This window comes from Chryseobacterium sp. CBTAP 102 (assembly GCF_003201365.1).
GTDB lineage: Bacteria > Bacteroidota > Bacteroidia > Flavobacteriales > Weeksellaceae > Chryseobacterium > Chryseobacterium candidae.
Genome location: NZ_QICX01000001.1, coordinates 559090 through 616760, shown reverse-complemented (window position 1 = coordinate 616760; position 57671 = coordinate 559090). Strand labels below are relative to the sequence as shown.

General features: G+C 36.6%; 51 protein-coding genes (1 of these 51 running past the window's edge). 28 read left to right on the top strand and 23 right to left on the bottom strand.

All coding sequences use genetic code 11. From position 1 onward, the window contains the following. Positions 1-141: 141 nt before the first annotated feature. From tatC to C8D70_RS02815, 3 genes are all read right to left on the bottom strand, one after another. Positions 142-969 (bottom strand): twin-arginine translocase subunit TatC, encoded by an 828-nt coding sequence (gene tatC / locus C8D70_RS02825; protein ID WP_181416085.1) that lies wholly within the window; start codon positions 967-969, stop codon positions 142-144. Between the two features lie 68 nt (positions 970-1037). Further along, positions 1038-1565 (bottom strand): hypothetical protein, encoded by a 528-nt coding sequence (locus tag C8D70_RS02820; RefSeq protein ID WP_110366304.1) that lies wholly within the window; start codon positions 1563-1565, stop codon positions 1038-1040. A gap of 69 nt (positions 1566-1634) precedes the next feature. Then, positions 1635-2594 carry an SIS domain-containing protein gene (locus C8D70_RS02815; protein ID WP_110366303.1) on the bottom strand — a complete coding sequence of 320 codons (960 nt, stop codon included), beginning with the start codon at positions 2592-2594 and terminating at the stop codon, positions 1635-1637. A 158-nt stretch (positions 2595-2752) separates the two neighbouring features. On the opposite strand from C8D70_RS02815, the gene recQ reads away from it, so the two are divergent. The 7 genes from recQ to C8D70_RS02780 all read left to right on the top strand — a co-directional run bounded on the left by recQ (position 2753) and on the right by C8D70_RS02780 (position 10597). Next, positions 2753-4957 (top strand): DNA helicase RecQ, encoded by a 2205-nt coding sequence (gene recQ / locus C8D70_RS02810; protein WP_076597789.1) that lies wholly within the window; start codon positions 2753-2755, stop codon positions 4955-4957. A gap of 212 nt (positions 4958-5169) precedes the next feature. Continuing rightward, positions 5170-6255 carry a glycosyltransferase gene (locus tag C8D70_RS02805; RefSeq protein WP_076597788.1) on the top strand — a complete coding sequence of 362 codons (1086 nt, stop codon included), beginning with the start codon at positions 5170-5172 and terminating at the stop codon, positions 6253-6255. Between the two features lie 76 nt (positions 6256-6331). Next, complete coding sequence (locus C8D70_RS02800) at positions 6332-6682, top strand: hypothetical protein (protein ID WP_110366302.1); 351 nt, start codon at positions 6332-6334, stop codon at positions 6680-6682. Positions 6683-6739: 57 nt separating this feature from the next. After that, positions 6740-7066, top strand: coding sequence for a hypothetical protein (locus tag C8D70_RS02795; protein ID WP_076597786.1), 327 nt, complete (start codon positions 6740-6742; stop codon positions 7064-7066). Positions 7067-7185: 119 nt separating this feature from the next. Then, on the top strand, positions 7186-8589 hold the full coding sequence (gene lpdA / locus C8D70_RS02790) for a dihydrolipoyl dehydrogenase (protein ID WP_110366301.1): 1404 nt from the start codon (positions 7186-7188) through the stop codon (positions 8587-8589). A gap of 121 nt (positions 8590-8710) precedes the next feature. Further along, entirely contained in the window at positions 8711-9577 is an 867-nt protein-coding gene (locus C8D70_RS02785; RefSeq protein WP_110366300.1) for a DUF4476 domain-containing protein, read from the top strand. 195 nt (positions 9578-9772) lie between these two features. After that, the gene (locus C8D70_RS02780; RefSeq protein ID WP_076597783.1) at positions 9773-10597 is read left to right on the top strand and encodes a S1 RNA-binding domain-containing protein; all 825 of its coding nucleotides are present in this window, start codon (positions 9773-9775) and stop codon (positions 10595-10597) included. A 41-nt stretch (positions 10598-10638) separates the two neighbouring features. Here C8D70_RS02780 and C8D70_RS02775 read toward each other — a convergent pair whose 3' ends face one another. Then, entirely contained in the window at positions 10639-14547 is a 3909-nt protein-coding gene (locus tag C8D70_RS02775; RefSeq protein ID WP_110366299.1) for a T9SS type B sorting domain-containing protein, read from the bottom strand. A 178-nt stretch (positions 14548-14725) separates the two neighbouring features. Here C8D70_RS02775 and C8D70_RS02770 point away from each other — a divergent pair, with 178 nt between their 5' ends. The 4 genes from C8D70_RS02770 (at position 14726) to C8D70_RS02755 (ending at position 21026) form a co-directional block, all read left to right on the top strand. After that, complete coding sequence (locus C8D70_RS02770; protein ID WP_076597781.1) at positions 14726-15319, top strand: TetR/AcrR family transcriptional regulator; 594 nt, start codon at positions 14726-14728, stop codon at positions 15317-15319. 87 nt (positions 15320-15406) lie between these two features. After that, positions 15407-16759 carry a TolC family protein gene (locus tag C8D70_RS02765; RefSeq protein WP_076597780.1) on the top strand — a complete coding sequence of 451 codons (1353 nt, stop codon included), beginning with the start codon at positions 15407-15409 and terminating at the stop codon, positions 16757-16759. A 9-nt stretch (positions 16760-16768) separates the two neighbouring features. Beyond that, on the top strand, positions 16769-17830 hold the full coding sequence (locus C8D70_RS02760; RefSeq protein WP_076597779.1) for an efflux RND transporter periplasmic adaptor subunit: 1062 nt from the start codon (positions 16769-16771) through the stop codon (positions 17828-17830). 7 nt (positions 17831-17837) lie between these two features. Further along, on the top strand, positions 17838-21026 hold the full coding sequence (locus tag C8D70_RS02755; protein ID WP_110366298.1) for an efflux RND transporter permease subunit: 3189 nt from the start codon (positions 17838-17840) through the stop codon (positions 21024-21026). 314 nt (positions 21027-21340) lie between these two features. On the opposite strand, the gene C8D70_RS02745 is transcribed toward C8D70_RS02755, so the two are convergent. The 6 genes from C8D70_RS02745 to C8D70_RS02720 all read right to left on the bottom strand — a co-directional run bounded on the left by C8D70_RS02745 (position 21341) and on the right by C8D70_RS02720 (position 25535). Then, positions 21341-21787 carry a KTSC domain-containing protein gene (locus C8D70_RS02745; RefSeq protein WP_076597776.1) on the bottom strand — a complete coding sequence of 149 codons (447 nt, stop codon included), beginning with the start codon at positions 21785-21787 and terminating at the stop codon, positions 21341-21343. Positions 21788-22051: 264 nt separating this feature from the next. Continuing rightward, a complete protein-coding gene (locus C8D70_RS02740; protein WP_110366296.1) occupies positions 22052-22816 on the bottom strand; it encodes a hypothetical protein in 765 nt (254 codons plus the stop codon). Between the two features lie 223 nt (positions 22817-23039). Next, the gene (locus C8D70_RS02735; RefSeq protein ID WP_110366295.1) at positions 23040-23942 is read right to left on the bottom strand and encodes a TIGR01777 family oxidoreductase; all 903 of its coding nucleotides are present in this window, start codon (positions 23940-23942) and stop codon (positions 23040-23042) included. A 20-nt stretch (positions 23943-23962) separates the two neighbouring features. Continuing rightward, the gene (locus C8D70_RS02730) at positions 23963-24307 is read right to left on the bottom strand and encodes a hypothetical protein (RefSeq protein WP_110366294.1); all 345 of its coding nucleotides are present in this window, start codon (positions 24305-24307) and stop codon (positions 23963-23965) included. Positions 24308-24312: 5 nt separating this feature from the next. After that, the gene (locus C8D70_RS02725; protein WP_110366293.1) at positions 24313-24906 is read right to left on the bottom strand and encodes an HPP family protein; all 594 of its coding nucleotides are present in this window, start codon (positions 24904-24906) and stop codon (positions 24313-24315) included. Between the two features lie 254 nt (positions 24907-25160). After that, a complete protein-coding gene (locus C8D70_RS02720) occupies positions 25161-25535 on the bottom strand; it encodes a helix-turn-helix domain-containing protein (RefSeq protein WP_228407962.1) in 375 nt (124 codons plus the stop codon). Positions 25536-25881: 346 nt separating this feature from the next. On the opposite strand from C8D70_RS02720, the gene C8D70_RS02715 reads away from it, so the two are divergent. The 7 genes from C8D70_RS02715 to C8D70_RS02685 all read left to right on the top strand — a co-directional run bounded on the left by C8D70_RS02715 (position 25882) and on the right by C8D70_RS02685 (position 31243). Further along, the gene (locus C8D70_RS02715; protein WP_076597771.1) at positions 25882-26214 is read left to right on the top strand and encodes a single-stranded DNA-binding protein; all 333 of its coding nucleotides are present in this window, start codon (positions 25882-25884) and stop codon (positions 26212-26214) included. A 17-nt stretch (positions 26215-26231) separates the two neighbouring features. Beyond that, complete coding sequence (locus C8D70_RS02710) at positions 26232-26684, top strand: HRDC domain-containing protein (protein WP_110366291.1); 453 nt, start codon at positions 26232-26234, stop codon at positions 26682-26684. 123 nt (positions 26685-26807) lie between these two features. Next, a complete protein-coding gene (gene hisS / locus C8D70_RS02705; RefSeq protein ID WP_110366290.1) occupies positions 26808-28178 on the top strand; it encodes a histidine--tRNA ligase in 1371 nt (456 codons plus the stop codon). Between the two features lie 100 nt (positions 28179-28278). Next, positions 28279-29124, top strand: coding sequence for a PH domain-containing protein (locus tag C8D70_RS20985; RefSeq protein WP_228407961.1), 846 nt, complete (start codon positions 28279-28281; stop codon positions 29122-29124). A gap of 17 nt (positions 29125-29141) precedes the next feature. Beyond that, a complete protein-coding gene (locus C8D70_RS02695; protein ID WP_110366289.1) occupies positions 29142-29789 on the top strand; it encodes a GNAT family N-acetyltransferase in 648 nt (215 codons plus the stop codon). A gap of 63 nt (positions 29790-29852) precedes the next feature. After that, positions 29853-30308: a PH domain-containing protein gene (locus C8D70_RS02690; protein WP_110366288.1), complete on the top strand. Its 456-nt coding sequence runs from the start codon at positions 29853-29855 to the stop codon at positions 30306-30308. A 143-nt stretch (positions 30309-30451) separates the two neighbouring features. Further along, complete coding sequence (locus C8D70_RS02685) at positions 30452-31243, top strand: class I SAM-dependent methyltransferase (RefSeq protein ID WP_110366287.1); 792 nt, start codon at positions 30452-30454, stop codon at positions 31241-31243. Between the two features lie 95 nt (positions 31244-31338). On the opposite strand, the gene C8D70_RS02680 is transcribed toward C8D70_RS02685, so the two are convergent. From C8D70_RS02680 to C8D70_RS02670, 3 genes are all read right to left on the bottom strand, one after another. Beyond that, positions 31339-31575 (bottom strand): YtxH domain-containing protein, encoded by a 237-nt coding sequence (locus tag C8D70_RS02680; RefSeq protein ID WP_034695510.1) that lies wholly within the window; start codon positions 31573-31575, stop codon positions 31339-31341. Positions 31576-31675: 100 nt separating this feature from the next. Further along, positions 31676-32518, bottom strand: a complete 843-nt coding sequence (locus C8D70_RS02675; protein WP_076597763.1) for an isoaspartyl peptidase/L-asparaginase — start codon at positions 32516-32518, stop codon at positions 31676-31678. A 241-nt stretch (positions 32519-32759) separates the two neighbouring features. Beyond that, the gene (locus tag C8D70_RS02670) at positions 32760-33647 is read right to left on the bottom strand and encodes a cyanophycinase (RefSeq protein WP_076597796.1); all 888 of its coding nucleotides are present in this window, start codon (positions 33645-33647) and stop codon (positions 32760-32762) included. 201 nt (positions 33648-33848) lie between these two features. Between C8D70_RS02670 and cphA the strand changes: the two genes are divergently transcribed. Continuing rightward, a complete protein-coding gene (gene cphA / locus C8D70_RS02665; RefSeq protein WP_076597762.1) occupies positions 33849-36479 on the top strand; it encodes a cyanophycin synthetase in 2631 nt (876 codons plus the stop codon). Positions 36480-36765: 286 nt separating this feature from the next. Here cphA and C8D70_RS02660 read toward each other — a convergent pair whose 3' ends face one another. Both C8D70_RS02660 and C8D70_RS21155 read right to left on the bottom strand, forming a co-directional pair. Then, on the bottom strand, positions 36766-36975 hold the full coding sequence (locus tag C8D70_RS02660) for a hypothetical protein (RefSeq protein ID WP_136522285.1): 210 nt from the start codon (positions 36973-36975) through the stop codon (positions 36766-36768). Between the two features lie 21 nt (positions 36976-36996). Further along, a complete protein-coding gene (locus tag C8D70_RS21155) occupies positions 36997-37125 on the bottom strand; it encodes a hypothetical protein (protein ID WP_262484557.1) in 129 nt (42 codons plus the stop codon). Between the two features lie 123 nt (positions 37126-37248). Here C8D70_RS21155 and C8D70_RS20700 point away from each other — a divergent pair, with 123 nt between their 5' ends. Together C8D70_RS20700 and C8D70_RS02655 are read left to right on the top strand one after the other, a co-directional pair. Further along, the gene (locus C8D70_RS20700; protein ID WP_168801989.1) at positions 37249-37398 is read left to right on the top strand and encodes a bacteriocin-like protein; all 150 of its coding nucleotides are present in this window, start codon (positions 37249-37251) and stop codon (positions 37396-37398) included. 230 nt (positions 37399-37628) lie between these two features. Next, complete coding sequence (locus tag C8D70_RS02655) at positions 37629-38042, top strand: N-acetylmuramoyl-L-alanine amidase (protein WP_181416084.1); 414 nt, start codon at positions 37629-37631, stop codon at positions 38040-38042. 348 nt (positions 38043-38390) lie between these two features. Here C8D70_RS02655 and C8D70_RS02650 read toward each other — a convergent pair whose 3' ends face one another. The 8 genes from C8D70_RS02650 to C8D70_RS02615 all read right to left on the bottom strand — a co-directional run bounded on the left by C8D70_RS02650 (position 38391) and on the right by C8D70_RS02615 (position 47774). Continuing rightward, complete coding sequence (locus tag C8D70_RS02650) at positions 38391-39569, bottom strand: hypothetical protein (RefSeq protein ID WP_110366382.1); 1179 nt, start codon at positions 39567-39569, stop codon at positions 38391-38393. A 188-nt stretch (positions 39570-39757) separates the two neighbouring features. Next, positions 39758-40591: a type 1 glutamine amidotransferase gene (locus C8D70_RS02645; RefSeq protein WP_076594548.1), complete on the bottom strand. Its 834-nt coding sequence runs from the start codon at positions 40589-40591 to the stop codon at positions 39758-39760. A gap of 33 nt (positions 40592-40624) precedes the next feature. Further along, complete coding sequence (locus C8D70_RS02640) at positions 40625-41746, bottom strand: carboxylate-amine ligase (protein ID WP_076594549.1); 1122 nt, start codon at positions 41744-41746, stop codon at positions 40625-40627. Positions 41747-41777: 31 nt separating this feature from the next. After that, positions 41778-42731, bottom strand: coding sequence for a RimK family alpha-L-glutamate ligase (locus tag C8D70_RS02635; RefSeq protein WP_076594550.1), 954 nt, complete (start codon positions 42729-42731; stop codon positions 41778-41780). A gap of 53 nt (positions 42732-42784) precedes the next feature. Continuing rightward, positions 42785-43498: an alpha/beta hydrolase-fold protein gene (locus tag C8D70_RS02630; RefSeq protein ID WP_110366285.1), complete on the bottom strand. Its 714-nt coding sequence runs from the start codon at positions 43496-43498 to the stop codon at positions 42785-42787. A 309-nt stretch (positions 43499-43807) separates the two neighbouring features. Continuing rightward, a complete protein-coding gene (locus C8D70_RS02625; RefSeq protein WP_110366284.1) occupies positions 43808-45022 on the bottom strand; it encodes an acetyl-CoA carboxylase biotin carboxylase subunit family protein in 1215 nt (404 codons plus the stop codon). A gap of 141 nt (positions 45023-45163) precedes the next feature. Further along, entirely contained in the window at positions 45164-46579 is a 1416-nt protein-coding gene (locus C8D70_RS02620; protein ID WP_110366283.1) for a M17 family metallopeptidase, read from the bottom strand. A 67-nt stretch (positions 46580-46646) separates the two neighbouring features. Then, positions 46647-47774, bottom strand: a complete 1128-nt coding sequence (locus C8D70_RS02615) for an alpha/beta hydrolase (protein WP_076594555.1) — start codon at positions 47772-47774, stop codon at positions 46647-46649. A gap of 200 nt (positions 47775-47974) precedes the next feature. Between C8D70_RS02615 and glgB the strand changes: the two genes are divergently transcribed. The 7 genes from glgB to odhB form a co-directional block, all read left to right on the top strand. Further along, complete coding sequence (gene glgB, locus C8D70_RS02610; protein WP_181416083.1) at positions 47975-49921, top strand: 1,4-alpha-glucan branching protein GlgB; 1947 nt, start codon at positions 47975-47977, stop codon at positions 49919-49921. Between the two features lie 3 nt (positions 49922-49924). Beyond that, a complete protein-coding gene (locus C8D70_RS02605) occupies positions 49925-51331 on the top strand; it encodes a glycogen synthase (protein ID WP_110366281.1) in 1407 nt (468 codons plus the stop codon). A 34-nt stretch (positions 51332-51365) separates the two neighbouring features. Then, on the top strand, positions 51366-51872 hold the full coding sequence (locus tag C8D70_RS02600; RefSeq protein ID WP_076594558.1) for a hypothetical protein: 507 nt from the start codon (positions 51366-51368) through the stop codon (positions 51870-51872). A 14-nt stretch (positions 51873-51886) separates the two neighbouring features. Next, positions 51887-53155: a glucose-1-phosphate adenylyltransferase gene (locus C8D70_RS02595; protein WP_076594559.1), complete on the top strand. Its 1269-nt coding sequence runs from the start codon at positions 51887-51889 to the stop codon at positions 53153-53155. Between the two features lie 260 nt (positions 53156-53415). Then, positions 53416-54456, top strand: a complete 1041-nt coding sequence (locus tag C8D70_RS02590; RefSeq protein WP_110366280.1) for an SRPBCC domain-containing protein — start codon at positions 53416-53418, stop codon at positions 54454-54456. A gap of 125 nt (positions 54457-54581) precedes the next feature. Continuing rightward, positions 54582-57398, top strand: coding sequence for a 2-oxoglutarate dehydrogenase E1 component (locus tag C8D70_RS02585; protein WP_076594561.1), 2817 nt, complete (start codon positions 54582-54584; stop codon positions 57396-57398). A 40-nt stretch (positions 57399-57438) separates the two neighbouring features. Then, a protein-coding gene (gene odhB / locus C8D70_RS02580) for a 2-oxoglutarate dehydrogenase complex dihydrolipoyllysine-residue succinyltransferase (protein ID WP_110366279.1) crosses the window boundary here: on the top strand, positions 57439-57671 show its 5' portion. The gene runs 1021 nt beyond the window's last position; 233 of the gene's 1254 nt are visible here — the first part of the coding sequence; the start codon lies at positions 57439-57441; its stop codon lies beyond the right edge, outside the window.

The window sequence follows — 57671 nt, the reverse complement described above, 5'->3', positions numbered from 1 at the left end:
TGAACTTTATAATTTTAGTTGAATTTTATCGTTTTTTAAATTATATTAATAGTAAATATGATTATTGTTAATTTTTTAAACAAAAAACGCTACTATTCAACAGAATGATAGCGCCTAAGCTTTTATAAGTAAAAATAGTGTTTATTTCTGTACTGCAGGAAGATTTCCGTTGCTCTTCTGTACTTTTTTATAAGTGAATGTACACATCATAATACTGAACTCATATAAGATAAGCAGCGGTAATGCAGCCATCAGCATACTTAAAACGTCTGCCGGAGTAATAATTGCAGCCACTACCATAATCAAAACAATAGCATGACGGCGGTAAGTTTTCATAAACATAGGGGTAAGAATTCCGATGCTGGTAAGGAAGTAGATCAGAATCGGGAAAAGGAAAATAACACCCATACCCAAAACCACCTGTAAAAATAAAGTGGTATAATCACTTAAATCATAAAGCGGAACGATAATATCTGAGATCTTAAAAATAACTCCGAAATTAACCGCAAACGGAAGGATTAGGAAATAACCGCATAATACTCCGGTCATGAAAAGAATCCATACCGCATTAATAATATAAATCGAATTTTTTCTCTCTCTCGGATGTAAAGCTGGGCCAATAAAACGCCACAGTTCCCAAACAATATATGGAAATGCAGCCACCATTCCTCCAAAAATTGAAACAGCCATCATTACATTAAACTGCTGATATAACCTTTGTACACGAACAGGGAAGTCCTTGGGAAGATGAATACTGTCTTCTCCTAAAATCATTCTTGAAAAATGATTAACAACTCTGAAAGTCGGGAAATCATTTCTGGTAGGCCCAAAAAAGATATGGTCCATAATCCAGTTGATATTAAAACCAACCACAAATGCCGCAATTATGATAGCAATAATCGAACGGATCAGATGCCCTCTTAATTCTCCTATATGTCCAAGAAAGGACATGTCTTTACCATCACTCACAGAATAAAAATTTTTAAAGTGCAAACTTATGAAATATTTAGTTAAATGACCGTTGTTGGATTCTAAAATTATCGGGGGACATATAAATCAAAATCAAAATCCCTTTCTTTAATATTCATTTCTGTTAAAACGTCTTCTGCTGTTGCGTTGATTTTTTTCCACCTTTCATCATTACTAAGATCTATTGATTCGAAATACCATTCTTCTTCATCCACTTCATCAGTAATCTTTTTAAAATCTGCTATTTTCGGTCTCAGCGGTTCGCTGATGAAATTATTTCTGAATAATGATTCTATTTCTTCCCTGTCTGAAAATATACGTAAATCATCTCCGATATCTGTCAGAGACAGACAGTCTGCAACAGAATTGAATTTTTTATCATCATAAGTACAGAAGATCAGACATCGTATGAAACGGTTAAAATAATCCTGGCTTTTTTGATCATAGTACAGATTTCTATCATGAGTAGAATATTCAGGAGTATGATCAGATTCCGACGGCGTATGATACACTCTATTCCTTTGTGAATCCTGATAGTCAAGATATTTTTTCAAAAATATAGGAAATAGAATCAGTAAATAAAGAATAATCATCATAATACCTTAAAAATATTTAATTAAAATGCTGATCTGAAGGTATAATGTCTGAAATGTATTATTTGAACGCTAGTTGATCCCTTCGTCTAGCAGTTTATGCAGATCGATAATTCCGAAATACTTTCCGTTTTCCGTTACAACAAGCTGGCCGATATTATTTTCCTTCAGAATTTTCATGGCTTCTTTAGCAAGAGCTTCTTTTTCAATCGTTCTCGGACGGGCAGACATAATATCTTTAGCAGATACCGTACTGATATCTTCTCCTTTCATCAGCATCCTTCTTAAATCTCCATCTGTAATAACGCCAATAATCTCGTCTCCATTGGTTACCACTGTAATTCCATGACTTGAGGCACTGATGGAAATAATGACATCTCTTATTGAAGAATCTTCCGTAACCTGAGGTTTTTGGGAAGATAAAAACTGTTCCACTCTGGAAGTCAGGTTTTTTCCTAAGCTTCCTCCGGGATGAAATTTGGCAAAATCATTAGCTTTGAAATCATTCAGCTCCATTAAAGCAACAGCCAAAGCATCTCCCAACGCCATTTGTATCGTTGTAGAACTTGTGGGGGCCAGTTTATTCGGGCAGGCTTCGATGTCTACATGGGTATCAAGAATCACTTGTGAAAACTCAGCCAGTTTACTGGTTTTATTTCCGGTCATTCCAATTAAGGCAGAAGAATAATCCTTTAAATAAGGAACCAGATTCGCAATTTCAGGAGAATTTCCGGAATTCGAGATGCACAGAACCACATCCTGCTTCTGAATCACTCCAAGATCACCATGAATAGCTTCCGAAGCATGTAAAAACTGAGAAGGCGTACCCGTAGAATTTAAGGTAGCTACGATTTTGTTACCCACATGGGCAGATTTTCCAATTCCTACTACAATGAGCTTCCCTTTTGCTGAGTGAATGATCTCTACAGCATGGGCAAACTGGCCATCAATTCTGTTTTTTAATTTTTCTAGTTCAGAAATTTCTATTTCTAAAGTGCTTTTTGCAATTGATATAATATTGGTTCTATCCATTTTACGATGATAAGGTATACAAAAAAGTTCCTAAAAAACGTTATATTTTAAAAAGAATATTTAATATAAATTTTATTTTTTATAAATTCGTTCGCTTTTATTTTAAGCAGAATTTTTATAACTTTGGGTGACATGCAAATTTAGCAATAGAAAATTAGATGAGCGCAAAAAAAGCCAATTTATCAGGCGAATTGAAAAAGTATTTTGGGTTTTCTACATTTAAGGGCCAGCAGGAACAAATTATAGATAACCTATTGAATGGGAAGGATATATTTGTTTTAATGCCCACAGGTGGCGGAAAATCATTATGTTACCAGCTTCCGGCTCTTATTTCGGAAGGTACGGCAATAGTAGTTTCGCCCCTGATAGCGTTGATGAAAAATCAGGTAGATGCTGTAAACGGCCTTTCATCCGATGATGGGGTAGCACATGTACTAAATTCATCATTAAACAAAACGCAGACCAAACAGGTTTTTGACGACATAAAAAGCGGCAAAACCAAACTTCTGTATGTAGCTCCTGAATCATTAATTAAAGATGATTACCTGGATTTTTTGAAAGAAGTGAAAATTTCTTTCTTTGCTATCGACGAGGCCCACTGTATTTCAGAGTGGGGACATGATTTCAGACCGGAATACAGGAATCTGAAACAGATTATAGACAAAATCGCCAATGTACCGGTGATTGCTTTAACGGCTACTGCAACTCCTAAGGTTCAGGATGATATCCAGAAAACTTTAGGAATGACCAATGCATTGGTGTTTAAAGAAAGTTTCAACCGTCCTAATCTCTATTATGAAGTATGCCCTAAAATTAATGTAGATAAGGAAATTGTTAAATTCATTAATCAGCATAAAGGAAAATCAGGAATTGTTTACTGCCTGAGCCGTAGAAAAGTTGAAGAATTTGCCCAGCTTCTGCAGGTAAACGGGATCAACGCCCTTCCTTATCATGCCGGTCTTGACCAAAAAGTGAGAGTCGCAAATCAGGATAAATTCCTGATGGAAGAAGTAGATGTAATTGTGGCAACTATTGCCTTTGGGATGGGAATTGATAAACCGGATGTACGTTTTGTCATTCATTATGACTTCCCGAAATCACTGGAAAGCTACTATCAGGAAACAGGAAGAGCAGGAAGAGACGGAGGCGAAGGTCACTGTCTTGCATTCTATGATCCGAAAGATATTGAAAAACTGGAGAAATTCCTGGCTCAAAAACCTGTTTCAGAAAGAGAAATCGGATTACAGCTTTTGAATGAAGTGGTAGGATATGCTGAAACTTCAATGAGCAGAAGACAATACATTCTATACTATTTTGGAGAAAGTTTCGATCCTGTGAACGGAAACGGAGCGAAGATGTGTGACAACTCATCCAATCCGCCAAAATTGAAGGATGCAACGGCTGATTTAAAAAAGTCATTGGAACTGATTAATGATACAGGGGAAAAATTCAAGTCAAAAGATCTGATATCCGTCATTGTAGGAAAAGAAAATGCAGTGACAAAATCCTATAAACTTGAGCAAAGTTCGCATTTTGGTTTTGGGAAAGACGAAAAAGATAACTACTGGAAAACCATTTTGAGACAGGCAACTGTTCAGAATTTTTTACAAAAAGATATTGAAACCTACGGAGTTTTAAAAATTACCGAGAAAGGAAGAAGTGTCCTGAATGGTAAATCTAAAGACATCTTTTTAATTGCTGAAGACAGAGAATTTGATCTTACTCAGGCAAAAGCTGAGAGCGATCAGGTACAGCAGCAGGCAGGAGGAGGTCTGGATCAGAAACTTTTTAACCTGTTGAAAGAACTGAGAAAGAAAGTAGCCAAAAAACACGGAATCCCGCCATACACCGTATTTATGGATCCAAGTTTGGAGGATATGACCGTTCAGTATCCGATTACGGTAGATGAAATTACCAAAATCTACGGAGTAGGGGAAGGTAAGGCAAAAAAATACGGTAAAGAATTCGCAGACTATATCAAAACATACGTAGAAGATAACAATATCGAACGTACTCAGGATATGGTCCTGAAACAGGTGGCCAATAAATCAAGCCATAAAGTTTTTATCATCCAGAGTACCGATAAAAAAATTGATCTTGAAGATATAGCAAGAGCTAAAAACCTTTCTATGGATGAACTTCTGAAAGAGATGGAAAGGATCGTTTATCAGGGAACAAAACTGAATATCGACTACTATATTGAAGATAATTTTGATGAAGACATCGTAGACGGCTTCATGGAATTCATGAACGAATCTGAAAGTGACAGCATGAAAGTATTGCTGGATGAATTCGGGGATGAATTGTCTGATGAAGAAGTAAGAATGCTGAGAATAAAATTTATCAGTGACGTAGCCAACTAAAACGACAAGATATTTTTAGAATATACATTATATAAGTAAGTTTTTCAGTAGAAGAACTTACTTTGTTTTTATAGCGTTTTAACTGAATGGTAAATATAATAAGTCAAATTAAATTTAAAGCTTAGTTAATTTCTGTTAATTACCATCAAAACAGGTATTTTCATCCTTGTAACATTTGAAAGATAACTAAACTTTTTACTAACTTTACATTGATGAAAAAGATATCTGTCATATTTATTCTGCCGGATTTAGAAACCGGGGGTGCAGAAAGGATTGTTACTACTATAGCGAATCATCTTTCCAGAGATCGGTTTGAGCCTAAGATATTGCTGTTACGTAAACAAGGCGGATATTTGAATTTCCTGAAAAAAGATGTCGAAATTATCGATATCAATACCGAAAGAATAAGACATTCATTAAAACCTATTTTAGGAGAAATCTATAGAAGAAAACCTGATATTGTATTCTCCGGTTTTGGGGAAGTGAATGCTTATTTATCCTTATTTATAAAACTGTTTCCAAGAACAAAATTCATTGCAAGGGAAACCAATGTTGTTACACAGCATGTAACCCGCAAAGAGATTAAGTTTTTCTATAATTTTTACAATAACTATCAGAGAATCATTGCTCAAAGTGATGATATGATGAAGGATCTTGTTGATAATTTTAATATTAAAAAGAAAAAAATTGTCAAGATCAATAATCCTGTAGACTTTGATTTCATTGAAGATAAAATGGCTTTGTCCGTAAAACCCGAATGCTACAAATACAATTATAAAAATGTAGTTGCAATTGGCAATTTATCTTCCAGAAAAGGATTTGATAACCTGTTGAAGGTTTTTTCAAGGCTTAAAAATGAAAACATCATGCTTCATATTTTAGGTGACGGAAAAGATAAAGACCTGCTCCTTCAGACCAAAGAACTCTTAGGATTAAAAAAAGTTATTTTCCATGGCAGACAGGAAAATCCGTACCAGTATCTGAAATATGCGGATTTATTTGTGCTTTCTTCACGATACGAAGGTTTTCCCAATGTTCTTCTGGAAGCAGGTGCCTGCGGAACTTATTCTTTAGCTAACAACTGTCCAGGAGGAATCAATGAGATTATTCAGCATAATGTAAACGGAGAAATTGCAGACATTGAGAATCATGACAGATTTGCTCAGGAGATTGTAAGAATACTTCAGAGCAATTATAATCGGGATGCTATAAAAAACTCCATTAAATCAAGGTTCTCAAAGAATATTATTCTTGATAAATATGAAAAGGTTTTACTGGATTTGATCAAACCTTCATAACCCCATTTGCTTTATAGGGTGTTAATTTCTTACTTTTGGAGCTATAAATTTTATCTGAAAACCAATTTTTTCATTCATGAATAAAATCCAAAAATTAGGATGCGCCTGTGAGAAACCGAACTCCAGCTATACAGAGTATAGAAGTTCGGAATTAGGAATTGATCATACCAACGGAAGATATGGAGAAGTAAAGATTCAGCAGTGCAAGTTGTGCCAAAGAATTTGGATTCATTATTTTGTGGAATATGAAAGCTTTTCCCAATCAGGAAGATGGTACAAAGGAATCGTTTCGAAAAAAGACCGTCCACAAATAACCCCGGAAAATGCAGCGGATTATCTTGAAAGTCTTGAATGGTATGTGTATGGAGGTTCATTTTTTGAAAGTACAGGCGAATTTGGACAGGGAAAATTGAATATAGATCTGTAATTTCTGGAAAATGAATATATAAAAAAATTACTTTTACTAATTAATCCTATTTTAACCATGAAGGACGAATTGAAGAGAGAAATATTTAATAAATACAATACTTATCTGGCTGAAAATTATAGCGAAAAATATATTTATCGATTAATACTTCAGGAAGGCTACAATCAACAGGATGTAGATGAAGTAATGAAAGGTATTCATACTGATAAACAGGAGATGTTAAAGAAAAAAAATAAATATCGTTCTGTTATCAGTATCATGTTATATATAGCAGGAATTATCGTTATTTTTTCAGGGATAATGATGATGGTTTTGGGAGGAATCAAAATGGGGATGATTTTAATTTTTTTAGCGGTGATTATCTGGATAAAAGCCAATAGATAAAAGTTTTTTTAAAATCTAAAATTCAATAAAATTGATAAAACTCACTTTGGTGCTTGGTAATTTATATGTAAATTTGTGAGAATTAAGATAGATAATAATAAACAAATTCATACAATAACATGAGTCAATTCGATGTTACCGTAATAGGTTCTGGTCCCGGTGGTTATGTTGCTGCTATCCGTGCAGCACAATTAGGTTTCAAAACAGCAATTATTGAAAAATATTCAACTTTAGGCGGAACTTGTCTTAACGTTGGATGTATTCCGTCAAAAGCGCTTCTTGACAGCTCTGAGCATTTCGAAAATGCAAAGCACAATTTTGCAGGTCACGGAATCATCATCAATGAGCCGCAAGCGGATATCGCAAGAATGATCGAGCGTAAAAACGAAGTAATTAAGCAGAATACAGACGGAATCAGCTATCTGATGAACAAAAATCAGATTACTGTTTTTGAAGGAGTAGGAAGCTTCGAATCTGCTACTCAGATTAAAGTGACAAAAAACGACGGTTCTTCTGAAACCATCGAATCTAAATATACCATCATTGCAACTGGTTCTAAACCCTCTACACTGCCTTTCATCTCTTTAGATAAAGAAAGAGTGATTACTTCTACGGAAGCTTTAAACCTTAAAGAAATTCCAAAACATTTAGTAGTAATCGGAGGTGGAGTTATCGGTCTTGAACTAGGTTCTGTTTACCTAAGATTAGGAGCACAGGTAACGGTTGTTGAATTTATGGATAAAATCATCCCTGGAATGGATGGAGCTTTAAGCAAAGAATTGACTAAAGTTCTTAAAAAACAAGGAATGAAGTTTATGCTTTCTACTGCAGTTTCTGCGGTTGAAAGAAACGGAGATACCGTAAAGATCACTGCTAAAGATAAAAAAGGAGAAGAAGTAGTAGTAGAAGGAGATTACTGTTTGGTTTCTGTAGGTAGAAAGCCTTACACAGACGGCCTTGGTCTTGAAAAAGCAGGTGTAGAGCTTGACGAAAGAGGAAGAGTGAAAGTAAACGACCACTTACAGACTAATGTTGCTAATATCTATGCGATCGGTGACGTTATCAAAGGAGCAATGCTTGCTCACAAAGCTGAAGAAGAAGGAGTTTTCGTTGCTGAAACTTTAGCTGGACAAAAACCTCACATCAATTATAACCTGATTCCTGGTGTTGTTTATACATGGCCGGAAGTTGCAGGAGTGGGTAAAACTGAAGAGCAGCTGAAAGAAGAAGGTGTAGCGTACAAAGTAGGATCTTTCCCAATGAGAGCATTAGGAAGAAGCCGTGCAAGTGGTGATGTTGACGGTCTTGTTAAGATTATTGCAGACGAAAAAACAGATGAGGTTTTAGGAATGCACATCGTAGGAGCAAGAGCTGCTGACCTTATTGCTGAAGGAGTAATTGCTATGGAATTCCGTGCAAGTGCTGAAGATATTGCAAGAAGTTCTCACGCTCACCCAACCTATGCAGAAGCTATTAAAGAAGCTGCATTGGATGCTACAGCAAAAAGACCTATCCATATGTAATATTTGATTAAAAGATTTAATCATTTAAATATTAAAAAATTAAAGGCTGTTTCTTATGGAAGCAGCCTTTTTTGTACTGCTTTTGGCATGAAAATGGAGATGGTTTTTGAAAATTTCATGTATGAAAAAGATTTTTATCAGTGGGATGCTTTTGGCGGGAATCAGTTCATGGGCACAGGAAGCGGGAAAAGCAGGAGAATTATTAAAAAATGAAGCTTCAGCCACAGAAATGAGAACCTCTAAAAGTCCGGATGAAAGAAATAAAACTTTTAACCAGCCGAGATCTGGAAATACTCCAATTCCTCAGAGAAGTGGAAATGAAAATAGAATAAAAAATCCCAATTATCAATGGAACAGAAACTACGGTTATGCAGAAGTTTTTCTGAGAATTCCTGAACAGGGCTTTTTTACCGTTGAAGTCGGTGATCAGATGATGGCAAATGGTTCCGGTAAATACAGATTCTTTGATCTGTCGTCAGGGAGAATACCTATCTCCATATATGATAATGGTTTTCTGATCTACAGAACAACACTGATGGTTCGAAACAATAACAGAATGGTTCTGGATTTTTTCACCAATGAAGGGTTGTATCTTCTGGATTCTTACCCTGTACAAAATCAATATGGATTTAATGACTGGAATGATGTATGGAACAATCCTTACGGAAATCAGCCAGGAGGAGGGTATTATAATGGAAATGCAATGGATGACAATTCTTTCCGCCACTTTTTTGATACGATGATGCAAAATGAAAGGTTTGATGACGGTAAACTAACGATGATTCATCAACAGATGCGTGTTTCAATGTTTACTTCTGCACAAATAAGAGATTTGGTGAAAGCAATACGCTTTGATGATAAGAAGCTCGCGTTAGCTAAATCTATCTACCGTAACTGTGTAGACAGAGAGCATTATATTGTGGTAACTGATGCCTTTGATTTTGAAAGCAGCAGGCGTGAACTGATGGAATATGTTTCGAAATTATAATATTTAATAAAAATAGGCTAAAGCCCGTTTATTTTTTAGCATCCAATCTATTGGCTTCAGCCAAAACATATCTTTTTAAAAACGAAATGTTTTCATTGTATCACTGGTTTTATGAAGACCGTAAAAGAATTATAACATTATTGACTAGGTTAGCATCTTCAAATTTCCGTACCTTTGTCAGCTAATTTTATCATCATGCAACTCGGAAAAACTCAGACTTTAACAATTTCAGAAAAAATTAATTCAGGATGGATCCTTGTGGATGAATCCGGTGAAAAGGCTTTTCTGCCAAAAATCTTTATTCAGGATGAAAAAGAAATCGGTGAGGAGGTTGAAGTTTTTGTATATCAGGATGATGATAAATTGAAAGCTACTACCGAAATTCCATTGGCTGAAGTAGGTGAATTTGCGGTAATGAGCTGTGTACAAAGTCTTCCAAGCGGAGCTTTTATGGATTGGGGAATCATTAAAGATTTATTTATCCCTTACAAACAGCAGAAAACAAAAATCATCGAAGGAAAAAGATATCTGGTGTATATCTATGTGGACGAAGATATGGAATTGATCACCGGAACTACCAAGTTTAAGAGAAATCCTCAGTATGATGACCTTCCTTTCAAAAAAGGTGACAAAGTAGACCTGATTATGATGAATGAAAGTGAGCTGGGCTGGAATGTGATCATCAACAAAGAATACATTGGTTTGATCTACGCTTCCGATGTTTTCAAAAAGCTATATCCGCTATCAGAGGAAACAGGGTATATCAAAACCATTCGTGAAGACGGAAAAATAGATATTTCTTTACAGCCTGAAGGTTTTGAAAATATTGATGAGTTCAAACAAAAGATTCTGAACAAACTGGAAGAAAATTATGGACTTCTCTATGTCTCAGATAAGTCTTCACCTGAAGAGATTAAAGATGAACTTCAGATGAGTAAGAAAAACTTCAAGAAAGCAATCGGAGGACTTTATAAAGATAAGATCATCGATATCTCAGACGATAAAATCAAATTATTATAAACTAAAAAACGAGCAGAAATTTCTGCTCGTTTTTTGTTTTACTACCTGTTCTTAATCAGAAGCCATCCGTTGTAGATTCTTCCGTCAGAAACTTTGATCGTATACCAGTAATTTCCTGTAGAAATAGGATTCGATTCATATTTTCCGTCCCACTGGAAAGGATTCTTTTTGATAGTCTCTTTGTAGATTACAGCACCTCTTCTGTCATATAAACTTACCTCTGTTCCCGGATAATTTTCCAATCCTGCGATTCTCCATGTATCATTGATGCCATCGCCGTTGGGGCTGATTGCGTTCGGAATATTGAATATCGAGAAGTTTTTCTGTCCAATAATACATCCCGATTTTGTTCTCACATATACCGTATATTCTCCCATATTTAAATTGGTGAAAATATTGGAATCCTGCCATGTGAAATTATCTAAAGAAAACTCATAATTTCCACTCTGAGAAAGGATCACTGTCGCAGTATTGTTTGTAATATTCACAGAAACAATATGCGCTAAAACAGAATAACTCACCTGGGTAGAACTTGTACTTTCACATCCAAAAATGTTGGTTACTTTCACTGTATATGTTCCCGGAGCCGATACAGTAATGGTTTGAGTAGTTGCCCCGGTATTCCATTCATATGATTTAAATCCTGGTCCTGCATCCATTAGAACGGACTTTCCTTCGCAAAAATCAAGTTTATCAGGAAGTTGAACTAAAGGTTTTGGATTTAGAGTAAGACTTAATCTCACCACTTTGAAACATCCGTCAGGCGTCGCAACTCTTACGTGAATAAGTATTGTTCCAACATTTAACACATAAGCTGAAGGATTAGAAATAGGATTTCCTGCAGTATCAGTATAAGTGAAAATATAATTCCCTGGATTATTAATAATAGTTGCTTCATAAGAGTGAAGATTAACCACCATAGAATTGGAAGTAGTCGTATTACATTGTACCTGTGTAACGTCTTTTGCAGGAACATTATCAGTAGACAGAGTTACTGTTATTGCCAGTTTTTCAGATTCACAGTTATTTAAAATTTGCGTTACATAATAGATTTGTCCGCTTACCAGAGGAGTTGATATTGGGATTACATTTCCTGCTGCATTATAAAATTTAAGAGCAGTTCCTGTTACCACAAGTTTTTCTAGTGTAGGATTGGAAGAAGCACAGAAATCCTGATTTATATTTCCTGTCGGTTTAGGTGTATTATTTACTGTTATCTGAACCGCTGTTTTATTACTTTCACAGCCATTAATAGTTTGAGATGCATAATAGGTTTGTCCATTGATAAGAGCTGCAGCAGCAGATAAAACATTTCCCGCTGCATCGTACCATTTAATGTTCTGTCCTGTGATCTGGAGGTCTGAAATCTTAGGATTATTTGTAGCGCAGAAGGTTTGCTGAGGATTTGCAGTTGTAGGGAGAGAAGGAGATAATACAATTACATTTTGATTTTGAGTCGTTGTATTACCATTTCCGTCGTTATAAGTCCAGTGGATGATATAGTTTCCAGGGATTGAATAAGATAAAGGGTCTGTTGTTGTTGCAGTAATTGTTCCGGCGCAGTTATCAGTAGCGGTAGGAATAGTAGTAACCGTAGTATGGCAGTCTCCTGTAATGTCTGCCAGCAGAGTAATGTCAGGAACCGGAGCAGTATTGTCGTCTATAATCACGTTTACTGTAAAAGTCCCGTCACAAGCACCTGATCCTGAAACCTGGCATATATATAATCCTGCCTGAGTTGCTGTCGCATTCGGAATAGTAGGGTTTTGCTCATTGGATGTGAAGCCATTTGGCCCGGTCCAGTTATATACAGTTCCTCCGGTAGCGTTGAGTTGGATTGTACCATTAGGGCATACGGGAGAATTAGAAGTAACAACCGCTGCAGAGGTACAATCCTGAAATTTAGCAATGAAAATATCATTTCCACCACCGGGCGACTGCTGAAAGGTTCCTGGTGTTGCAATACCCGCTGAATTTCCACTTGACATGCCTGTCAAATAAATGGCACCTTCATCATCTTTTGTTACCTCACCCTGTTGCGTTGCACCATTCCCTGTATAATAAGTTCCCCATTCTTTTACATCATTCTGATTGTATTTAATTAAAAATGTAGAAATATACATTGCGGGCATTCCCATATAGGCTCCCGGAGTAGAGATGTCTGGTTGTCCGCTGGAATGCAGGCCTGTAAAGAAAACGTTTCCGTTAGTATCAGGATATGCCAATAGCTGGAAAGAGCCTGTAAAGTTAAAATAGCTTTTGTTAATAGAATTCGTAGTTAAATTTACCCTCCAAATTCCAGGCTGTCCCGTTGGAAAAGCTGCAGTAGAATATCTTCCCGGAAGAATGAGAGTATTATTTACAATTCTGGCTTTCCATACTTGTTCCGAACCGCTGTTTCCATAATAGCTTGATCTCAGAATAGCAGTTCCTGATTTTGAAATTTTAAGGTATAGTCCGTCTGATTCCCCACCTTTTAATGGTTGGAAAGCATTGATCATAGGAATTGTAGAAGATTGTGTTGCTCCAATTATTTCAAGGTTATCGCTTGAGGAGAGAATTTGAAAAATGGAAGTAGAACCATCACTTCTTCCAAAGTAAGTAGCCCAATCTACACTGCCTGTTGTTGAATTCAGAGATGCCAGAATGCCGTCAGTATACCCTATTGATGTTGATTTTGCAGGCTGCATGGCACTAACGGTTGGAAAATCAGCGCTGAAAGAATCACCACCAATGTATACATGATTTTGATTGTAGGAAACAGTATAGAGTTTATCCTGTCTGCTTGAAGAAAACTCTTTTTCAAAAACAAAACTCCCGTTATTATTAAACTTTACCAAAACGATATTTTCATTATATGGTGCTCTTTGAACGGTTCCGCCTGCATAAATATTAAAACTTTCATCAAAATCTACATCTGCAAATCCATCATTCATTCCAAAACCATAGTAAGTTCCCCAAAGCCTTTGCCCGGTTTTGGTCACTTTCATCAGGAATGCATCAAGAGCGCCGGCGACATTTTGCTGATAGGTACCGGAAGTAGCAAAATTGGTGGTACTGGTAGTCGTTCCGAAAACATAGCCCGTACTCTGAAGATCTGTTTTTATTCTACCATAATCTTCTCCGTATCCTCCCGCGTAGCTTCCCCATATTCTTGTGGGTACGGGATCTATTACCATGGTCTTGTCGGAATGGTTTATGGGAGAGGCAAATCCAAAAGTCTGGTTACCAAGATCCTTAAAAGAAATATCAATGTTTTCTTTGGTATTTCCCGCAATCCAGCTGTTAGGGATATTTTCATGGATTTCCCCAAAACGCACATTCATGGTGAGCTTTCCATTTTTTATTAAAGTGGGAGCACCATTAAATTTCATTTTTATGTCTGAAATCTTTCCGCCAGGACTAATGATGAAATTATATTCGATAGGTTTTAGAGTGTCGTTAGGTTTAAAGAATACCAAATCTATATGAGGATATATATTCTTATAGCGGATCTTTTGATATCGGTGAACATTACTAATGCCTTTTGGATGATCAGGAAGGTTATAATAGTTGTCATAATCCGGAGATTTACCCTCTGCAATAATTGTTGACTGGGTATTGGAATTAACGAGATCAATATCTACCCTGTGAATCAGTTTTTCATAAATATATTCACCGGTATGATACTGATTTGGTACTGGAAGCGCATTTTTTTCCTTTTTTGAAAAATCAGGATTGCTGCCTTTCTTTACTTCGTAAATATCATAAGAAAATCCTCCGGTTCTAAGCTGTACATTAAGGCCGTTGGAATGGAAAAGGTATTGTACATCTTTATTTATCTTCCCGTCCTGATCTGCAATCTGGCCTTTATTTTCATAAAAATAATAGGATTTGTTTTCAGAAATTTTTTTCTGCGAAAATAGAAGTATCGTGCTCAAAAATGAGAACAACGAAAGAATTTTCTTCATCAGTTATTAATTTTTGCGGCAAAGATATAAAAATAGCTCACTTATTAAATAATAAGTAATCGCAAACTTTCATTCCTAAACCTGATGGATATCATAACAATTCTGTTTAATTTTTTTGTTTAACAATTTTGTCAAAAATAATTTTTACTATAAATTTGCACAAATTTGTTTAACAAAAATGTCAAATCAAGCAAAAAAAGACCAAACACAGGAATTGATCAAGGAGACAGCGAAGAATTTATTCTTTGTGAAAGGAAAATTTGATGCTACTACGCAGGAGATTGCAGATGAAGCAGGAGTGAATAGAACGCTTATTAATTACTATTTCCGTTCAAGGGATAAGCTTATCCAGATCATCTTTGATGAAGCGCAAAGAGTAGAGCAGGAAAAATCGAAGATCATTCAGAATTCAGCTCTTCCTTTTAAAGAGAAGATCAGCAAGTTCATAGAAAGCAGCCTTTCTACAAGCCTTCAGTATCCTTATCTGGAAACATATATCGTATCACAGATCAATAAAGGAACTTGCCATCACAGAGAAATCGAAGAGGATATCCTGAATGATATGTACAAGGATATTGAAAAGGAAATGGAATTGGGAAATATTGAGAAAATGGCACCCGTTCAGTTTATTCTGAATATGGTTTCGCTGCTGGTATTCCCAAGTGCTGTAAGACCATTATTTATGGAGAATTTATTGATTAATGATGAAGAATATGATAAGATTATTTCTGAAAGAAGAGAGATCATTATCAATATGTTGTTTAAAAATTAAAAAACTAAAGTATTTCTGAAAATGATTCGTCATTTAGAAATAAATAATGAATGAAAATTAAATAAAAAATAAACGAAGTATAAAATTATGAATAGAAAACGTATAACTGCTACAAAGCTAAAAATTGGGATAGCTTCAGCATTTATGATTTTCGGCTCTACACTGATGTCTGCCCAGCAGCAGGTTTCCCTGCAGGAAGCAATAAAACAGGCACTTCAAAATAAGGCAGAAGCTAAAAAAGCTGCTTTACAGGTCAAAAAAGCCGAATACAAGATTGATGAAGCCAGAGCCGGTGCACTTCCACAGGTCAGTGCAACAGCAGGTTTAACCTATAATCCGATTATTCAGGAATCTTTGCTGGAATTTGGAGGTGAGAAAATCAGAGCACAGTTTGGGCAGCCCTGGGGATCAACAGCTTCTGTACAGCTTCAGCAGGCTATTTTTGACCAAAGAGTATTTACTGGACTTAAAGCGGCAAAATCAACAAGAGAATTCTATGTACTGAATGCTCAGTTAACCAATGAACAGATTATTGAAAATGTGGCAACAGCTTATTATCAGGTGTTTGTACAGGAGGAAAATCTTAAAACGGTAACAGCCAGCTATGCCAATACTGAAAAAGTAAGAAATGTTATTAAAAGTCTGGTTGATAACGGTTTGGCCAAATCAATCGATTTAGACAGAACAAATGTTCAGCTTACCAATATTGGTTCCAATAAGCAGACCTTAATCAACTCTGTTGAACTTTCAAAAAATGCTCTGAAGTTTTATATGGGAATCCCGATTTCTACAGATATCGAGCTTGAAGAAAAACAAATCGAACCAAAGCCTGAGCTGATTGCGAGCAATGTAGATCTTAATAACCGTACAGAACTTAAAGTTTTAAATAAAAACAGGGAACTTTTGGTTTTTAATAAAAAAGCGACTGAAGCTTATCTTTATCCCTCAGTAAATCTTACAGCAAACTACGGATGGGGAGCAAACGGAGCAAAATTCCCTTTGACCAATGGTCTTAGCAGAGGCGTTCTTTGGAGCGATTACTCAGCAATTGGTTTGAATGTAAATATTCCTATTTTCACGGGAGGAGCTACAAAAGCGAAGATCAACCAGGCAGAAATTGATATTAAGGATCTTGATGTTGATATTGAAAACACTCAGTTGAGCTTAAGTTTAGATTATAAAAATGCAGTTACCAATATGGAAAATGCATTAATTAATATCGAAAGCATGAAAGATAATGTAGGATTGGCAGAAAGAGTTCAGAAAAATACTCAGTCTAACTACCAGTATGGCCTGGCAACCCTTACAGAGGTACTGGATTCTGAAAATGCTTTGACACAAGCAAAACAGAACTATTCTAATGCACTGTTAGATTACAAGCAGGCAGAGATCAAGCTGATAAAAGCTAAGGGTGAACTAAACACACTACAAAACTTATAATAAACTAAAATGAAAAAAACTTTAATATATATCATCGTAGCAGCTGTACTGGTAGGGTTAGCCGCTTACAAGATTGCTGGTAACAAAGAAAAACAGACGCAGGAAGTAAAAGAAGTTGCGAAGCAGGTGGATAAAATCAATGTTAATATTGTAACCGTTACAAGAGAAAATATTGATACAGACTACTCAGCCAACGGTACTTTTATTCCTAAGCAGGAAATGAACCAGTCTTCTGAAATCTCAGGACGTATCGTAAGCGTTTTGGTAAAAGAAGGTTCAAGGGTAGGAGCAGGGCAGGTTTTGGCAACGATCAAAAAAGATGCTATCGAGGTGGATGTTACCCAGGCTCAGAACAATCTGCAGAATGCTATTATTGATAACCAGCGCTATGAAAACGCATACAAGACAGGAGGTGTTACAAAACAGCAGCTTGATAACTCAAGATTACAGCTTAAAAATGCTCAGGCTGCAGTAAAAGCTCAGGGAGTAAAAGTAAATGATACAAGCATCCGTGCAGGAATCAGCGGTACAATCAATAAGAAAATGGTTGAACCTGGAACAGTCGTTTCTCCTGGAACGTCAATGTTTGAAATCGTTAATATCAACAGTCTGAAACTTTCTGTTTTAGTAGATGAAAGCCAGATTGGAAAAATCCAGCTAGGTCAGGAAGTTCCGATTAAAGTAAATGTTTTGCCTGAAGATTCTTTCGTAGGTAGAATTACTTTCATTGCTCCTAAAAGTGATGCATCTCTGAATTTCCCTGTTGAAATTGAAGTACAGAACAGAGGAAACCTTAAGGCTGGTATGTATGCAACTGCTAAATTCAGTACAAACAACGGCGCAGAAACTCAGAATATGCTGACCGTTCCTGCAGAAGCGTTTGTAAATGGAGTAAGCTCAGGACAATTATTCGTTGTTCAGAATGGAGTTGCTAAATTGATCAAAGTAACCATTGGAAAAGTTTACGGAGATAAAGTTCAGGTTTTAAGCGGATTGAATGGAGGTGAGCAGGTAGTTACCAGCGGACAGATCAATCTGGACAACGGATCTAAAGTGAACATTATAAAGTAGCAGATCGATGAAGTTAGCAGAAATATCCATTAAAAGACCCTCGCTGGTAATTGTATTATTTACAATTCTGACGCTGGGAGGTATCCTGAGTTATACGCTCATGGGATACGAATTGATTCCGAAGTTTGAAACCAACATGGTAACCATTTCTACGGTATATCCGGGAGCTTCACCTGCAGAGGTGGAAACATCCGTAACCCGAAAGATTGAAGATGCCGTAGGTTCTTTGGAAAACGTTAAAAAAGTAGAATCTTCTTCATACGAAAGTTTATCCGTAATCATGGTTCAGCTGAACGACGGAGCCGATGTAGATTACGCTTTAAATGATGCACAGAGAAAGGTGAATGCTATTCTGGCAGACCTTCCGGAAGATGTAAAAGCACCGTCTCTGAACAAATTCTCTTTAGATGACTTACCTATTATCACGATGAGTATTTCATCTGATAAGCTGAACAGTAAAGACCTGTACGACTTATTGGATAAAAAGATTGAACCTATTTTCTCTCGTGTAAACGGTGTGGCTCAGGTTGACCTTGTAGGTGGACAGGAGAGAGAAATTCAGGTAAATCTTGATGAGAAAAAATTACAGGGGTACGGGCTTTCAATTGGAGATGTACAACAGGCCATTCTTTCATCAAACCTTGATTTCCCTACAGGAAGTTTGAAAACGAGAACTACAAAATCTACGATCAGACTTTCAGGAAAGTATAAATCTACGGAGGAAATGAATAACCTTGTTGTTTCCAATAAAAACGGTGCACAGGTACGTTTATCAGATATCGCAACAGTTTTTGACTCTCAGAAAGATGTTGAAAAAGTAGCGAGATTCAACCAGTTTCCGACTATTTTAATGCAGGTTAAAAAACAATCTGATGCAAATGCGGTAGCAGTATCTGAAAGTGTTCAGAAAACCATCAAAACTGTAGAAGATGCATACAAAGTTCAGGGAGTAAAAGTAAAAATCGTAAACGATACCACAGAATTTACCCTTGAATCTGCAAACCACGTTATTTTCGACTTATTCTTAGCGATTATCCTCGTGGCGATTGTAATGTTGTTATTCCTTCACAGTATCAGAAACGCCTTTATTGTAATGGTTTCTATCCCGGCTTCATTGGTGGCAGCCTTCATCGGAATGAACCTGATGGGATATACTTTGAACCTGATGAGTTTACTGGGACTATCCCTTGTGGTAGGTATCCTGGTGGATGACGCAATTGTAGTTCTGGAAAACATTTACCGTCACATGGAGATGGGTAAAAGTAAGATCAGAGCAGCATATGACGGAGCTTCAGAGATCGGATTTACCGTTGCTGCGATTACCCTGGTAATTGTGGTGGTATTCTTACCGATCGCGATGAGTTCAGGTCTTGTAGCCAACATCCTTGCCCAGTTCTGCGTCACGGTAGTTATTGCCACCTTGTTATCCTTATTGGCTTCATTTACCATCATTCCTTGGTTATCATCAAGATTCGGTAAACTGGAACATTTAACAGGTAAAAACTGGTTTGAGAAATTCATTCTTTGGTTTGAAGGATTAATTGAGAAATTTACCCACTGGATCACAGGAATCCTTGAATGGTGTCTGAAAACTACATTAAGAAGAATCTCAACAGTAGTGATCACATTTATTGTTTTAATCAGTTCATTCTTGCTGGTAGTATTCGGATTTATTGGAGGAGAGTTCTTCCCGCCAATTGACCGTGGTCAGTTCTTAGTACAAATGGAATTGTCAAAAGATGCAACCGTTGAAAAGACAAACCAATTAACATTAGAAGTTGAAAAATTCTTAAGAAACGATAAAGATGTTGTAGATCTTATTACAACAGTCGGACAGCAGTCTACAGGTTTTGGGGGTGCTCAGGCAACCACTTACCAGTCTGAGGTTCAGGTGAACTTAACAGATAAGTCTGAGCGTACAGAAAGTACCAACATCAAAGCTGCAAAAATAAAAAGACTGTTAGAGGAGAAATTCACAGGAGTTGAGTTTAAAACAGCTCCAATCGGTATTATGGGTGCTGAAAATGCTCCTATTGAAATGGTGGTGACAGGTCCTGATAACGCTACAGCAGTAAAAGAAGCAACGAGAATCCTTGAACTATTGAAAAAAGTTCCGGGAGCAGTAGATGCCGAATTGTCAACTGATACAGGTAGCCCTGAAGTTCAGGTAAGTATCGACAGAGATAAAATGTCTGCTTTAGGTTTAAACCTTTCAAGCGTAGGACAGACGATGCAGACAGCATTCAACGGAAATACAGACGGAAAATTCAGAGCCGGGGAATATGAATATGATATCAATATCCGTTTCGGAGATGTAAACAGACAATCTATTGATGATGTGAAAAACCTTATGTTTACAAACCCTCAGGGACAGCAGGTTCGTTTGAGCCAGTTTGCTAATGTGGAAATGGGTTCAGGGCCAAGTTTGCTGGAACGTAGAGACAAATCTCCTTCCGTAAAAGTAAGAGCAAAAGCTGTTGGTAGACCTGTTGGTGACGTAGCCAATGAGTGGGCGAATCAGTTCATGAACAGCACTAAAAAACCTGTGGGTGTAGATTACATCTGGAGTGGAGATATGGAAAATCAGCAGGAAGGTTTCGGTACATTGGGAATTGCATTATTGGCAGCTATCGTATTGGTGTACCTGGTAATGGTTTCCCTATATGACAGTTTCGTCTATCCTTTCGTGGTATTGTTCTCAATTCCGTTAGCAATGATCGGAGTAATGGTAATCCTTGCCTTAACAGCCAACTCACTGAATATTTTCACCATGCTGGGGATGATCATGTTGATTGGTCTGGTAGCGAAGAATGCGATCCTTATTGTTGACTTTACGAATGCAAGAAAGGCTGCAGGTGCCAATACCCACGATGCTTTGGTACAAGCCAATCACGCCCGTCTTCGTCCGATCCTGATGACCACCATTGCGATGATCTTCGGTATGTTACCGATCGCATTGGCAACAGGTGCCGGAGCTGAGATGAACAAAGGTCTTGCATGGGTAGTAATTGGTGGTTTAACATCATCACTATTCCTTACATTGATCATTGTACCGGTAGTATACTCTCTATTTGACTCTGTTCTAAGAAGAATGGGTAAAGATACTAAAGTAGACTACGAAGCTGAAATGAAAGCAGATTACGTACACAGAGAACTGAATGAAGACGGATTTACTCCGAAGCATTTAGACAAATAAATTAAACCTTTAATTAACCGAAAGCGCCTCAGATTTTCTGAGGCGCTTTTTTGTTGATATTTGATGATTTAAAATTGAGTTATATAGGTTTTGGCTAAAGCCATTGGATGATTTTTATTATTGTAAATGGGCTAAAGCCCATTTCTATTGATGATGATTATTGCGCATTAAGAAAATATTCAATAGGAGCGGGCTTTAGCCCGCTTAAATTTATAACAGCCAATATTGGCTTTAGCCAAAACATAACATCCGGTTTGGGCAACAAAAAAGCTCCCAGTAAAACTGAAAGCTCTTATATATTGTAATGTAAAAAATTAATCTGCCATAGCCTCTCCGGACTTTCTGTACACGAAGTTTCCGTAGATGTGTCTTCTTGCAAAACGGCTTGGTGAATCAGCATTAATCATTTTGATATACGTGTTTTTTGGAACTCCCATATACTCATACATATTTCCGTTCAGATGCTGAACCGTTAAAATTGATTTTTCAAGATAAAAATCCTGAATATTAGATTTTGTAATCGTTTCAGTATATTCTTCTTTGTACTTTTCCTGTGTTTCAGAATTAATGCTTACCAAAAAGTGATACGCTTCAATTACAGATTTGCTCTTTTCTTCAGCTTCCAGTTTTCCGGCTTCATCATTAATAAATTTATCAGGATGCGTATCTTTCATCACATTTCTGTAAATGGTCTTTAATTCTTTTAGAGTAACATTTTTATCTACTCCAAGAAGCGTTCTGTGCTCACCAATTTTTTTCATATCTCTAATCCTTATTTTCGGGGTGCAAAATTACGGATTTAAATCTGATAAACCATAACTTATTCATTATTAATTTATTTGAGTGTTTTTAAAGCATTAAATTATAATGATAAAGAGCTGCTATAGTGTGTATGGTCAACTTTCACAGCTCATTAAGATCTGATTGTAATGATTATTCAATCTGAAAATAAATAAAAACAGTACCCAATCTGAGTACTGCTAATATATTTTTCAATATTTAAATGCTTCAATCTTTTAATAAACCTATGGCTGATCACATGTTCTCTTCAGCCTGGTGAAAATCTTATCAAAATCCTTGTAAGAGGTCTCTTCATTATCACGCTTTTGTCTGAAACTGCTGTTGGCACAGTTGTGAAAACCCAGCCCAATCATATCGATTAATGCATAATCTTCTTTTTGAGGATCATTCATTTTGGCATCAAATCTTGCCATTACACCCTTGGGGTCAGCATTATTTTTGCTTTTAAGTTCAGTGTATGTTCGCCATGCTGCAAACATCTTTTCTCTGTCGGGCGAGGATATGGCATCAATCTGCTCTTTGCAGGTATCATAATATTTACTGTTTCTCAATGTGGAAGGATCAGAATAGGCAAGGATTTCTTCTTTATTAAGCTGGTATTCATTTTCAAAAGAATCGATAGTTTCTTCCATTAATTTTTTCCATTTGGGAAGATCAATTACTTTGAGGCTATACAATTCTTTTTTCTTTTCGTCATACTGCTTTTCCAGTTCCTGTAAATACGTTTCTCTGTTTTTACGGATTTCTTCAAGCTGGGCAATTTTAAAAACAGGCTGGGTATCAAATACAACCCCATTGAACTGATACAAAAGTTTGTTGATCCCATCTATTTCTTCTTTCTTATATTTAGCCGGGTCAAAATACCCTTTGTTGTCACAGTTAAAAGTCTGATAGCTGTAAGGGGTAAGATTGTTTGCTTTTGCAGGAGTTTTTTGTCCCCAAATAGTAATGGATAAGGCCAAAGCAAGCCCGATCATCATTTTTTTCATGTACATAACCTGTTGAAAGAATCCGAATTTTCTGAATTTCTATGCAAAATTAAGGCTTTAAATTGAAAATATAAAGGATTAAATAGATTTTCTCAATGGTTTTTGTAAATTTTATATGAATTTTGCACTAACGATTTAATACTTTAAAAATCTCAGACCGTAAAATTTTAAAAAACGAATAGTAATAAACTGATATAGAGTTGTTTTTGTTAAAAATAACTACTTACTTTAATAAATCTTTTAAAGCTTTCTCAAGATCCGGAAATTTGAAATGGAATCCTGCATCCTCAAGTTTCTTTGAGGAAGCCCGTGACCCTTCCAATATAGCAACAGCGAGTTCGCCAAATAATAGTTTCAGAACAAACCCGGGAACATTAGGCATAAATAAAGGTTTCTTAAGTACCTGGGCAATCTTTTTTGTCAGCTCTTTATTGGTGGCATGCTGTGGAGAGACTGCATTATAAGCTCCATCCATATTAGGATTTTTTAAAGCAAATTCATAAATAGAACAAATATCTTCAATATGAATCCAGGGCATGTATTGCTTGCCGCTTCCCAGAGGAGAACCGATATAATATTGGATAGGAGGGATCATTTTCTTTAATGCTCCGTCCTTTTCAGAAAGAACAACAGCGGTACGTATTTTGACAACTCTTTCTGCCAGATCCTGTTCCTTAAAATCATCAGAAGCCCTTTCCCATAAAACAACTACCTCACTTAGAAAATCGTTGCCTGGCGGATCTGTTTCTGTATAAATTTTTTCTGAAGTTTCCGTACCATAAAAATTAATTCCCGAAGCTGAAATAAAAGATTTTAGCCTGATCTTGTTTTTTCTTAAAGTTGTTCTCAGCAATTCCGCAGAATCTACACGGCTGGAAATCAGTTCTTTTTTTCTTTCCGGGGTCCAGCGCTTTTCTGAAATATTAGCCCCTGCAAGATGAATGATGTGGGACACATTCTCAAAGGCGGTCTCATCAATAGTTCCTTTTTTGATGTCCCATTCATATTCATGATTATGAACTTTTTTTCGGGTCAGAAACCTGATTTCGTATTCCTTATCTATTTTTTTTGCCAGTTCCTTGGCAATCATGCCGCCGGCACCTGTGATCAGAACGACTTCTTTCATAATTTTATATTTGTGGTGGGTTATGCCTGATTTTTTACAATCAGTACAAAATCATCTTCCAGAAGTTTATAACCGCAATCATAGATGAATTTGTATTCAGAACCGTTTTTATAAACTTTCAGGTTGGTAAAATAATCGAAATCAAAACCCAAGCCATCCAGTCTGGACCTGGGAACTTTTGTTTTACCATCGGTATTAATTTCCATCAGAATACGGTAATTCTTACGGAGTTTGTTGTTTACATTCCGCATCAGATTAGTAGAATCCTTATTCTGCTTATTGTTATAGGCGTTCCGACAGGCATCATTGCAGAATTTTTTATCAGATCTTCCAATGATCTTCTCGCCACATTCCAGACAATTCATGATTTTTATTTTAAGTGATGTTGGTGTCTTTTTTTTAACAGTCTTTTGAACATGCTGTGGGTAGGATAGCTTCTGTTGGGAGTAATATTATTAAAAAATAAGGCTACAATCAAAAGAATAATGCATCCGGAAAGAACAGGGGAGAGCACATACCAATAGCCCAGTTCCGGAATTTTTCCTGTAGAACTCACTGCAATCAGCGCTGTAGCTCCACCAGGTGGATGTAATGTTTTCGTATACTGCATCAATACAATGGAAAATGCTACTGCCAAAGGTGCCGAAAGCCAGATGATATCCGGAACAAGCTGATAGACGGTAACGCCTACCAATGCCGAAAGTACATGCCCGCCTATAAGGTTTCGGGGTTGGGCCAAAGGACTCTGGATAGCACCATAAATAAGAACGCTTGATGCTCCAAAAGAACCGATCAGGAATATATTTTCAGTTTCTGTGAGTGAATGAGACTGGATAAACGCAATGATCCCAATCCCGAAAAATGCTCCCAGAAATGACCAGAAATGTTCCTTATAATCAACAAGCGTCTCTTTATAAATCACATATTTTGAAACCCTGAATGTTCTTTTGAATGTCTTCTTCATTTACTCTTCTTTATCTTTTATAATTTAAATTAGATTTTCCGCGAACGGCTGTAAAACATGGTATGAATATAAATTCCTGCCGTAATTGTTCACAATACAGACCGCGTGTCAAAGATACGGAATTATCCGTTTGTAAATGGATAGGATTTGAATGATATAAGGACAGTTAAAAGTCATATTACTTTGTAAAAAAGAAAGCCAGAATAGAAATGTTCTATCCTGACTTTAGTATATTTTTTTGTAAAAGATGTTTGCTATTTTTTAAGTCTTTCGATCTCTTCTTTCAGCAGACCAATATATTCCTGCATGGTTTTTATGATTTCTATGCTTAATTCATTGCTGATATGCCCCATATTGTTGGCGGAGAAACCACTGTTACCAACGTTTGCTCCAGGGCTGTCATTAAAAACAGGATTTTCAATAATAATGGTAGCTTCCTCTTCTTCATAAATTTCGTCTACCGGAACATCTAAAAACTTAGCCAGCTTTTGCCATTCAGTCTGTGTTATAGATACACCACCGCTTTCTTTTCTGCTATAATTGGAGACGTCAGTGGGGATCACTTCAGCCATTTGCTGCTGAGTAAATCCTTTCATCTTTCTTACTGTACGTAGTTTTTCTTTTTGCATATCAGACGTTTTTACAAATTTGCAAAAAAAAATCAAATTAAAGAGAAAAAAATCCCTTGTCATAGATCTGTTTTTCCATGTTTTTTTAAAAAGAAAAATATTTTAGGAAGTGTTTTCATTTTATTAAATTTTTAATTAATCGGAGGTATTAATGCTTTTTAATTCTAATAAATTCTGTATAAAAAAGATTCTTTTTATTTTATTATCCGTTTTCAAACGGTTACAAACGAATTTAAATAGTTTATAACCGACTGAGAATGGGAAGCATCGCCATCTTTGCAACAGAGATTTGAGAAAGCAGTGAACGTCTCTTATCTGAATTATTAATCTTTAAAATATAAAAGTTATGTCACTAAGAAACAAAGTAACATTAATTGGTTACACAGGTAAAGAAGTTGAAATGGTAAACTTCGACAATGGAAACGTAAAAGCAAGTGTATCCTTAGCCACCAGTGATCATTACACCAATGCTAAAGGAGAAAAAGTAGAAGAAACGCAATGGCACAATTTGATTGCATTTGGGAAAACAGCAGAAATCTTTGAAAAGTATGTTCCTAAAGGAAAAGAAATAGCCATTGAAGGAAAGCTTACCTACAGATCATATGATGATAAAGATGGGATAAAGCGGTATATCACGGAAATTCGTGTAGATGAAATCCTACTGTTAGGAGGAAAATAACTTTAAAAACACCTATGATGAGAGTGAAAATTTTTAAAATCAGGCTGCCTGAAGAATTTCTCTACAAAGATCAGAAAATGCTGGATGATTTTCTGGAAGGTAATGAAATTATGAAAGTAGAAACAGCTTTTGTGAGTGAAGAAAAGTATTGGTCTGTCATATTGTATTTTGAAGACTTAAAGCTTGCAAAAAGTACAGTAAAAGAATCCAAGGCAATTAAATATTCTGCAGAAAATGATCTTTTGAATACAGATGAAGAAAAGATACTGGATGCTCTGAAGCTTTGGAGGTCAGAAAAAGCACGGGAACATAATCTTCCTACTTATTTCATCGCAAGTAACAAAGAACTGATATCTGTTGCCAAGTATAAACCTGCTAAGAAAGAAGAATTGCTGGAGATCAAAGGGTTCGGGAAGCATAAGATTGAAAATTATGGTGAAGAAATTCTTGAAATCCTTGAAAGCTTATGACTTTTTTGGAATAATTGATAACATCACAAGAAAAGCTGAGGGAAGACTTTCTTCAGCTTTTTATACTATGTAAAATTCCTTTCAATTCCGTACTTTTGCATTTATCAAAATGACATACAACAAATGAAGCCAAGTTTAGCAAAAGGGACGAGAGATTTTACGGCACAGGAAGTTTCCAGAAGAAAATATATCATCAATATTTTACAGAATAATTTTGAATTATTCGGTTTTCAACCATTGGAAACCCCAAGCTTTGAAAATCTTTCTACTTTAACAGGAAAATACGGAGAAGAAGGTGACCGCTTAATTTTTAAAATTTTAAATTCAAGCATCAATGAAGCAAAAGAAGAGAAAAAAACTCAGATGCTTCATGACTTTCAAAAAGCATTGGAAAAGCCATTCAGTGCAGAGAGCCTTACTGATAAAGCCCTTCGTTATGACCTTACCGTACCCTTTGCAAGATTTGTAGCGATGAATCATGGTAAACTGACGTTTCCATTCAAACGTTCTCAGATCCAGCCGGTGTGGAGAGCAGACAGACCTCAGAAAGGAAGATTCAGAGAATTTTATCAGTGTGATGCCGACGTTGTAGGAAGCGAGAGTTTACTACAGGAAGTAGAGCTGGTTCAGTTGTATCTGAAATCTTTTGCAGATCTGAAAGTTCCTGTAACCATTCATATGAACAACAGAAAGATTCTATCCGGATTGGCAGAATATGCAGGAATCACAGATAAGTTGATAGATTTCACTGTAGCATTAGATAAGCTGGATAAAATAGGTAAAGACGGAGTTGTAAAAGAATTACTGGAAAGAGAAATTTCTCAGGAATCTATTGATAAGCTGAATTTCTTGTTCAGCCAGTCGGATGATGCGCTGGACAATCTTCTTCAGCTGAAAGAGAAATTTGCAGGAAATGAAATCGGTCTGAAAGGAGTGGAAGAACTGGAATTTGTTCTTACACAATCGCTGAACCTGGGTGTGGATATTCAAAATCTGGTATTCAATATTACACTGGCGAGAGGTTTAGACTATTATACAGGAGCTATCTTTGAAGTGAAAGCAGATGAAGTTGCCATGGGATCTATCGGAGGTGGCGGTAGATATGATAACCTTACTGAAGTGTTTGGCGTTAAAAATATTCCTGGAATAGGAATTTCATTCGGATTAGACAGAATTTATCTTGTGATGGAAGAACTCAATCTATTCCCTGAAGAAGCATCAGCCAAAATAGAATATCTGTTTGCTAACTTTGGAGGTGAAGGAATTACAGATGCATTGAAGCTGATCATGCAGCTAAGAGCCAAAGGAATTTCAGCAGAGTTATATCCTGAAAATGCAAAGATCAACAAACAGTTTACCTATGCTGAAAAGAAAGGCATAAAGAATCTTGTTTTCCTGGGTGAAGAAGAAATTAAAAATAATACGGTTACTTTTAAAGATCTTGAAGCAGGAGAGCAGAAAACGGTTTCCTTAGAAGAGTTTTTAGGAGAATAATAGGATAGATACATAAAAAAACAAATCAACCACAAAAGTAATTTTGTGGTTGATTTGTTTGATGGATGCTAAGATTTAAATACTTTTGAGTAAAAAAGGAATGACTAATAATTGTGCATTGTGTACTACAGAATTAACATCCATGGATACGCTTTTGGGAGCAAATATGCTTTCAGATGGTAATGTTTTATGCAATAAATGTTTAAATAAAGTAACTGATATCAATGAAGAGTTGCTTTATAATCTTAATAAATTCAGCATTCATGATATCAGTAAAATGCTGAGCAAAGAGAAAACCGAAGAAGTTCAGGCAGTAATGACTGCAGACCAGAACCTTCCTGCAATGGCAGATTATGACTCTCATCAAATCCCAAAAGAGGTTTATAAACGAAGGCACCAGAAAATAAAGAAGGAACTGGAAATGCTTCATGCTAATCTGTCCGTCTTTACCAAAGGAGAAATTAAAGAACTTCCGTATTTGATTTCAGAAGATGAGCAGATCATCGCTATTACAGATGCTCAGTTTGTGAATACTTTGGCAGCAGGAATATTGGTGGCAACACCGTTGAGGCTGATTTCAGTATCAAAAGCAATGTTTGGCGATGCAAAAATCAATAATTATCCAAACGAAACCATTAAGGCTGTAAGTTTTGTAACAGATCCCAGATCACCAATTATTAAATTACATCTTGACGAAAGAGTGGTAGCGTTTGAATGCTTTATGGATAAAGATGATGCAGAAAATTTCTATGACAAGATAAAAGGTATTTATAATCATCCTAAAGAACAATCTCCAAAACAAATTGATAATGTGGTAAACAAAGGAATTTCATCAGAAGAAATTCTAAACCAGCTTGAGAAATTAGGAAAATTGAGTGAAAACGGAATCTTAACCGATGCCGAATTTGCTGAGCAAAAAAAGAAACTGCTGGAGCAATTAAAATAAAATTTGTAAACCGAATTATGAAGGATAAAGTATCTTCAAAAATAGTAGAGAGCTGGCTTAAAGGATGGTGCCTGTCAAGAGAAGTATCTTTTCTCCTTCCCTATAACTCCGGGTTTTATGTAAATGTAGGAGATGAAAAGCAAAAAGAACGTTTTGTGTTTCCTGAGCTTAATGATGATTTTTTCCAGCATGCCCATTCAATTGATGATCCGTGGATTTATCTGAAAGTATCTGCTTCTCCTGATGAATTTATACATAGAATTCCCGAAAGGTGGAAACTGCAGCCACAGGGATATATGATGACCTGTTTTCATCCTATGAATTTTGCGGAAATGAATCTTGCAGAAGGATATCATTTAGAATTTTCTGAGTATAATACAACCTTTGTTGTCAGGATTGTAGCGGAAAATGGTGAACAGGCTTCTATTGGCCGTGTTTCTCTTATTGATGACGTTGCAGTGTATGACAGGATTATTACCGAAACAAATCATCAAAGGAAAGGGCTCGCTCGTTTTTTATTGAAAGAATTGGAAAAGATCGCTTTGTATAAAGGTTTTTCAAATAATCTTTTAGTGGCTACAGAAGAAGGAAAACTATTGTATGAGACTTTGGGCTGGAAGCTGTATTGCCTGCATACTTCTGTAGTGATTCCTTCAGAAGGCTGATTTTTTTATGGAATTAAATTTTTTATTACAAAAAAAACTAATTTAGCCCTGTAAACTAATACTATGAGTAAAAAATCAAGACTAGACGAAATAAGAGAAGAACTTAAAAAGCTGGATATCAGCCCTACCATATTTGCCCGGAAAGAAATTCATGAATTACCGGATATCCTTTCACCGGAGGAAAGAATTGTATATCTGGTAGAAGGCAGAAATAAACTGAACAATCATCATATCATCTTAGTAGCCACTGACAGAAGACTGATTTTTGTGGATAAGGAATTCATGTACGGATTGAAAGTGGAAGACTTTTCTTACAGTAAGATAAGCTCCATACAATATGAAACAGCATTTTTACTGGCTTCCATAGATATTCAGGTTACAGATGATATGGTAGAGATTGATGGAGTAGGAAAGTATCATGCTGAACTGTTCTGCGAAAAAGTAAGAGAATTCATGTCCCATCCGGAAACACATTTTCAGAGCAAATCTGAACCTAGTGTTTTAGATCAGTTGGAATAATTGGGAAGATTAAAAGAAACGGGAGTTCTAAGTGAAGACGAATTTCTTGAGCAAAAGAAGAAATTGATAGATAAATTATGATCAATGTATGCTGGTAATAAAAATTATTTTATAGGAAAACTCACACTTTTTTAACTTAAACCATGGAAAATTACTTAGAAATTAATAAAAAATCATGGAACGCTAAAGTAGAACCTCATCTGAAATCGGATTTCTACTTTGTAGATGAATTTTTAAAAGGAAGAACATCCCTGAACTCAATAGAATTAGATCTTCTTGGAGATATAAAAGGAAAGACTATTCTGCATTTGCAGTGCCATTTTGGGCAGGATTCTATTTCCCTGTCAAGAATGGAAGCAAAAGTGACCGGAATTGATCTTTCTGATAAAGCTATTGATACCGCCGGAGATCTTGCAGAAAAATGCGGTACCGATACAGAATTTATCTGTTCAGATGTGTATAATTTGCCAAATGTTCTGGATCAGAAATTTGATATCGTTTATACAAGCTATGGTACAATAGGATGGCTTCCCGATCTTGAAAAATGGGCAGATGTTATCAATCATTTTCTGAATCCGGGAGGAAAATTCATTATGGCAGAATTTCACCCTGCCGTCTGGATGTTTGATGATGATTTTACAAAAGTAGCTTATAGCTATTTCAATGAAAAACCGATTGTAGAAACTTATGAAGGAACATATGCGGATCAGTCTGCATCCATCGTGCAGGAATATGTTATGTGGAATCATTCTTTGGCAGAAGTCCTTGATAATTTGATTAAAAAAGATTTACAACTGAATACTTTCCGGGAGTTTGACTGGTCACCATATCCTTGTTTCAGACACGTAGAAGAATTTGAAAAAGGGAAATGGAGAATTCCACAGTTCGGCAATAAAATACCTCTTGTGTATGCGCTGGCAGCACAGAAAAAATAAAACCACAATGGTTAACAAAAATAAAAAGTCATCGTAAGTACTATTACGATGACTTTTTCCTATATATGAATGTTAAAAAAACTGCTCTGTGTTGGCTAGCTTAGGGAATCCTCAGCTTTTGTTTTTACTTCGTCCACTTTATTCTGAACCTGGGAAGCAACATCATTGGCTTTGCTCTTAAGGTCATTTCCCCATTTATTAAGATTGTCTTTTGCAGTATTGATTTTATCCTTTACAGCTTGTTGATCTTCAGGGCTTGAATTCTTATATTTCCAATAAGCTAATGCACCTAGTCCAAGTAAAGCTAATAATCCTTTTGTCTTGTTTCCCATGATTTCTATTTTTTTATGTTATTACTATTACAATTTGTTGTTATGAATAATGTAAAATACGTGCCAAAAAAATAAATGGACTTATAAAAAAATGTTAAATTTAAGAGAAGACTTCAAGTTTTTCGCCATCAAAACTGGCGAAAACCATAGTAGGATACGAATCCCTATGATAGATATTTCCATCTTTATCAATAGCGATAGCACCTGCGAATCCATCAATAGTTTTAAGTTCATCAAATGTTTTGCTGAAAGCCTGTTCAAGGCTCATACCATCCGTAACTCTGGTTACAATTTTGGCAGCAGTAGCATTGCTGACAATATCTTCACCTACACCAGTACAACTTACCGCACAGAAAGCATTGGCATAATTTCCTGCCACAGTGGCAGAATCTGAAATTCTTCCGGGAATTTCAAACCCTTTTCCTCCGGTAGACGTGGCAACAGCCAGTTTTCCTTCATGGTCAATGGCTACACAGCCTACAGTTCCTTTACCTCCATTGGCTAGTTTGGCCTCATACTCTTTTCTTCTCTGGGGAATTTCCGTAGAAAAATTTTCGAAACCATTTTCTGTAGCATATATTTTGGCACCATTTCCTCCTAAAACTCTGTCATCCTCACGGATAAGATCTTTAGCAACAAAAATAGGATTCTGTACATTCTGAATATTAATGACACCGCTTAGTTTCTGAGTGTTCCCGTTCATGATGGCAGCACTCATACGGATTACACCATCACTCTGGATTTGAGAACCGATTCCCGCATTATATAACGGATCATCTTCCAGTAAGGAAACAGCATAGGCAACGGTATCAAAAGCCGAATGTGTTGTAAGATAGTCGAATGCCTTTTGAGCAATTTCTTTTAATGAATCCTGTTTTGCTGTTTTTACTTCGTGGCTTTGGTCGCTTTCAGAAAAAAAACCTCCGTGGATAATTACTTTCATAAAATTATAGATGATGATTGATAAATGATATTCTTTTACGAAGTTAATTAATAAAAGATAAAAGATAAAAGATAAAATTGTTAAACAACTATTATGCATCTGGATATCAACATCAATAGGGGTGGGCTTTAGCCCGCCTTACAATAAACATTTTAAATTCATTGGCTTTAGCCCAACTTGAAATATGAAGTTAAATAAAAAACGGAACCGAGGTTCCGTTTGTATAGCTGTATTTGTTGTTCTATTTATCCTGTGGTATCGGATTAAACTGAGAATTCTCAATCGTCAGCGTTTTTGTCTTCAGATCATAATGATCATTCATAGACATAACATGTACTGTTAAATTATCAATAGAAATCGGTTCTCCAAGATTGATATTAGTAAGGTTGGTATCTTTGATAAACCTTCCGTCTACCAGAATAACAAGACCTGAACCTACGGCAGTCATTACATCATTATGAATGAAAAGTCCTGTATCTTCACCCAATCCGATTCCCAGTGTTCTTGGATTGTTGACTACTGCCTGGAAAAGACGTCCGATTCTTCCCCTCTGTACAAAATGAGTATCAATAATAACATTATCGATTAACCCCAATCCCTGAGTGGTTTTGATTTCTCCTTTCAATAAGGCTTCAGAACTGCTTCCCTGGTAGATCATATTTTCAGAAGCTGCGGCAGCACCTGCAGAAGTTCCGGAATAAATAAAATCCTGTTCCTGGTATTTTAATAAAATCGTGTCATGAAATCTTGTTCCTCCAAGAATAGAAGTCAGTCTCAGCTGATCTCCTCCCGTGAACATCATCACATCGGCAGCGTTGGCTCTTGCCACCATTGCATCAGAATTGGCTTCTTCACGGTTGTGGATGTCAAGAACATTTACATTTTTAGCTCCAAGAAATTCAAATGCTTTTTTATATTCAGAACCTACGATCTGAGGAATTTGAGATGCGGTTGTTACAATTTCAATCACAGAATCTTCCTTTAGTTTTGATTCGTTGATGATCTTTCGCAAGATCCCTCGCTCAAAAAAATTAAGATTCTTTTCTATATTCTGATCATAATCGGTTTCAGCAAAACTTCCTTTGTTTACAGCGCCTCCGATAACTATTAATTTTCCAACAGGTTTCATCATTGTACAAAATTAAAAAATAATTCACATTCTTTCGCTAATTTCATGCCATCTTTAGTTGATTTTTAATGTTTTAGGAATGTTAATTAAAATTATTTTTTTTTTAACAAATCTTTAAATGTGGTATAGTTTCGTTTAGGGTTTTACATTATCTTTGGTTTTGAAAGGAGTTATTGTTAACTGTTAAAATGCCAATAGACTATGAAAATCGAAAAGATTCAGGCACTAAGAGGTCCTAACATCTGGAGCATCAGAAGAAAGAAGCTGATACAGATGAGGTTGGACTTAGAAGAAATGGAAAATTATCCTACCAATAAAATCGAAGGATTTCGGGAAAGGATTGAAAAATTAATCCCATCATTGATTACGCACCGATGCTCGGAAGGAGTAGAAGGAGGCTTTTTCCATAGAGTGGAAACGGGAACCTGGATGGGACACGTCATTGAGCATATTGCTTTGGAAATACAGACCCTGGCAGGAATGGATGTAGGGTTTGGAAGAACCCGTGAAACAAAAACTCCGGGAGTATATAATGTAGTATTTAATTATATCGAAGAAAATGCAGGGATCTTTGCTGCAGAAGAATCTGTTAAGATTGCAGAAGCGCTGATTGAAGGCAAAGATTATGATTTGAATGCATGTATTCATAGATTAAAAGAAATCAGGGAGCGTGTTCGTCTCGGGCCTTCCACTGGAAGTATTGTGGAAGAAGCTGCATCCAGAAGAATTCCATGGATAAGATTGGGAACAAACTCTCTGGTACAGCTTGGCTATGGGGTAAACCAGCAAAGATTTCAGGCTACGATTACCGGAAACACAAGTTCTATTGCTGTAGATATTGCCTGTAATAAAGAATTAACAAAGAGAATGCTTCATGATGCAGCTATTCCGGTACCCACTGGAGAGCTGGTAGTTGATGAAGAAGAATTAAATGCTGTGATCAGAAAAATCGGGTATCCTATTGTTATCAAGCCTTTGGATGGAAATCATGGAAAAGGATCTTCTATTAATGTCAACGATTGGGATGCTGCCAAGATAGGTCTTGAACACGCTCAGAAATATTCAAGAAAAGTAATTGTTGAAAAATACATTACGGGATATGATTTCCGTATACTGGTAATCAATAATAAAATGGTGGCTGCTGCCAGAAGAGTTCCTGCCCATGTTGTAGGAGATGGAGAACTGAACCTTCAGCAGCTTATTGAAAAAGAAAACAAAGATCCAAGGAGAGGCTATGGTCATGAAAATGTCCTTACCGAAATTGAAGTGGACAAAGATACTGTAGAATTACTTGATAAGCTTCAGTACACGCTGGAAACCATTCCTCAAAGAGGAGAAGTGGTGTACCTGAAATCAACAGCCAATCTTTCAACGGGAGGAACATCCATTGATGTCACTGATATGGTGCATCCGGAAAATATCACGATGGCTGAAAGAATTTCCAAAATTATCGGATTGGATGTCTGCGGTATTGATGTGATGGCAGAGAACCTCACCCAGCCTTTAAAGGAAAGTGGCGGAGCTATTATTGAAGTCAACGCTGCGCCGGGGTTCAGAATGCATCTTGCTCCAAGTGAAGGGCTACCCAGAAATGTAGCTGCACCTGTGGTTGATATGCTTTATCCTCAGGGAAAACCCTTTACCATTCCAATCATTGCGGTAACGGGAACCAATGGAAAAACAACAACTACGAGACTTATTTCCCATATTGTAAAAAGTAATGGCTACAGAGTAGGATTTACCACTTCGGATGGAATTTATATTCAGAATACCATGCTGTCAAAAGGAGATACTACCGGACCGCTTTCTGCAGAATTTATCTTAAAAGACCCTACCGTAGAATTTGCCGTGCTGGAAACAGCAAGAGGTGGTATCTTACGTTCAGGACTTGGCTTTTCACAATGTGATATTGGTGTTTTGACCAATATTGAGGAGGATCATTTGGGAATGAATGATATTCACAGTCTGAAGGATCTTACCAAAGTAAAGCGTGTTGTACTGGATAGCGTGAAAAAAAGCGGTTGGAGTGTTTTAAATGCCGACAACGAATATTCTATGAAGATTGTGAGTGATCTCGATTCCAATGTAGCTATTTTCAGTATGGATGAAAATAATCCTCATATTGTAAAATTTGCCAAAGAAGGAAAGATCACCTGTGTGTATGAAGAAGGTTTTGTAACCATCAAAAAAGGAGACTGGAAAATTAGAATAGGAAAAGCCAAAGACTTCCCGATTACCATGGAAGGAAAGGCCAGGTTTATGATCGAAAATGTATTGGCAGCCAGTTTGGCAAGTTATCTATACGGATTCGGAATTGAAGATATTTCTAATTCTTTGAGAACTTTTATTCCAAGTGCTCAGCTCACACCGGGAAGACTGAATATTTTTAAATTTAAAAACTTTAAGGTACTGATTGACTTTGCTCATAATCCTTCAGGATACGAAGCCATTGAAGATTATCTGAAAAACGTAGAATCCACCAAGAAAATAGGTATTATTTCCGGTGTCGGAGACCGAAGAGACAACGATATCAGAGAATGTGGAAAGATTGCAGGACGAATGTTTGATTATATTATCATCCGGAATGAGAAACATCTTCGTGGAAGAACGGAAGACGAAATTAACGGATTGATTATTGATGGGATTAATTCTGCAGGCAGAGATGTGAGTTATGAGATTATTCCCAAAGAGATTGAAGCATTAAAACACGCCATGGGAATGGCTGAAGAAGGAACATTTATTACTGCTTTAAGTGATGTTATTTCCAATGCCATTGATCTGGTTCAGGAATACCAGGCCAAGGAATTACTGGAAGACGATAAAAACCTGTAAATACATCTTTACAGAACTTATTAAAATTGCAATACGGAATGAAAAAACGTATTGCAATTTTTGTATCTATTGGTTTGTGACTGTTTATTTCACAGTATACAGACAGTTTAAATTCAATCATTACGGTTTCCCGTAGGGTTACGAATACATTCTCTACTTATATTTACAAAGTTTATATAAACTAAAAGTACAAGAAGTTTTTTTAATGCCTTCCCTTATGGGGGGAGCTTTTTGTTTTTATGATTTGAAGGCAAGGTATACAATATACTTGTTTACTGTAACGGCTTTATTTTGGCAGGGTAATTCGGGTCGTGTTCAGAGGTTTAAGATAAGCGATCTTTTTCTCCGCTACCATTTTATCAAGTAATTTGTTTCTTTCAAGGATTGGTAAATTAATTATTTGATCCAGTTCATTAATGTCTGAACCGTTCCATCCTCCATTTCTTTTATGGTCTTCTCTTATTTTCTCTATTATTTTAGCTTCTATTTCTTCCATGTTTTCCATGGTTCAAATATACTACTTAATAAACATTTCATACACTAAAACGATCCATCCGATTCCGCATGCCCGGGTAATACATCCAATCAGTTTCACTTGCCAGTCCGGGCTTTGAAATAGCAGGCAGTCTTTAATAAATTCTTTCATCTTTCTAAGATACTTTTATTGAACGTTTTTTGTTTACGGAAACCCATAACGATTATTTTTTGTATGTTATGTCTCTTGTTGGAGAATAATTTTTATATTTGAATCTGAATTAAAATCAAAACCATGAAAAATTTAAAGAAAATCTCTAAGGAGAAATTAAAAAGTATTACAGGAAAGAGAGGATGTCCTCCAGGCTGGCATGACTGCCCGGTGCCATGGAATGAAAAAGTGTGCATTCCGCATGATAATGAAATGGCATGTCCTGATTTATAAAAATTAATCCCTCGCTGAGAGGGATTTTTTGTTCTTATATTTCAAAATTTAACCATTTTAGCATCGACTTTATAAACTTCTTCCAGAGATATACTGTTTTTTAAATGGTTTTTATAAGCTTTCCCTGGTTTTCATACGTCCTGCCTTTCAATTTAAAATAGGGTGTTTTTCCTTCACTGTTTTGGGAGTTACAGGTTTAATTTTGCTCAACAATAAATAAAATGAAACCCATGAGAACAATCAATTACATCGTTATACATTGTACGGCAACACAGCCAGATGTTACAATAGAGAGCATTAAAACGTATTGGAAGGAAAACCTGAAATGGAAAAATCCAGGGTATCACTATATGATAAAATCTGATGGAGAAATAGTAAACACTTTGCCCATCGATCAGGTATCTAATGGAGTTGCAGGGTGGAATTCTCAAATTATCAATATATCATATATTGGAGGCATTGATAAAAGCAACCATACCAAAGATACAAGAACTAAAGATCAAAAAAAATCTATTGTAAAGCTGTTAAGAGAATTAAAATCAAAATTTCCTAAAGCTAAAATTCAAGGGCATAGAGATTTTCCCAATGTCCATAAAGCTTGCCCTAGCTTTGATGCTAAGAAAGAGTATGCTGGGTTATCATAAGGTGAAGTATTGCAAGATCGTTTTTAAATAGAATTATGGTTTTCCATAATATATTATCCAACTAATATAAAAAAGATAAATAATACAATTACGGTTTCCCGTAGAATATGCCTTCAGTCTATCCGTATATTTACAATGTTTGTGAAAACACAGCGTACATGTCAATTTTTTATCCTCCTTTGTTGGGGGATTTTTTATGATTGGAGAGATCTTTCTTCAGGAGTAAAAAATAAAACCTCCGAAATTTTGGAGGCTTGTTTCTATAAGTTTTCTCAGGTTTTTTTATACGCTGCTTTTTTTTAAGATAAAAATAAAGGAATCAATTCTAATCTGAGTGTAAAGCAGATTTTATCCGAAAAAAGCATTGGAACTCCCGATCCAGATGGCATCTTTTTTATTGAAATCTACATTCACCATGGCGGCCTTTGTCATTCTTCCCAAATTTTCCAATAAGATAGGACGTTCATCATTTTCCCGCCAAATATACAACAAACGGATCTCTGCTTTTGAAAAATCTCCGTTGATATCTTCAAAAATGGGTTCATAATATACTTTTCTCTGCAGAATATAGTTTTCCTTATCCTGAATAGCCTCTGTAACTTCCTTTGTAGGGTTTAAATTAACACCACTTCCCGCAAATGAAAATAAAGGTTTCAATACAAAATCATCCAGATTTTCATTTTCCGGGAATTCATGCAGGAAATAACTCTTTGGAACAAACGGATGCTTTAATAAGGGCAAAAGGAACTTTGAGATTTTAAAGAACCAGTTCGGGTGGGTAATCCATTTGACATCCACTTCCTCACGGAAATCAAATTCTGTAGTAAGATCAGGAATATTATCCAGCTCGTCAAATATAACACGGTTGTAGATTCTTTTGATTTCGGTTAGCTTACCATTATTTTCATAATACAGCTTTCGCCCTTCTTTCTTTACTTTCGTCAGACATACTGTTTTAATTCCTATTAATTTTTCTGTGAGAGCAAAATCAATCGCTGTTTTTTGTTTTTCCGGAAAAATTTCAAGGAGGACTACATTTTCAGGATTTTCATCTCCTACAATCAGTTCTTTTAAATAGTTTTTAAAAGTTTCATGGGGCATAGGATTTCTGATCTCTGCAAGAAAAGGGTAAACTTCACAATACGTTTCTTCATATACTTTCTGGAAAGCATACAAAGAAGGAAATGCCTGAAGCTCAATCAGCTGAGGTTCTATTGCTCCGTTTTCACTTTTGCAGACTCCAAAATCTATGGTGAAAAAATGAGGTTGATCCGTATCATTGGGAACTCTGCAGTTATCAGGAATTGCCTTTTGAAGAAGCTCTGCCGGCATTGCTTTAATCTGGCTGATAATGCTTTCACTGGCGTCTATAAGCTTATTCTCAAATTCTTTTGTCAGAAAAAGCGGACTTTCTGAAACTCTGAAACCAGGTGCTGTTCCACCTTTTTTTGCCAATATATTTTTGAGTTGACTGTATTTTTCATCTGAAAACTCGTGATTGTACTGTTTTCTGTATTTTGGAATCATATTTTTTTTCTTTGTGATGTTAAAAAAATCGGACATTTATGCCCGATTGTTATATAGTAAGAAGCTGGAAGCTGGGAGAGGGAAGTTTTCAATTCTGAAATTTAAATTATTAGTTTATAAATAAAAGAATAATCAATAATCTTAACCGATAGTAACTTCCAGCATCCTTCTTCCGGCTTCCATCCTTTTTAAACCAAAGTCTCAGCTTCTTTCAAAATGTTTTTTTTTGCAAACTGAAGAAATCTCGGAAGAATCTGATGTCTGGTGAGAATGATTTTGTCTTCATCGTCTATTCTGTCTATCGTTTCAAGATATTTTTCCATCCCGAAATTTTCAATCATTGCTTCTCTGTTTTTTTCATCTTTCAGATTTTCGATCAAAGACTCTGGATTGGCTTCTGGATGAAACTGTGTTCCGAATATCTCCTCCGAAAAACGAACGGCCATTACGGCTCTTTCCAGGTTGATATGAGGTCGGAATTTTTCAATTGCCATGATGGTCATTCCCAATTCTTCAAAACGCTCATGATCCGGTTCAATAAACTGATAAGCTCTGGAATCTACCGCATAAAAAGGATCCTTAAGATTTCTAAATAAAAACTCATTTTCGCCTTCCTCTGTTTTATGAACAGGCATTACCCCGAAAGAATAAGATTTTCTTTTGCAGATATTTCCCAGATTCCAGTGAATGCTTGCCAGCTGGAATGAGTGGCAGATCAGAAAAAGGTACTTTTTATCTTGATGGTATTTATTATGCTCAAAAACAGAGTTTAAAAAATCAGCAAATCTGTCTTCCCAGGCAAGACCTTCACGATGTGGATTTCCCGGTCCGCCGGAAGAAATGAAAATATCAAAATCTCCGATCTCCGGCATTTCATCTTTGAATCTTACATCAAATGTCTCGATTACAACATTTTCTTCAGAGTTCTGCTGAAATGATTCAGAAATTTCTTTAATGTTTCTAAATCCTTGATTGACTTGATTGTTGTTCATATCCAGCAGAGCAATTCGAATATCTTTCATTACATCATATTTTTTGTAAAGTTACCAAAAATATTATGAAGCAGAATCACCATGTGTGATACCATACTCCGTTTCAGAGATCATATAATCAACGACTTTCCTCAGATCGCCTGTTTCCTTAAAGATTTGAAGCTGTCGGTCTGCACCGGTTCCGTTTTCAAGAATTTTCCAGGCATATTCCACTTCATGGCGGCATCCCAGATCATCTACTACATCATCAATAAATTCTAAAAGCTCCTTCAATAAATGCGGATAAGGAACAGATTCTTCTTTTCCAAAATCGATGAGATGGGCTTCAATACCGCTTTTGGAGGCACGCCATTTATTTTCGTTCAGCAACAGTCTTCTGTAGCTTCTGAAGCTTAGATTTTGTTGGTGAAGTTTATAAATTTTGGCAACCAGGCATTGCATAATGGCTGCAAGACAAACCGTTTCATCAATTCTTAACGGCATATCACAAATTCTGAATTCAATTGTAGGATAGAACGGATGTACCCGTAAATCCCACCATATTTTCTTGGCATTGTCGATAGTTCCTGTTTTTACCAGAAGATCTACATAGCTGTCAAACTCTGCCAGAGAGTTGAAATAACTTGGAATACCGGTCCTTGGGAATTTTACAAAGATTTCCTGTCTGTACGATTTAAAACCTGTATATCTTCCGATCCAGAAGGGAGAATTGGTAGAAAGGGCATACACATGAGGAAGAAAGTAACGCATGACATTCTGAATTCTCACGCCTTCTTCACGATTGGGAATTCCAATATGAACATGCAGTCCGAAAATAAGATTTTCCCTGGCCACATCTCCCATATCATCTACAATTTTGATGTATCTTTCTCCCTGGGTGATATTGTTTTCAGACCAATGAGAGAATGGGTGAGTGCCTCCTCCGGAAACACGTAATCCCTGTTCATGAGCGGTATTGATAAGGTGACGCCTTAAATTCGTCAACTCTGCTCTGGCTTCCTGGATATTCTGACAAATTCCCGTTTCCATTTCAATCATGGATTCGTGCATTTCGTGCTTTAAGTTCTCACTTAAAACCGCTTTGCCGCCTTCAATGATTTTTGAAACGTGAGAAACCAGATCTCTGCTTTCTACATCAATGATCTGATATTCTTCTTCAATTCCAATAGTAAACTGATGATGCATTTATTTTGTGTTTTTTAATTCTTTTTCGATGTTATTTAATGGAATCTTTCACAAAGGTTCCCCAGGCAATATTGGGTTTCCCCGGAACATATTCTTTAGCTTTTTCTATAGCCAGTTTTGCAGCATGTTCTATAATCCATGCAAAATTTTCTTCACCTACAGAATTTCGGTCTGCATCGGGAGCGGGGTTACAGAAATCAATGGCATAAGGTATACCGTCTCTTACAGCAAATTCCACGGTGTTGAAATCGTATCCTAAAGCTTCATTCATTGTAATTGTATAATCATGAATGGTTTTCAATAATTTTTCAAGTTCTGCACCTTGTGTCTGATGTGTGGTGGCATATCTTAAATGGGGCGCATTTCTAGGTTCATAAGGCATGATGTGAACATATTTTCTGCCCAGGCAGTACACTCTGTAATAATCATCAAAGATAATTTCTTCCTGTACCATCATGACCAGCTGTTCTGTTTCTCCTAATTTATTCCAAAGATCATCCGGATTTTCAACTCTGTAAACACTTTTCCAGCCTCCGCCATCATGAGGCTTCATATATGCCGGAAACCCTACATAATTGAAGATATATTCCCAGTCATGGGGGAATTTCAGGTTTCTGAATGAAGTTTCGGAGGTGTTGTCCGGTCTTTCATGAGATGGAAGCAGAACGGTCTTAGGAAGCGGAATTCCCAGTTTGGACATCAGGGCATTGTTGAAAAATTTCTCATCAGCACTCCACCAAAACGGATTGTTGATTACATAAGTGCCGTTAAGGGCTGCATTTTTTAAATAAGCTCTGTAAAAGGGAACGTCCTGTGAAATTCTGTCGATGATCACTGCATAACCATAGTCTGCTCCTTGTTCTAATTTATCTATAGTAACGGGTTCAGCAATGATATTTCCACCTCCCAGCTCATTTACTTTGTCTATAAATGCCCAGGGAAAAGTGTCTTCCATACCGAAAAGAATTCCTACTTTTTTTGTCATAATTTTTGTTTTTAAGGTGGGTGTATATTTTTTCTATTTGTCTTTTATTGTTTTTAAGAGAAAAATGCTCCTATAAAAGTAGGGAAGACCATTCTCCATAAAGGCCAGTCGTGGCCAATCCATTTTCTTTCATCATACCAGAAGTCTATGCCTTTTATTCTTAGGATTTCAGCCATTTCAACATTTTTATCCTTGCAGATATCCTGGTCAGACGTGCTCAGCACGATATGCATGTGTTTATATTTCCAGGCTTCATCATTTCTTACAAATTCCCTTGGACAGTTGAAGTATACCAGTTCATCAGAATAGCCATCCATAAAATTCCTTATGCTGAATGCTCCTGAAAGACAAAACAGATGAGAAACCACATCCGGAAATCTGAAAGCGAAATTAGCTGCATGGTATCCTCCGAAACTTGCTCCTGCAACGGCCACGCGATGTGTTTTGTGAAGCTTCTGGATATAAGGCACGAATTCCTGAATCAGAAATTGTACATACCGCTCATAGTTTCTTATTCTTTGCTGGGGAGATATTTTGTCGTCATAAAAGCTCCAGCTGTCAATGGTCTGTACATTGTAAAGTTTTACTTTTCCCTGTTCTATAAACCAGTTGATACTTCCATTGAGATGAAAATCATGGTTTTGGGTGTATTGACCCTGCGAAGTTGGAAACATAATGACAGGGTGACCATAATGTCCGGTCACTTCTACCTTTAGACTTGTTCCTAATATATTTGAATAATAATCTGTATGTTCTATATGAGGCATTTTTTTGTGTTTAATTTTAATACTGTATTTATATTAATTCAATAAATTCAATTCCTCCCAACTGATCTTTTTCTAAAATATCCAGTACAATCGTTCCTAATTTCGGATGTTCAAGGATTATATTTTCTTTAAAGATCTATTTTGATTCAGGTTTGTTGGCATGAATGGAGTCAACGAACTGATAATATGCTTTGCTTTGCCATTTTCCGGGATTTATGTTTTCTAAATTACGTTTTACCAAGGAATCTTCTGGCAGACTGTATATTATGAATTCAATAACATTTTGAATATCAATGTCACGCTTCACTTTCAGGAACTCAATTTGTTGCTTTTGGGAGGAAGGATATTCAGCATATCTGTATGGATTATTTCTGCTGCAGCATCCAGCCTGTCCTGTACAATGGAGGCATCACCAGATTTATAAACAATCCCGACATGATAATCTATGGGAAGAAATTTGACAACTTCTTCACATTCGAAATTACTGTAATTCGGTTCTTTATCTTTAATCAGAGCCACAATCAAGCCTGAATAATAGCCTGTAGGCGGAGAAACGCTGTAATCATGACCTCTCAGAAGAGCATCTTCAATTTTAGCCCATTCTCTCCAGATATTGATACCGCTTGAAGCTTCAACCAGATCCGGGATATGAGCACCACCCACTCTGGATGAGGTTTCAAGGAAGTACCATTTTCTGTCTTCTTTTCCACGGATAAATTCTGTATGGGTTGCACCATTAATCAGTCCGAAATTAGAAAGTACTTTTGCGTTTATTTCTTCCAATGCTTTAAAGTCCTCGGAATATCTTCCTAAGGTTTTGGATCTGAAAACACCGCCCTCATGTGATACCTGCATGGGAGGTGCAAGATATTTTGAGGCAGAAGTGAATACTATTTTTTTGTTAAAAGTAAGGCTGTCCACATGGTAAACATCTCCGGGTTTAAAACTCTCCAGTAAAAAAAGATGGCGTTCTTCTCCCAGCGTTTCCAGTGCTTCAAGAAGTTGTTCTTTAGAAGTTATTTTCTTGATGCCTGATGCTGATGCTTCGGAACGCGGTTTCAGTACCCATGGGGCAGGAACGCGGTCTGTAAATTCATCCACTTCATGATCATTGAATACCGCAGTGAATTCGGGGACGCTGATCCCGGAATCCTTTGCTTTCTGCCTCATGGCAAGTTTATCTCTGAAATACCGGTGGGTAGTCTGTCCCATTCCGGGAATACGGAATGTCTCTCTGATTAACGCTGCTTTTTCAACATCATAATCATCCAAAGCCACTACAGCATCTACTTTTCTGGTCTTCATCAGATGAGAAAATCCCTGGATCAGATGTTCCAGATTCCATACGGATGGCTTTAGCTCAGGCATATAAAATGTTTCATCAATAGCATGCCAGGGCCAGTTTTTTTCTTTGAGGTTTTCGGAGGTTACGAGGATGATTTTATTACCGAGATTCTTCATTTCGTCCATAAAATCGTAGCCTTTGTAGTAGCACGAAATACACACAATTGTTTTCTTCTCCATATAATGTTTTTTAATATTTAGTGAATTTTCAAAAATAAAAGCGTTTATTTATTATTTTATTAATGTTAAAAAATGAAATATCGTGCGTTTTTGAAAATTCACTAATCAATTATACAGAGTTTTTTTGTAAAAAACTAATTTTTAGTGATAATTTTCAATTAAATTCACCAGAAGCTGAACACCAAAACCTGTTGCTGCTTTTTCTTTAGCATAGCCTACACTTCCAAAGGCTACTCCGGCAATATCCAAATGTGCCCATTTAGGATGGTTTTCAATGAATTGCTCTAAGAATTTCGCGGCAATAATACAGTCTCCTACAGGTTTTAAAGAAATGTTTTTTATATCTGCTACATCAGACTGGATATCGTCTTTCCAGACATCCCATAAAGGAAGATTCCATACTCTCTGATTGGTTTGGTCTCCTGTTTTTATAAGATTATTTTTTAATTCTTCATTATTGGAGAACATTGCAGCGCAGGTATCTCCAAACATTCTTACAGAGCTTCCCGTTAAAGTTGCCAGGTCAATCAGGAAATCTGTTTTGTAGTTTTTAGCAAGATAAGACAATCCGTCCGCGAGAATCAGCCTGCCTTCCGCATCGGTATCAAGCACTTCAATGGTCTTTCCGTTGTAGGCTGTGATCACGTCACTTGGAAGGAGAGCCTTTTCAGAAACAGCATTGTCTGTAATAGGAAGAACAGCAATGATATTGACAGGAAGCTGCATTTCAGCGGCATAGATTAACGTTCCCAAAACAGCGGTAGCTCCACCCATGTCAGACTTCATATAATGCAGATTGGCAGAGCTTTTTATTGATATTCCTCCCGTATCAAACAAAATACATTTTCCTACCAGCCCGAAAGTCTTGGCGTTTTTTGCTGTCGTTTTATATTCTAAAATAGTGAAAGCAGCATCATAAGCACTTCCCTGGTTCACAGAAAGATAAGCGCCTAATCCAAGCTCTTCACATTTCTTTCTGTTAAAAGCCGTGTATTTTAAGTCATATTTTTTAGCCAGATTTTTGAGGTATGCACTTAATATATCCGGTTTTTTAAGATTGGCTGGTTTGTTGAGCCAGTCCTGACAGGCGGTCTGCCCGTTAATCAGAGCTTCTGCTTTCTGGCTGATGTGATCTAATTTTTTCTGGCTTAAATTTTCAAAATGTAATTCAAATTTTGTATTCCAGAAAGCATGTTTTTTATCAAAAGGATAGTTGTAAGTTCCTGTTAAAAGTCCTTTAACGAATTCCTGAAACTGCTTTTCATTCATAAAATCAGCAAGTGCTAATGTAGGCACAGCCTGCAGTTTTTCTTTTTGAGACTGTGAAAACCTGGCTGCCACCTGCTGGATTTCATAATTTTGTAAAGCAGATTTTCCTAATCCAATGAAATAAGTAATTCCTTCTTCATGGGCATTGACAAAGACTTCATGTTTTTTCCCGGTGAAAAAAGTGGAAATGTTTTTATTGAAATTTTTACTGGTTTTTGCCCATTCTTCCTCAGTAAAAAGGTGAAAAACCTGCGTGTAATTTTTGTTTTTTTTATTGATTAGTTTCATAAACAGATGTTATATTTTCTAAATTTATAAACCTTGCTGTTTTCAAATGAAATTTTCTACAGCAATTTTATATTGAGTTCTTGATGCTTTGCTGGTGTGGTTTTACTTCTACCGGATTTTCTGTATTGTCATAGAACAGCCATTCAATAGCTCTTGGAAACTCCTGTGACCAGTAAAATTCATTGTGAGTGCCTTCAGGATTGATATTGGTTTTAAATTCAAAATCAAAAAGCTTTTTCTCTTCCCATTTTTTCAGATATTCTTCAAAAATATGAATCCTTTTGACCATTTTAGAGCCTTCCTGACCGCCGCCGTAAAGATAGATTTTAGTTTTGAACGGAACCCGGAAATTCATCATCGGAAAGTTGTTATTCGGTTCTACCCAGAGAGAAGGCGAGAAGATTAATAGTTTGGAGTACACTTCAGGATAAAGAAAACCACTGTATATACTGATGAGCGCTCCCAATGAGCTGCCCCCGATTCCGGTATTGTCGCGGTCTTTTTTTGTTCTGTAATTTTCGTCCACAAAAGGCTTTAAAGTATCTGCAATAAAGCGGATATACTTTTTTCCTTCCGAACCGCTGGCGACATGATCATTATCAAAAATATATTCTTTAATTCTTTCCTCACTGCCATGTTCTATCGCAATGATGATAAGATCACCGCGTCCATACTCTGCAAGGATGGATAGCTTTTTGTCGATTTCCCAATTTCCGAAGCCGCTTCCTTCATTGAACAGATTTTGTGCATCCTGGAGGTATAAAACAGGATACCGTTTATCCGTGTTGTGATAGTCGTAGGGAAGGAGCGCCCAAACCTTACGGTAACGGTCAAGCTGCGGAATGTAAAAATTTTCGGAAATAACTTCTGCTATAGGATAATATTCTTCTTTGAACGGTCCCCAGTTCAATCTCCATTTTTTTACAGAGTCAGTTGTTTTACCTGCAGATTTTTTTACTTTCCGGTTGGGTGTGATATTTCCATATTGGTCCAGTTCTACATTTTCCCAACCTCCCTTTGTGAATTTATATTCAATATCATCAGGAAGAGCCTGATCTTCAATTTCTATAAAATAACGGGATGTGTCAGTCTGTCTAAGCTGAAAATTATAATCTTTAGGATTCCAGCTATTGAAATTTCCGGTAATAAATACCGGTCTGTCGTCTATTTCTACTGTATAAAGTTCAAACCTCATCGTTGTGTTTAATAAAATATTGATGTTAAATTTATAAAAAAAAGATTGTTTTGAAATTATAAAAATATGTAGTAAAAAATGATATATTTGATAGATAGACAAAACACGAAATGATGTTGATAATTATTTGATGAATAATTTATCGCTATTGTCAGTATTTTTCGTAGTTTCAGGAAAAATATAAATATAAACTGATCTTGATGAATTCTGTTAAGACCTACACGCTTTTCACCGATCATGATGTATATCTTTTTAAAGAAGGTAGGCACTATAAGCTGTATGGTAAATTTGGAGCACATTCTGCAGAAAAAGAGGGCGTAAAGGGCGTATATTTTTCCGTTTGGGCACCTAATGCAAAGAAAGTTTCTGTGATCGGAAATTTTAACAACTGGAATCATAAAGATCATATCTTGTTTCCACGATGGGATGAATCCGGGATCTGGGAAGGATTTATTGAAGGATTAACCTGGGGAACATTATATAAATATGCTATTGAAACACCCAGAGGTGAAATTCTGGAGAAAAGCGATCCCTATGCATTGAGCTGGGAACAGAATATTCAGGCCGCTTCTCTTGTTTCTACTACCTGGTATGAGTGGGATGACCAGGAATGGATGGACAGCCGCTGGAAAAGAAACAGGCTGGAAGCTCCGATATCTGTATATGAGCTGCATTTGGGCTCCTGGGTAAGAGAAGAAGATCAGCCCCAGCGTTTTTTAAACTATAGAGATATTGCCAAAAAACTGGTTCCTTATATAAAAGAAATGGGATTTACCCATGTAGAATTTATGCCGGTGATGGAATATCCTTACGAACCCAGCTGGGGATATCAGATTACCGGTTTTTATGCGGCCACTTCGCGCTTTGGTTCACCACAGGATCTGATGTTTCTTATTGATGAACTTCATAATAATGAAATAGGCGTTATTCTAGATTGGGTTCCGTCCCATTTTCCGGGAGATGCCAATGGTCTTCACCGCTTTGACGGCTCTTATCTGTATGAACATGAAGATCCGAGAAAAGGATTTCACCCGGATTGGAAATCGCATATTTTCAATTACGGAAGAAATGAAGTAAAGTCTTTTCTGATTTCAAATGCCATGTTCTGGCTGGATCGCTATCATGCAGACGGATTGCGTGTGGATGCCGTAACTTCAATGCTTCATCTTGATTATTCAAGAAATGAAGGAGAATGGGAACCTAATATATATGGAACCAATGTGAACCTGGAAGCTAAAACTTTTCTACAGGAATTTAATACGGCTGTTTATAAAGAATTTGGAAATAATATCATCACCATAGCAGAAGAAAGCTCAGATTTTCCCATGCTTACAAAACCTGTTCATGACGGTGGTGTAGGATTTGGAATGAAATGGATGATGGGCTGGATGCATGATACGCTGGATTATTTTAAAGAAGATTTTGTTAACCGTAAATTCCATCATCATAAACTGACCTTTGCTTCCATGTATATGTATAATGAAAATTATATGATGCCTTTGTCACATGATGAAGTGGTACACGGAAAAGCAAGTCTTATTTATAAAATGAAGGGTGACGAATGGCAGAAGTTTGCCAATCTCCGTACCTTATATGTATATATGTATACCCATCCCGGAGCCAAGCTGCTTTTCATGGGCGATGAATTCGGACAGACCGGTGAATGGAATTTTACCAGAAGCCTGGACTGGCATTTGCTTAAATATCCTGTTCACCAAGGAATGCAGGAAATGGTGAAAGACCTGAATCACCTTTACAGATCAGAAACCGCTTTTTATGAAAATCAGTTTGATAAACATGGCTTTGAATGGGTAGAAGCAGATGATCTGGAAAATTCAGTATATGTTTATCTAAGAAAAGGAAAAAAGAAAGAAGATGTCCTGATGGTCATTTTAAATCTGGCACCCAACGTATTGGATTATAAAATCGGGATTCCTGCAGGCTCCCACTGGAAAGTTATTTTAAACTCGGATGATGAAAAATACAGTGGAAGCGGAGTAAGGCCTGAAATCCTTGATGAGACGTATGAAGAATGGAGAAATTATTCTAAAACAATGACGGTGAAATTACCGCCATTGGCAGGAATAATTTTAAGACAGAAGAAAGATAAAAAGTATAAATTACACAGAATTAAACACAAGAGATAAAGAATGGTTGTTTATCATTTAAGTACAGAATGTTATCCTGTAGCAAAAGTAGGCGGTCTGGCAGATGTGGTTGGAGCGTTACCAAAGTATCAGAATAAAGTAAAAGGTATAGAGGCAAAAGTAGTGATGCCCTGGTATAATAAACCTTTTATTCGGGATCATGAATTCGATGTTGTTTTTGATGGCTTTATCCATCAGGGGATCAGTATGCTGCAGGTTCAGGTATTGAAAGAAAAGACAAATGTCCTGGGATTTGAGCTGTATATGGTAAGAATTCCGGGATTATTAGACAGGGATAATCCTTATGGGTATCAGGATGAAAGTTTCCAGTTTCTGGCTTTTCAACATGGAATACTGCATTGGCTTTGTGCCATGGAAATCCGTCCTGATGTGCTGCATTGTCATGATTATCATACTGGTTTGATTCCTTTTATGGTGGAAAATTGTCCGGAATTCGGATTCTTAAAAGGAGTAAAAACAATAGGAACTATTCATAACGGAGAATATCAGGGAATGATGAGCTGGAATATGGCCAATTATATGCCTTCTTTTGATGATTATAAATGGGGACTGATAGACTGGAACGGATTCATGAATCCTCTGGCAAGTATGATTAAATGTGCCAACGCTTTTACCACCGTTTCCGAAGGATATCTTGAAGAACTCTTTATCAGCTTCCGCGGACTGGAAAGTCTGGTTCGTCAGGAATTCGGAAAAGCTTATGGTATCATCAACGGTATTGACACCGAAGTCTGGAATCCTGAAACCGATCCGATGCTCGATTTTAATTTTAACAGTAAAAATGCTGTAGCTCAGAAAAAGAAAAATAAAGAAAAACTCTGTAAAGAATATGGGTTAAAGCCCGAGCTTCCTTTATTCGCCTTTATCGGAAGATTCGCCACGGAAAAAGGTGCAGATCTGCTTCCGGATGTAGTTTGGCGAAGTATTAAACAAAGTTATGGAGCTTTAAATATTATGATTCTCGGATCAGGAAATACCTATATTGAAAATAAACTGAAAGAATACGATTATACCTACACCAATTTTGCACTGGATCTTGGATATAAAGAACATCTTTCCCATAAGATCTATGCATCAGCAGATTTCCTTCTGATGCCTTCCAGAGTAGAGCCTTGCGGGTTGAATCAAATGTACTCCATGAGATACGGAACTGTTCCCGTGGTAAGATTTACGGGAGGTCTCAAAGATACCGTAGAAGATATTTCGACGGGTGGAGCAGGACTGAACTTTACTTATCCGGGGGTAGATGATGTTGTACATGCTATGAACAGGGCAATGGCGATTTATAATCAAAAAGGGGTTATGGAAGATCTTATCCATGCCAACATGAATTTTGACTTTGCATGGGAGAAATCTGCAGAAAAATACATAGCTTTATATAATAGCTGATAGAGTGAAGATTTTCGGATTTCTTTCTGTGATAATGTTTACACTGTTTTCATGTAAAGAAGACAGAGGAAGCTATCATGGAGGTTATTATTGGATTTATGGCTACGGTCTTCCGGCAACGGAAAGGTATGAAGCAATGGCTGGTATTGCCGAAAAATGGAAAATAAAGCATTACTCTGTCGGTGATTGTCTGGTAGAACCTGACGAGATGAAGAGAATAGATGCTCTTAATAAAAGGACTTATGCTGCAATAGAAAGAAAATATGGGAAAGGCTGGAGAGAAAAGTATCGTAAAGATGTCGATAACTTTGTAATGAAGAGTGCTGATGTAATGGACGTACTTATTACAAATCCGTTCTTCAGAAATGAGCTTAAAAAATATAATATTGAAATCTATAACCTGGATAAAGAGGTTTTAGTATTAAATGATAAAGATGATTTTCGGGTGACTGTTTATAAAAACGAGCTCCAATATGAAAACAAAGAATGCTTTAAAGTAGCAGTAAACACTAAAAACAGAACAGTAAACTTAATAAAATAAAACGCAATATATTTATGAATCGAAATGTAATCTCCATTGTGTTAGGAGGAGGCAGAGGAACAAGATTATTTCCGTTAACGTATACCAGATCAAAGCCGGCTGTTCCTATTGCAGGAAAATACAGACTGGTGGATATTCCTATTTCAAACTGTTTGAACTCAGGACTGAATAAAATTCTGGTGCTAACGCAGTTTAATTCTGCTTCACTCAATTCACATATTAAGAATTCTTATCACTTTGATATCTTCAGCAAAGGTTTTGTAGACATTCTGGCAGCCGAGCAGAATGTAGAAAATGACAGCTGGTATCAAGGAACAGCTGATGCTGTGCGTCAGTCTATGAAGCATCTTGAAAAATATGATTATGACTATATCCTTATTCTTTCAGGAGATCAGTTGTATCAGATGGATTTCAGAGAAATGCTGGACTTCCATATTGAAAACGGAGGTGATCTTACCATTGCTACCATTCCGGTCAATGCAAAAGATGCCACAGGTTTTGGAATCTTAAAATCGGATGATGAGGGAAATATTACTTCTTTCTATGAAAAGCCGGATTTTGATATGTTAACAGGCCTGAAATCTGAAGTTTCAGAAGAAAATAAACATGCCGGAAAAGAGTTTCTGGCTTCCATGGGAATCTATATTTTCACCAAGAACATCCTTAAAAAGATGTTTGATGAAGGTGCAGGTGATGATTTCGGAAAAGATATCATTCCAAGCTCCATTGGAAAATACAAGACATTAAGCTATCAATATGAAGGCTACTGGACAGATATCGGAACTATAGAATCCTTCTACGAAGCCAATCTGGATCTTTGTCTGGATCTGCCGCAGTTTAATCTTTTCTCTTCTTCGCCTATCTACACCAGAGCAAGAATGCTTCCTCCGTCAAAAATAAACGGTTCATATGTAAGTAAAGCCGTTTTTGGAGATGGGTGTATCATTATGGCAGATAAAATTGAAAACTCTGTGATCGGAAACAGAACAAGGATTGATAAAGGAAGTACCATCGTGAATTCTTATGTCATGGGAGCTGATTTCTACCAAAATACAACAGAAATTGTCCTGAACGACAGAGGCGGACGTCCTAATATGGGAATTGGTAAATACTGCTATATAGAAAAAGCAATCCTGGATAAAAACTGTTACATTGGTGACAATGTGAAGATTACTGGCGGAAAACATATTCCGGATGGTGATTATGGAACTTATTCTGTTCAGGATGGGATTGTGGTTGTGAAGAAAGGCGCTGTAATTGCTCCGGGAACACATATCGGGTAAGAGAAGGTAAATAAGAAGCTGGAAGCTGGAAATTATGAATGGCGGAATAGAAAAAGTTATCTTTTCACACGAAATCCTGGCTTATTCTATTGGCTTGAAGAATTTTTCAATCAAAAATTTTGGTAGCTTTATCCGTCAAATAGTAACTTCCAGCTTCCTGGATTCCGCTTCCAGCCTTTAACAAGGTTAATTATTGTTAAACATATCATTGGAGTGATCGGCATATTGGTCACTCTTTATATTTGTATTATTTTTGTGCGATGCGTATTTTTAAAATCTTAGCGGTAATCATTATTCTTTTGGGGGGAGCTTATGCTGCTTCCATGTATTATTTTGTAGATGAAAGTAAGAACTTTACGATTGAAAAAGAGATCGACTATCCCGTGGATAAAGTTTTTGCCCAGTTTAATAATCTTCAGAATTTTACAAGATGGAACAACTTTTTTACCAGCTCACCGTCTATAGATATAGATTATTACACGCCTTATGAAGGGCAGGGAAGTGCCATCAGCTATGTAGATCCTAAAAATGATACCGATGGAGAAATGTTCATCAGGTATGAAAACCCCAATAAAACATTAAAATATCAGCTTTTTGAGGATAAAAACGAAAATCCGACATTGGTTGACGTTAAATTCAAACCTGTTTCCGCAGAAAAAACAAAGATTATCTGGTATGTTCATACTCCCAAATTAGCAGTCTGGAAAAGAGTAGAAAATTTCTGGACTGAAGACCGTTTTGCCGAAAACATCAACAAAAGTATGGTGAATCTTAAAAACTCCTTAGGAAATAAAGTAGAAAAAGACAACAGGATGGCAGCCATCAAATATGACAGCCTGATGGTGGAGAATGAGGAAGACAAACTGTTGTTGGGAATTAATGTAAGTACATCGAACAAAAAAGACGCTCTTTACAAAAATATCGTAATGAATTATAATAAAGTCTATAACTTCGTAACGATGGATCTTGGGAAAAGAGATGATGAATTCGGATACCCGATCCTGATTACTGATGCCGATAATTACAAAGACAAAGAGGTTTCTTATTTTCTCGGAATTCCACTTTCTAAGAAAATTGGAGTGTCTGATAATAATTTCAATTTTAGATCCATAAATCCGTCTCAAAATTATGTAATTTACTACAAAGGGAATTATGAGGGAAGAATTCGGGCAATTCAGCAGCTCATTCAGAAAGCCAAAAAAGACGAGATGCGCTTCGGAGATATTCGCCAGACCTTTATTGAACGTCCGATGGATGGTCAGGAGGTAAACGTTAAGCTCTCATTATCAGTATATAAGTGATTTTTTTTTAATTTATTTCTTCTTAAGTTTTTTTAACGGTTTCAGACTGTTCTAACTCGGTTTTTTTTATTAAATTTGAAGATTAATTCTACAAATAAATTTTAATAAATAGATAAACTGTAATAATGGACAGATTTTCATTCCTAAACGCAGCTCATTCTCAGTTAATTGAGGATTTATACCAACAGTACTTAAAATTCCCGGACTCTTTAGAACCATCATGGAAAGCCTTCTTTCAAGGCTTCGATTTTGCATTGGAGAACTACGGAGATGACGATACCACCCAGTTTATTCAGGCTTCGGCCAACGCTGCCCCGGCAGTACAGCAACAGATTTCTCAGGCAGTATCCAACGGAGAAGTTCCTGAGCATATCAAGAAAGAATTTAAAGTAGTAAACCTTATTGAGGCTTACAGAACAAGAGGACACCTTTTTACAAAGACCAACCCGGTTAGAGAAAGAAGACATTACACACCTACTTTAGATATCGAAAATTTTGGTCTTTCCAAAGAAGATTTAAATACAAAATTCAACTGTGCCGTTGAAACAGGAATGAAAGAACCTGCTACTCTTGCAGATCTTATCAAACATCTTGAAAACATCTACTGTGATTCCATCGGAGTAGAATACATGCACATCAACAACGTTGAAGAAAAAGATTTTATCAAAAGATGGCTTCAGGTAAACGAAAATCATCCAAGTCTTTCTGCCAATGAAAAAACAGAAATCTTATTAAAATTAAACCAGGCGGTTGCGTTTGAAAACTATCTTCACACAAAATTTGTAGGACAGAAAAGATTCTCATTAGAAGGAGGTGAAACATTAATCCCGGCTTTAGATCAGCTGATCTCAAGATCTTCTCAGCTAGGAGTAGATGAAGTGGTATTAGGAATGGCTCACAGAGGTAGACTTAATGTTCTTACCAATATCTTCGGGAAATCGTATAAGCAGATCTTCTCAGAATTTGAAGGAAAAGAATTCGAAGAAGATGTATTCTCAGGGGATGTTAAATATCACTTAGGATCATCTAAAAAAATCAAAACAGCTTCAGGAGAAGAAGTTTGTATCAACCTGACTCCAAACCCGTCTCACCTTGAAACAGTTGCTGCTTTGGTAGAAGGTATCTGCCGTGCAAAAGTAGATGACAAATACAAAGACTATTCTAAAGTATTGCCAATCATCATTCATGGTGACGGAGCTATTGCCGGACAGGGGATTGCTTACGAAGTTGCTCAGATGATGACTCTGGAAGGATACAGAACGGGAGGTACAGTTCATATCGTTGTCAATAACCAGGTTTCGTTTACAACCAATTATATGGATGCAAGATCTTCAACATACTGTACAGATATTGCAAAAGTTACAGAATCTCCTGTAATGCACGTAAATGCTGACGATGCTGAAGCGGTTGTTCATGCCATCCATTTTGCTGCTGACTTCAGAGCAAAATTCGGAAAAGATGTTTATATCGACCTTTTAGGATACAGAAAATATGGTCACAACGAAGGGGATGAGCCAAGATTTACGCAGCCTAACCTTTATAAAACCATTTCAAAACACCCGAATCCAAGAGAAATTTATAAAGAGAAATTATTGAAAGACAGCGTTACTTCCAACGACGTAATTGCTAAAATGGAAACGGAATTCAAAGCTCTTTTAGATAAAGATTTTGACGCTTCTAAAGAGATCGAGAAAAACGTAATGGATGTGTTCATGGCTGAAGATTGGGTAAATTATCCAATTGGTAAGAGAGGAGCAGTGCAGTTACCGGTAGATACTAAATATGACTTGGAGAAGCTGAAAGAATTGGCGATTAAAATGTCAACACTTCCGGCAGACAAAAAGTTTATCAATAAAATTACAAGACTTTTCGATAACCGTATCAAAGCGATTGAAGGAAATTCTTTAGACTGGGCATTAGGAGAATGGTTAGCGTATGCAACACTTCTTGTAGAAGGACACAATGTAAGAATCTCAGGAGAAGATGTGGAAAGAGGAACATTCTCTCACAGACACGCTGTCGTAAAAACTGAAGATACCGAAGAAGAATATATCCCGTTAAGACATGTATCTGAAAACAGATTTGATGTATTCAACTCTCACCTTTCAGAATATGGTGTTCTAGGTTTCGATTATGGATATGCAATGGCTTCCCCAAATACATTAACCATCTGGGAAGCTCAGTTCGGAGATTTCGTGAATGGTGCTCAGATTATCGTTGACCAGTATCTGGCGGCTGCTGAAGAAAAATGGAAAATTCAGGACGGCTTGGTGATGTTATTGCCTCACGGTTCAGAAGGACAGGGAGCAGAGCACTCTTCAGCAAGATTGGAGAGATTCCTTACTCTTTGTGCAAATGAAAACATGGTAGTAGCCAATATTACTTCACCTGCCAACTACTTCCACTTATTGAGAAGACAGTTGAAATGGGCATTCAGAAAACCATTGATCGTAATGAGTCCTAAATCTCTGTTGAGACACCCTAAAGTGGTTTCTCCACTTGAAGATTTCGCTACAGGTTCATTCCAGCCAATTTTAGATGACCCTACAGCAGATCCTAAAAAAGTAGAAAAATTAGTTCTTTGTTCAGGTAAACTGTACTTCGAATTATTAGCGAAGAAAGAAGAACTGAACTGTGAAAATATTGCATTAGTAAGATTCGAACAGTTATATCCGCTTCAGACAGATGCTATTGAAACCATTTTCAGTAAATATGAAAACAGAAAACAATTGGTGTGGGCTCAGGAAGAACCAGAAAACATGGGGGCATGGTCTTATATCCTTAGAAACTTCAGAGATACAGGAATTCAGGTAGTTGCTCCGGTACCAAGCGGTGCACCAGCTCCAGGTAGCCACAAAATGTTTGAGAAAAACCAAAATGCAGTGATCAACAGAGTTTTCGACAGAGATGATGCTCCTGCAAAAAGACCCGTTACAGCTTAATTTAAAATAATAATCAATTAAAAAATAAAAAATACTCGATATGTCAGTTTTAGAAATGAAAGTTCCTTCACCGGGCGAATCAATTACAGAAGTTGAAATTGCAACCTGGCTTGTAAAAGATGGTGATTATGTAGAAAAAGATCAACCTATCGCCGAAGTGGATTCAGATAAAGCAACTCTTGAATTGCCCGCAGAACAAAGTGGAATTATCACTTTAAAAGCAGAAGAAGGTGATGTAGTACAAGTAGGTCAGGTAGTTTGTTTAATTGATAT

Excerpts from the sequence above, each read along its gene's own strand:
- C8D70_RS02635 (WP_076594550.1), bottom strand. The coding sequence starts at position 42,731 with ATGACAAAAAAAGTAGGAATTCTTTTCGGTATGGAAGACACTTTTCCC.
- C8D70_RS02695 (WP_110366289.1), top strand. The coding sequence starts at position 29,142 with ATGAAGGATAAAGTATCTTCAAAAATAGTAGAGAGCTGGCTTAAAGGA.
- C8D70_RS20985 (WP_228407961.1), top strand. The coding sequence starts at position 28,279 with ATGACTAATAATTGTGCATTGTGTACTACAGAATTAACATCCATGGAT.
- C8D70_RS02775 (WP_110366299.1), bottom strand. The coding sequence starts at position 14,547 with ATGAAGAAAATTCTTTCGTTGTTCTCATTTTTGAGCACGATACTTCTA.
- C8D70_RS02605 (WP_110366281.1), top strand. The coding sequence starts at position 49,925 with ATGGTTGTTTATCATTTAAGTACAGAATGTTATCCTGTAGCAAAAGTA.
- C8D70_RS02820 (WP_110366304.1), bottom strand. The coding sequence starts at position 1,565 with ATGATGATTATTCTTTATTTACTGATTCTATTTCCTATATTTTTGAAA.
- C8D70_RS02805 (WP_076597788.1), top strand. The coding sequence starts at position 5,170 with ATGAAAAAGATATCTGTCATATTTATTCTGCCGGATTTAGAAACCGGG.
- C8D70_RS02725 (WP_110366293.1), bottom strand. The coding sequence starts at position 24,906 with ATGAAGAAGACATTCAAAAGAACATTCAGGGTTTCAAAATATGTGATT.
- C8D70_RS02715 (WP_076597771.1), top strand. The coding sequence starts at position 25,882 with ATGTCACTAAGAAACAAAGTAACATTAATTGGTTACACAGGTAAAGAA.
- C8D70_RS02800 (WP_110366302.1), top strand. The coding sequence starts at position 6,332 with ATGAATAAAATCCAAAAATTAGGATGCGCCTGTGAGAAACCGAACTCC.
- C8D70_RS21155 (WP_262484557.1), bottom strand. The coding sequence starts at position 37,125 with ATGAAAGAATTTATTAAAGACTGCCTGCTATTTCAAAGCCCGGACTGG.
- hisS (WP_110366290.1), top strand. The coding sequence starts at position 26,808 with ATGAAGCCAAGTTTAGCAAAAGGGACGAGAGATTTTACGGCACAGGAA.
- C8D70_RS02685 (WP_110366287.1), top strand. The coding sequence starts at position 30,452 with ATGGAAAATTACTTAGAAATTAATAAAAAATCATGGAACGCTAAAGTA.
- C8D70_RS02615 (WP_076594555.1), bottom strand. The coding sequence starts at position 47,774 with ATGAGGTTTGAACTTTATACAGTAGAAATAGACGACAGACCGGTATTT.
- C8D70_RS02640 (WP_076594549.1), bottom strand. The coding sequence starts at position 41,746 with ATGCATCATCAGTTTACTATTGGAATTGAAGAAGAATATCAGATCATT.
- C8D70_RS02655 (WP_181416084.1), top strand. The coding sequence starts at position 37,629 with ATGAGAACAATCAATTACATCGTTATACATTGTACGGCAACACAGCCA.
- C8D70_RS02680 (WP_034695510.1), bottom strand. The coding sequence starts at position 31,575 with ATGGGAAACAAGACAAAAGGATTATTAGCTTTACTTGGACTAGGTGCA.
- C8D70_RS02675 (WP_076597763.1), bottom strand. The coding sequence starts at position 32,518 with ATGAAAGTAATTATCCACGGAGGTTTTTTTTCTGAAAGCGACCAAAGC.
- C8D70_RS02595 (WP_076594559.1), top strand. The coding sequence starts at position 51,887 with ATGAATCGAAATGTAATCTCCATTGTGTTAGGAGGAGGCAGAGGAACA.
- C8D70_RS02755 (WP_110366298.1), top strand. The coding sequence starts at position 17,838 with ATGAAGTTAGCAGAAATATCCATTAAAAGACCCTCGCTGGTAATTGTA.
- C8D70_RS02735 (WP_110366295.1), bottom strand. The coding sequence starts at position 23,942 with ATGAAAGAAGTCGTTCTGATCACAGGTGCCGGCGGCATGATTGCCAAG.
- C8D70_RS02690 (WP_110366288.1), top strand. The coding sequence starts at position 29,853 with ATGAGTAAAAAATCAAGACTAGACGAAATAAGAGAAGAACTTAAAAAG.
- C8D70_RS02760 (WP_076597779.1), top strand. The coding sequence starts at position 16,769 with ATGAAAAAAACTTTAATATATATCATCGTAGCAGCTGTACTGGTAGGG.
- C8D70_RS02730 (WP_110366294.1), bottom strand. The coding sequence starts at position 24,307 with ATGAATTGTCTGGAATGTGGCGAGAAGATCATTGGAAGATCTGATAAA.
- C8D70_RS02670 (WP_076597796.1), bottom strand. The coding sequence starts at position 33,647 with ATGAAACCTGTTGGAAAATTAATAGTTATCGGAGGCGCTGTAAACAAA.
- C8D70_RS02795 (WP_076597786.1), top strand. The coding sequence starts at position 6,740 with ATGAAGGACGAATTGAAGAGAGAAATATTTAATAAATACAATACTTAT.
- C8D70_RS02770 (WP_076597781.1), top strand. The coding sequence starts at position 14,726 with ATGTCAAATCAAGCAAAAAAAGACCAAACACAGGAATTGATCAAGGAG.
- C8D70_RS02815 (WP_110366303.1), bottom strand. The coding sequence starts at position 2,594 with ATGGATAGAACCAATATTATATCAATTGCAAAAAGCACTTTAGAAATA.
- C8D70_RS02650 (WP_110366382.1), bottom strand. The coding sequence starts at position 39,569 with ATGATTCCAAAATACAGAAAACAGTACAATCACGAGTTTTCAGATGAA.
- recQ (WP_076597789.1), top strand. The coding sequence starts at position 2,753 with ATGAGCGCAAAAAAAGCCAATTTATCAGGCGAATTGAAAAAGTATTTT.
- C8D70_RS02765 (WP_076597780.1), top strand. The coding sequence starts at position 15,407 with ATGAATAGAAAACGTATAACTGCTACAAAGCTAAAAATTGGGATAGCT.
- C8D70_RS02645 (WP_076594548.1), bottom strand. The coding sequence starts at position 40,591 with ATGAAAGATATTCGAATTGCTCTGCTGGATATGAACAACAATCAAGTC.
- C8D70_RS02720 (WP_228407962.1), bottom strand. The coding sequence starts at position 25,535 with ATGCAAAAAGAAAAACTACGTACAGTAAGAAAGATGAAAGGATTTACT.
- C8D70_RS02745 (WP_076597776.1), bottom strand. The coding sequence starts at position 21,787 with ATGAAAAAAATTGGTGAGCACAGAACGCTTCTTGGAGTAGATAAAAAT.
- glgB (WP_181416083.1), top strand. The coding sequence starts at position 47,975 with ATGAATTCTGTTAAGACCTACACGCTTTTCACCGATCATGATGTATAT.
- C8D70_RS02585 (WP_076594561.1), top strand. The coding sequence starts at position 54,582 with ATGGACAGATTTTCATTCCTAAACGCAGCTCATTCTCAGTTAATTGAG.
- C8D70_RS02740 (WP_110366296.1), bottom strand. The coding sequence starts at position 22,816 with ATGAAAAAAATGATGATCGGGCTTGCTTTGGCCTTATCCATTACTATT.
- C8D70_RS20700 (WP_168801989.1), top strand. The coding sequence starts at position 37,249 with ATGAAAAATTTAAAGAAAATCTCTAAGGAGAAATTAAAAAGTATTACA.
- C8D70_RS02620 (WP_110366283.1), bottom strand. The coding sequence starts at position 46,579 with ATGAAACTAATCAATAAAAAAAACAAAAATTACACGCAGGTTTTTCAC.
- C8D70_RS02660 (WP_136522285.1), bottom strand. The coding sequence starts at position 36,975 with ATGGAAGAAATAGAAGCTAAAATAATAGAGAAAATAAGAGAAGACCAT.
- C8D70_RS02625 (WP_110366284.1), bottom strand. The coding sequence starts at position 45,022 with ATGGAGAAGAAAACAATTGTGTGTATTTCGTGCTACTACAAAGGCTAC.
- cphA (WP_076597762.1), top strand. The coding sequence starts at position 33,849 with ATGAAAATCGAAAAGATTCAGGCACTAAGAGGTCCTAACATCTGGAGC.
- C8D70_RS02600 (WP_076594558.1), top strand. The coding sequence starts at position 51,366 with ATGTTTACACTGTTTTCATGTAAAGAAGACAGAGGAAGCTATCATGGA.
- lpdA (WP_110366301.1), top strand. The coding sequence starts at position 7,186 with ATGAGTCAATTCGATGTTACCGTAATAGGTTCTGGTCCCGGTGGTTAT.
- C8D70_RS02780 (WP_076597783.1), top strand. The coding sequence starts at position 9,773 with ATGCAACTCGGAAAAACTCAGACTTTAACAATTTCAGAAAAAATTAAT.
- C8D70_RS02630 (WP_110366285.1), bottom strand. The coding sequence starts at position 43,498 with ATGCCTCATATAGAACATACAGATTATTATTCAAATATATTAGGAACA.
- C8D70_RS02590 (WP_110366280.1), top strand. The coding sequence starts at position 53,416 with ATGCGTATTTTTAAAATCTTAGCGGTAATCATTATTCTTTTGGGGGGA.
- C8D70_RS02710 (WP_110366291.1), top strand. The coding sequence starts at position 26,232 with ATGAGAGTGAAAATTTTTAAAATCAGGCTGCCTGAAGAATTTCTCTAC.
- C8D70_RS02785 (WP_110366300.1), top strand. The coding sequence starts at position 8,711 with ATGAAAAAGATTTTTATCAGTGGGATGCTTTTGGCGGGAATCAGTTCA.